Raw genomic sequence first — 56,271 nt, 5'->3', positions numbered from 1 at the left:
TTGCGGCTATTCACAACACATCCCCCATTATCCTTATATTTCTAATTAAATTGTATCAATGACAATTTCAAAAAGCTAGCCATGTTCATGTATAAATTCCTTAAAGATATTTATATTAAAAAGAGAGAACTGTGCTGAAAGGAGTTCCAACTTATGAAACGGATACTACTCGTTTTCGTTTCTTCTTTTCTACTTATTGCACTTGTAGCATGTGCACAAGGAAAAGAAACGAAATCCGAATTAGATTACGATCAAACAAAGAAAATGATTGTTGATATTTTAAAAACTGATCAAGGTAAGAAGGCCATTCAAGATGTATTAACTGATGAAAAAATGAAACAAGCACTCATACTAGATGAAACAGTAGTAAAGAAAACGATTGAAGATGCAATGGTATCCGACAAAGGGCAGCAATTCTGGGAAAAGCTCTTTAAAGACCCTGAGTTCTCATCGAAATTCGCTAAGAGTATGGGGAAAGAACAAACAAACTTAATGAAAACCTTACTAAAAGACCCTGAATACCAAGCAGGCGTTATAGAGATCATGAAAAACCCTGAAGTAGAAAAAATGATGTTGCAAACAATGAAGAGTAAAGAATACCGTCAATATTTACAACAAGTACTAACAGAAACTACTGAAAGCCCACTCTTCCAAGCTAAGATGATTGATATTATTAGTAAAGGTGTGCAAAAGGCTGAAAAAGGTGGCTCTGATAAAAAAGATGCAGGTGGCGAAGGTGGCTCCCAAAGCGGGAGTAAGGAACAACAGTAAAAAATAATAACTATAATAATGAGTGGACAATATATATCGTCCACTCATTATTATTTTATTTTTGCGCGACAGCTGTTTTATCAATTACTGTTTCAGCTATCGTGCGATAAATAATCCCCGTTGTATGCGTATCTTCATATACTGAAGGAGCGAAGTCTTCTTTATTCCAATCAGGTTGTTGAAGTGGAATGCGGCCTATTACATCTGTTTGTAATTCGGCAGCTAATTTATCTCCTCCACCTCTTCCAAATACATACTCCTTCTCACCAGTTACTTTACTTTCAAAATACGCCATATTTTCAACGACACCAAGAATACTGTGTTCAGTGCGCAAAGCCATCGCTCCAGCACGCGCTGCTACAAATGCCGCTGTTGGATGAGGCGTCGTTACTATAATCTCTTTACAAGCCGGCAACATGGAATGCAAGTCTAGCGCAACATCACCTGTACCTGGCGGTAAATCTAATACTAAGTAATCTAAATCACCCCATTCTACTTCTGTGAAGAAATGATTTAACATTTTCCCAAGCATAGGTCCTCTCCAAATAACCGGTGCATTATCTTCCACAAAGAATCCCATTGAGATTACTTTTACACCTAGACGCTCCACTGGGATTATTTTATCTCCTCTTACAATAGGACGTTTTTCTATCCCCATCATATCAGGTACACTAAAACCGTAAATATCCGCATCAATGATACCAACTTTTTTCCCTAGACGAGCTAAAGCAATGGCAAGGTTAACGGAGACTGTTGATTTTCCCACTCCACCTTTTCCACTCGCAACTGCTAAAAATGTCGTTTTTGAATTCGGTGACAATAAAGATTCAATTTGCTCTTCTTCTTGCGGTGGTACAAACTGAGCTAATTCCTCTTCTGTAAATTCTGCAAAACGAAGTCCAACTGTTGCTGCCCCAAGTTCCTTCACTAACTTTACGATGCCCGACTGCAACTGCATTTGTTCCGCAGTACCTGTTTTTACAATTGCAATTTTAACACTCACATGTTCCTTCTCCGGCTTGACTGTTACCTCTTTAATTGCATTTGTTTCTTTTAACGTTTTATGTAAAAACGGATCTACAATCCCTTCTAACGCTTCCACTACTTGCTCTTTCGTTACCATAATTAGCCCAGCCTCCTGTATGAAAAATAACGTAATGTTAATTGAATTTATCTCTCTTTATCCTTGAAATAAATGCGTTTACATTTTCAGTATAACATATTTTCCGAAAACTTCGTTAACGAGAGAAACTCAAAAAATCCCCCTTATTCTGGAGGATTTCCTTTTTCCGTGAAATAACGCAATATACCTCGATATACGGCAGCCGCTACCTTTTGCTGATATTTTTCCGAATTTAACATATACCTTTCGTTCACATTCGATAAAAATCCAGCTTCAATTAAAGCGCCTGGTGTTTTCGCATACTTTAATAAATACACATGAGAAATCGTTTTAGCAGAACGGTTCGTATTTTCTAAACTCGTTCTCAATTCAGCTTGTATAAACTTCGCAGCACGTTCATTTTCAGTTAAAGAACGATAGTAGAACGTTTGTGCTCCTTTAGAACCACTACTAGTTAATGCATTTAAATGAATACTTGCAAAGAAATCGACATCTGGCTTATTAATAATCTCCACACGTCTTCTTAAATCCTCTGCTTTACGTCTACTGTACGACTTTGTATCTTTGTTAGCTAAATCATAATCTCCTTCACGTGTCAAAATAACTAATGCACCTTGCTCTTGCAAATAATCTTGCACTTTTTTTGTAATTTCAAGAGTTATGTCTTTTTCTATAATATCCTTTCCACCAACAGCTCCTCCGTCTGGTCCACCATGCCCTGCGTCTAATACAATTACTTTCCCTGATAAGGGTAAATTCCACGCTCGCCACGATTTTGTAATTTGAAATTCTTGTTTGACTAAAAAAAACAAAACAACCGCAGCGAGCGCAAAAGAGATAATTCGAATTCTCTTCATACCTTTCCTCCTCCAGCTAGTCCCTCTAATTACTTATATGGGACAAGAGGAAAGTTTATGCTTGTCTTAATGTAGCTTTAAACGATATCTTCTTTCACCTTTTTCATATCCTTCCTGCCACCACAATCCGATAAACTGCTGACAAGATTCAAAAAGTAATTCCTCATCTTTTAACTTAATTTCTCGTATAGTCATACTCGTTAAAAATTGAAATAGTGTTTCCGTTAATTGTTGCTCTTCTTCTAAAGCCCTATATTTCACATCAAAGAACGATTCGCCATAATAACCAAACTTACTGTATCTCGCTCCTAATAAATAAGATTCTATTCCTAGTTCAATACAGTAATCTTCATACTGACGATGAAGCTCTTGCATGTGAAAGGCATCACGAATATTTGAACGCAACGTTTTTAATGATAATTCTCGTAGCATCTTCCGCTCGTATTTTAATTGCTTTTCTTTTTGTTTTTCTTTTAAGCTGACAATGACATTCATAGTACTTATAAAACCTCCCTAATACGTATTAGTCTAAACTTCTAAAGAAGAAGCATACGCGGGACGGTAGCACTAAAATATTCCAAACTTCAAAAATAAATAAGAGGAATTAAACATAAAAAAACCCCAACCAAAATGGTTGAGGTTTGTAGTTCGCAAAAATTAACGTTTTGAGAACTGAGGTGCACGACGTGCGCCTTTAAGACCGTATTTTTTACGCTCTTTCATACGTGCGTCACGAGTTAATAGACCTGCACGTTTTAGTGTTAGACGGTATTCTGGATCAGCTTTTAATAAAGCGCGAGAAATACCGTGACGAATAGCACCAGCTTGACCAGTGTATCCACCACCATTTACGTTTACAAGTACATCGTAGTTACCTAAAGTTTCTGTTGCAACTAGAGGTTGTTTAACTACTTCACGTAATGCAGCAAATGGGATATAGTTTTCAAAATCACGACCGTTAATGATAACGCGTCCTTCGCCTGGAACTAGGCGTACGCGCGCTACTGAACTCTTACGACGTCCAGTGCCATAGTATTGAACCTGTGCCAAAGTAAGCCCTCCTTTAATTAATTATCCGCGAAGTTCGTAAACTTCTGGTTTTTGTGCTTGGTGTGGATGCTCTGCTCCAGCATACACGTTTAATTTCTTAGATACTTGACGTCCTAAACGTCCTTTTGGAAGCATCCCTTTAATTGCAAGCTCTAACATTTGTACAGGGTAGTTTGTACGCATTTCTAGAGCTGTTCTTTGCTTAAGTCCACCTGGGTGGTTAGTGTGACGGTAGTAAATTTTATCGTTTAATTTATTACCTGTTAAATGAATTTTCTCAGCGTTAATAATAATTACATGATCACCCGTGTCAACGTGTGGTGTAAATGTAGGTTTGTTTTTACCACGTAAAATGGATGCTACTTCAGTAGATAGGCGACCTAAAGTTTGACCTTCAGCATCAACCACATACCATTTACGCTCAACTTCGTTAGCTTTTGCCATAAAAGTCGTACGCATGTGTTTCCCTCCTCGTTATCTTTTCCATAGAAAAAATCTATTGTTTATCTTAAACACGATTTCCTTCCGGGGCTAATCGTGGTTTTAGAAACAATACCATATGTTATGATATACTTTTGAGTTTCTAATGTCAAGCAAATGTTACACCAGGATTAGTTGTTATAGTTTACTTGCCATAAGTAAAGTCCATGACCTGGAGCCATCTTTCCAGCAAACTGGCGATTTTGTTTTGCTAAAATCTCTGGAATGCTATCAGGATCAAGCTTTCCTTGCCCTACGTTAAGTAACGTACCAACAATAATTCTGACCATATTATATAAAAATCCATTACCTACAAAACGAAAAATTAATTCATCATCTTGCTCAATTAACTCGATTTCAAAAATTGTTCGCACTTTATCTTTTTTGTCAGTTTTTGCCGAACAAAAAGAAGTGAAATCATGCGTTCCAATAAAATAAGGAATCGCTTTTCTTATAGAGTTTATTTCAAGCGGATATGGATATTGATATACGTAATTTCTACGGAATACATCCGCAGTCTTTGATAATAATACACGATAACGATATTCTTTTCTCTCAACACCGTAACGTGCATGAAATTCTTCTGTTTTCTTCTCTACTTGCCTGATAACAATATCATCTGGCAACATTGTGTTTAAAGCATTACTCCATTGCCACTCTTCAAGAGACAAAGGTGTATCAAAGTGTATGACTTGTCCTTTCGCATGAACGGTAGAATCCGTTCTGCCTGATGCCTGAACACGAACAAGTTCACCCTTATGCAATTTCTGTAATGCCTTCTCTATTTCTTGTTGAACAGTACGATGCTGTGGTTGAATTTGGTAACCACAAAAATGCATGCCATCATATGCAACTGTACATTTTATTCTTTCCATCTTTCCGTTCTCCATTACAATCGCAACCATACTAAAATACAAGCTAGACAAAGTAAACTTATAATTGTTACTGTATCGCTCATTTTCCAGCGTAGTTGCCTAAATTTAGTTCGTCCTTCACCATTTCGATATCCACGTGCTTCCATCGCAATTGCTAAATCCTCAGCACGCTTAAAAGCACTAATAAAAAGTGGAACGAGTAGTGAAATAATTGCCTTCATCCTATCTTTTATCGGACCTCCAGCAAAATCAATACCACGTGACGCTTGTGCTTTCATAATTTTACTCGTTTCATCCATTAATGTCGGAATAAAACGAAGAGAAATAGACATCATTAATGCGATTTCATGAACAGGAACCTTTATACGCTTCAACGGCTTTAATAACGTCTCCAAACCATCTGTAATCTCAATAGGTGTCGTTGTTAACGTTAATAATGTCGTCATTAAAATAATAACAAAGAATCGTATAGAAATGTATATCCCTTGCTCTAATCCCTTTTCATGTATTGAAAACCAACCAAGCTGGAATAGTACATCCCCTTCTTTAGTTGTGAAGATATGCAGGAAAAATGTAAAAAGAAAAATCCATAAAATTGGTTTTAAGCCCGAAAGTACATAACGAATCGGCACTTTTGCAAAAAATAAAGCAATGAGTGCATATAAAAATAAAAATCCATATGAAATCGCATTATTTGCTAAGAAAACAACAAATACATATAAAAAGACAATCAACAGCTTCGTACGAGGATCAAGTTGATGAATGAGTGACTTACCTGGAATGTATCTCCCAATAATCAACTGCTGCATGATTCATGACCACCTTTTCGTAACACCTGTACAACTTCATGAGTAAGATCCTCTAAAGATAAGGTAGCCTTTGGAATTGAAATACCAAACTTCTCTTCAATTGCACGTTTATACTTTAAAGACATCGGAAGGTCCACACCAATTTGTTCTAGTTCATCAGCATGTGAAAATACTTCCTCTGCACTTCCTTGCAAAAAGACCGTTCCTTTATGCATGACCACAATTTGATCTGCATACTTAGCGGCATCCTCCATATTATGGGTAACAAGAATGACTGTAAGCCCCTGCTCCTTATGCAAACTATAAAACATCTCCATAAGCTCGTGCTGTCCTTTCGGATCAAGCCCCGCTGTAGGTTCATCTAATACAAGTACTTCGGGTTCCATCGCAAGTACGCCCGCTATTGCAACACGCCTCATTTGCCCACCGCTTAATTCAAACGGAGAACGTGCTAATAACTCTATATCCAATCCAACAAGCTGAATGGCATCTTTTGCCTTTTGCTTTGCCACTTCTTCAGATAAACCGAAATTAGTAGGCCCAAAACAAATATCTTTCTCCACTGTCTCTTCAAATAACTGATGTTCTGGGAACTGAAAGACAACCCCTACTTTTTTTCGTAGTGGCTTAAGCTTCTTCTCTTTCTTCCCTGCTGAAATTAAATGTTCACCAATTTGAACCGTACCATTTGTCGGCTGCAATAAACCATTTAAATGTTGAATCATCGTCGACTTACCTGAACCAGTATGACCGATAATGGCATAATAGCCTCCACTTGGAAACGACACGTCTACATCATAAAGCGCGCGTCTTTCAAATGGAGTTTTATATTGATAACGATGTTCTACTTTTTGGAATGTAATCTCCAAAGTTCGTTCACCAAACTTTCCATTGTAAGATGCGTATTTTGCAAAAGAATTTCACTTCTTTTTAATAATTCTGCTATTTTTACTGAAAAAGGTACATCTAACCCAATTTCTTGGAGCATATGAGAGGACTTGAAAATTTGCTTTGGGGTCCCTTCCTCTAATATTTCTCCCTTGTTTAAAATAATGACACGGTCTGACTGTGCCGCTTCTTCTAAATCGTGCGTAATTGATAATACGGTAATACCTTTTTGATTAACAAGCTGTCTAACCGTTTCTACTACTTCACGTCTCCCTTGAGGGTCTAACATTGACGTTGCTTCATCTAGTATTAAAATAGATGGCTGAAGTGCTAAAACACCTGCTATTGCAACTCGCTGCTTTTGCCCACCAGATAACGAATGGGGCTCATCATTAAGAAAATCTTCCATACGGACAAGTCGCAGGGCTTGTTCTAATCTTTCTACCATCTGTTCCCTTGGCATTCCGATATTTTCTAAGCCAAATACAACGTCATCTTGTACTGTCGTTCCAACAAATTGATTATCTGGATTTTGAAATACCATTCCAATTTGTTTTCGAACATCCCATACCGTTTCTTCTGATAAAACCATTGTATCATTTACAGTAATTGTCCCTGATTCCGGCAAAAACAAACCATTCAATAATTTTGCAAGTGTAGATTTACCTGAACCATTTTGTCCGATAACAGATACCCATTCTCCTTCATATAAGGAAAACGAAACATCTTTTAATGCATACGAGGCTGCCCCAGGATATTGAAATGATACATTTTCTGTCCGAAGTTTCTCTTTTTTCAATACAAGGCACCCTTTCCTTCGCCAAGTTAGCCTTTTTTATATTTAAAAAAAAAGGGCCATGACCAGTTACTTGAAAAGAACTGTCCTGCCCTTTTAATTATCATTATACTAACTCGATAATTACCATTGGTGCTGCGTCTCCGCGACGTGGACCAATTTTTGCAATACGAGTGTATCCGCCTTGGCGCTCAGCATAGCGTGGAGCTACATCAGCGAATAATTTTTGAAGTGCATCTTGACCAGTCTCAGCGTTAGCAACTTCATTGCGAATGAAAGCTGCTGCTTGACGACGAGCGTGAAGATCTCCGCGTTTACCTAAAGTGATCATTTTTTCCACTACAGAACGAAGTTCTTTTGCACGAGTTTCTGTCGTTTGGATGCGCTCGTTGATAATTAAATCAGTAGCTAAATCACGTAACATAGCTTTACGTTGCGCACTTGTACGGCCTAATTTTCTGTATGCCATTCGTAGTTCCCTCCTTTGTTGATGGGTTTAAATCCTCAGTCGTCTTTACGTAAACCTAAACCTAATTCCTCAAGTTTATGTTTAACTTCTTCTAAGGATTTACGTCCTAAGTTACGAACTTTCATCATATCTTCTTCTGTTTTGTTCGCAAGCTCTTGTACAGTATTAATTCCTGCACGTTTTAGGCAATTATAAGAACGAACAGAAAGATCTAGTTCTTCGATAGTCATCTCAAGAACTTTCTCTTTTTGATCTTCTTCCTTCTCGACCATAATCTCAGCATTTTGTGCTTCATCAGTTAAACCAACAAAGATATTTAAATGCTCAGTTAAGATTTTGGCCCCTAAAGAGATAGCTTCTTTTGGCCCGATGCTTCCATCCGTCCATACATCAAGCGTAAGCTTATCATAATTAGCCACTTGTCCGACACGTGTCTTTTCCACTTGGTAAGTTACACGTGATACTGGAGTATAAATAGAATCAATAGGAATTACTCCTATTGGTTGATCTTCGCTTTTATTTGCATCAGCTGGCGTATACCCACGGCCACGCTTTGCAGTTAAACGCACGCGGAAATGCGCATCCTTTGCTAACGTTGCAATGTGTAAATCTGGATTTAAGATTTCTACATCACTATCGTGAGTAATATCAGCAGCTGTGACAATACCTTCGCCCTGCACATCAATTTCCAACGTCTTCTCTTCTTCAGAGTAGATTTTAAGAGCTAACTTTTTCAAGTTTAAGATGATCGTCGTAACGTCTTCTACTACGCCCTCAACTGTTGAAAATTCATGTAATACGCCATCGATTTGGATAGCAGTAACAGCGGCACCAGGGAGTGAGGATAAAAGAATACGACGTAAGGAGTTACCCAAAGTAGTACCATATCCACGCTCAAGCGGTTCAATTACGAATTTACCATATTTAGCATCTTCGTTAAGTTCAACCGTTTCGATTTTCGGCTTTTCGATTTCAATCATTAACTAAACCCTCCTTCAAAACGTCGAAACCCCGGTTAAACAAAGGTATACCCCTTTGATTAACCGAAAGTCCCCCTTAGGCAGTTCCCGATTGTGCACAACAAGCGATGTTTCTGTACGAAATTTCTCGATAATGCATCATATCCATTATAGACAAAAGGGAAAATTCTATACAGAAAAATTACACACGACGACGTTTTGGTGGACGACATCCATTATGAGGAACTGGAGTAACATCTCTAATTGCTGTTACTTCTAGACCTGCAGCTTGAAGAGCACGAATTGCAGCTTCACGACCAGCACCAGGACCTTTAACAGTAACCTCTAAAGTTTTTAAACCGTGCTCCATTGCAACTTTAGCAGCAGCTTCAGCAGCCATTTGCGCAGCGAATGGAGTAGACTTACGAGATCCACGGAAACCAAGTGCACCAGCACTAGACCAAGAAAGTGCGTTACCATGAGTATCTGTAAGTGTTACGATTGTGTTGTTGAAAGTAGAACGAATATGAGCTATACCAGCTTCAATATTCTTTTTCACACGTTTTTTACGAGTGTTTGTTTTACGTGCCATTGTTAGTTCAACCTCCTTTACTTATTATTTCTTTTTATTTGCTACTGTACGACGTGGACCTTTACGTGTACGAGCATTGTTTTTAGAGTTTTGACCACGAACTGGTAAACCACGACGGTGACGAAGACCACGGTAAGAACCGATCTCCATTAGACGTTTAATGTTAAGAGATACTTCACGACGAAGGTCTCCCTCAACTTTAATGCTATCGATAACATCACGGATACGTCCTAGTTCGTCTTCCGTTAAATCACGAACTCGTGTTTCTGAAGAAATACCAGCTTCAGTAAGAATTTTTTCAGCAGTTGTGCGACCAATGCCGAATACGTAAGTTAAAGAAATAACAACGCGTTTGTCTCGAGGAATATCTACACCTGCGATACGTGCCATTCTGAATGCACCTCCTTCTGATTAACCTTGTTTTTGTTTATGTTTAGGGTTTTCACAAATAACCATTACTTTTCCACGTCTACGAATAACTTTACATTTTTCGCAGATTGGTTTAACTGACGGTCTTACTTTCATGTCTCGAACCTCCTTAAAGATTACGGAGTGCTATATTATTTAAAACGGTACGTAATACGACCACGATTTAAATCGTACGGAGATAATTCTACCGTAACTTTGTCTCCTGGTAAAATACGAATGAAGTTCATACGGATTTTACCAGAAACGTGAGCCAATACGACATGCCCATTCTCTAATTCTACTTTGAACATAGCATTTGGCAACGTTTCAAGAACGGTACCTTCGACTTCAATTACATCATCTTTAGCCATTCAATAGTTCTCCCTTCTTCAAATCAGTAACATTTTACACTGCTCTGAAATTCCGGAGAGCCAGCTACTTATAAAGTGGTAAGGATTTCGTATCCTGCTTCTGTAAGAGCAATCGTGTGCTCAAAATGGGCACACCATTTACCATCTACCGTTACCACTGTCCAGTCATCAGATAGTGTTTTTACATATCGTCTTCCTTGATTCACCATCGGCTCAACACAGATGACCATTCCCGGCTTTAATCTAGGGCCTCTATTTGGAGGACCATAGTGCGGGATTTGAGGGTCCTCATGTAAGTCTTGCCCGATTCCGTGACCAACATACTCCCTAACGATCGAGAATCCGTTCTCTTCAGCATGGGTTTGAACCGCATGTGAGATATTTGATAATCTTTCGCCTGGTTTTACTTGTTCTAAACCAAGATACAACGATTTTTCTGTGACATCAAGTAGCTTTTGAACAGATTCAGAAATGTTTCCAACTGGATACGTCCATGCAGAATCTCCATGGTACCCATTGTATTTCGCACCAATATCGATACTGATGATATCGCCCTCTTCGAGCTTTCGCTTCCCTGGAATTCCGTGTACAAGCTCTTCATTTACAGAAGCACATATGCTCCCCGGAAATCCGTTGTATCCTTTAAAAGATGGCGTAGCACCATATTTTTGAATCGTCTTTTCCGCTATTTGATCGAGCTCTTTCGTTGTAATTCCTGGAGTAATATGCTGTTTCAACTCTTGATGAGTTAAAGCAACGATCCTGCCAGCTTCTCGCATGATTTCTATCTCGCGAGGAGTTTTGCAGATGATCATTACGCTAAGCCTCCGATGAGAACATCGATATCAGCAAATACTTTATTGATGTCTTGCTCACCATTAATGCTTTGCAAGTAACCAAGCTCCTCATAGAAATCAAGCAAAGGTTTTGTTTGCTTAATATTTACATCTAAACGATTTGCTACAGTTTCTTCATTGTCATCAGAGCGTTGATATAAATCGCCACCACATTTATCGCACACATCAGCGTTTGCTGGTGGATTGAATTCTAAGTGGTAAGTCGCACCGCACTCTTTACAAATGCGACGGCCTGTAAGGCGTTTTAATAACAACCCTGAATCCACATTAATGTTTAAAACATAGTCGATTTTTTTGCCAAGATCTTTCATAATCTCTTCAAGAGCTGATGCTTGTGCAACAGTTCGTGGGAAACCATCTAATAAGAATCCTTTTACACAGTCTTCTTGACTTAAACGTTCACGAACGATTCCGATTGTAACTTCATCTGGAACAAGAGCACCTTTATCAATAAAAGATTTTGCTTGTAAACCCATTTCAGTTTCAGCCTTCATAGCTGCACGGAACATATCTCCTGTTGAGATGTGAGGGATGTTATACTTGGCAACAATCTGTTCGGCTTGTGTACCTTTACCAGCACCAGGAAGCCCCATTAAAATTAAGTTCATCCTTGTTCCCCCTCAGTACATGAGCATGTAGGGAAGACAAGCCTTCCCACTTACTCATTGCTTGATAAACCCTTTGTAATGGCGTTTTACCAGTTGGCTTTCTAGCTGCTTCATTGTTTCTAAAGCAACGCCGACAACGATTAACATACTCGTTCCACCGATCTGTGCAGATGGAGGAAGATTTCCCAATTTCGTAAAGATAACTGGTAAGATTGCAATCGCTGCTAGGAAAATTGATCCTACAAAGGTCAAACGATACAAGATTTTTGTTAAATATTGTTCCGTATTCTTACCCGGACGAATACCTGGAACATATCCACCTTGCTTATTTAGATTCTCTGACATTTGCTCTGGATTAACCTGAACAAATGCATAGAAATATGTGAAGGCTACAATGAGCGCAACATATATGATCATTCCCACTGGGTGAGAATAGTTAAAGTTTGCAATAATCCACTGCGATACATCATGTTTCGGGAAGAACTGTGCAATAGTTGGAGGTGTAATTAAGAATGAAACAGCAAAAATGACTGGAATAACACCCGCACTATTTACCTTAAGTGGTAAATGAGTGTTTTGTGCTCCAGCATGATTCCCATTCGCTCCTGTTACACGCTTCGCATATTGAATTGGGATCTTTCTAACAGCCTGTTGAATGAAAATAACACCAACAATAACCGCTAGCACAGCTAGTAAGATCAATACAACTTTAACGATACTCATGAACAATTGATCTCCGATATTTTGAAACTGTTGTTGATACACTTGAGATATAACACTTGGGATCGCTGCGGCAATACCACCAAAGATAAGAATGGAAATACCATTACCTACACCTTTAGCTGTAATCTGTTCACCTAACCACATTAAAAATGCAGTACCAGCAGTCAGTACCGTAGCAATGTATAAATAAGTGCTCCAACCAGGATTCAAAATTAATTGCCCACCTACCATACCGTTAAAACCGATTGACATACCAAACCCCTGAATAAACGCAAGAACAATTGTAAAGTAACGCGTGAATTGCGTTAGTTTACGACGGCCCATTTCACCTTGCTTCGACCATTCCGAAAATTTAGGAACAACATCCATCTGCAATAATTGCACGATGATGGATGCTGTAATATACGGCATGATTCCCATCGCGAAGATGGAGAAGTTTTTCAAGGCGCCACCGCCAAATGTATTTAGGATACCTAAGGCATTTAATTGATCTTGTGCTTTCAGTACGTCTCCATTTGTAAATGGCACTGGGATAAACGTGCCAATCCTGAATACGATTAACATCGCTAAAGTGAATAATATTTTACGTCTTATCTCAGCAACGCGCATAAAGTTGGAGATTGTACGAAACATTAGATCACCTCAACTGATCCGCCAGCTGCTTCAATTGCTTCTTTAGCACTTGAAGAGAACTTGTGCGCTTTAACAGTTAATTTTTTCTCTACTGCTCCGCTTGCAAGAATTTTAACACCGTCGTTTAACTTGCTGATAACGCCAGTTTCCAGCAATAATTCAGGTGTTACTTCTGTACCATCTTCAAAACGATTTAACGTTGATAAGTTTACAATAGTAAACTCTTTACGGTTAATGTTTGTGAAGCCGCGTTTTGGTAAACGACGGAATAATGGAGTTTGACCACCTTCGAAGCCAAGACGAACACCGCCACCAGAACGTGCGTTTTGTCCTTTATGACCTTTACCAGCAGTTTTACCGTTACCAGAACCGATACCACGACCGACACGGTTACGTACTTTACGAGAACCTTCTGCAGGTTTTAATTCATGAAGTTTCATTCCCAGGCACCTCCTTATATTAATGAGTTATCCTTAAGCTTCTTTTACAGTTATAAGGTGAGAAACTTTGTTGATCATACCAAGAATAGCAGGAGTTTCTTCCTTAACTACAGTTGAATTCAACTTTTTAAGACCTAAAGCTTCTACCGTCGCACGTTGATCTTGTGGACGACCAATTACACTACGAGTGAGGGTAATTTCTAACTTTTTCGCCATTTGTTTTCCCTCCTTAACCTAGTAGCTCTTCTACAGATTTACCGCGTAATTTTGCAACATCTTCAGCGCGCTTAAGTTCGCTTAATCCGTTCACAGTAGCGCGAATCATGTTGATTGGTGTGTTAGAACCAAGAGATTTCGAAAGAATATCTTGTACACCAGCTAATTCAAGTACCGCACGAACAGGTCCACCAGCAATAACACCAGTACCTTCAGCAGCAGGTTTTAAGAATACTTCACCAGCTCCAAAATGACCGTTGATTGTGTGTGGAATTGTTGTACCAACTAATGGTACAGCGATTAAGTTTTTCTTAGCGTCTTCGATAGCTTTGCGAATTGCGTCTGGTACCTCTTGTGCTTTACCAGTACCGAATCCAACATGACCGTTTTTATCGCCAACTACAACTAGTGCAGCAAAGCGGAAACGACGACCACCCTTAACAACTTTCGCGACACGATTTATCGTAACTACACGTTCTTCAAGTTCTAATTTACTTGGGTCAATGCGATGCATCAATTTTCCCTCCTTTGACCATTAAAATTGTAATCCAGCCTCACGAGCAGCTTCAGCTAGAGCTTTAACACGGCCATGGTATAAGTAACCACCGCGATCGAATACTACTTCTTTAACGCCTTTCTCTACAGCACGCTTAGCAACTGATTCTCCAACTTTCGTAGCAGCTTCAGTATTGCTAGTACCGTTAAGAGCAAGGTCTTTATCAAGAGTAGATGCACTTACTAACGTTACACCATTCACATCATCAATAACTTGAGCGTAAATATGTTGGTTAGAACGGAACACGTTTAAACGTGGACGTTCTGCAGTACCAGTAAGTTTAGCACGTACACGTGCATGTCTTTTCTTACGAGTCGCATTTTTATCAGCTTTAGTGATCATTCTTGTCACTCCTTTCTCTCACCTAACGGGTTTACTTAGCAGTTTTACCTTCTTTACGACGAACAACTTCGCCTTCGTAACGAATACCTTTACCTTTATATGGCTCAGGAGCACGTACAGCACGGATGTTAGCAGCAAATTCGCCAACACGTTGCTTGTCGATACCTTTAATTACGATTTTAGTTGGTGCAGGTACTTCAACTTCGATACCTGCTTCCGGAGTCATTTCTACTGGATGAGAATAACCTACGCTTAATACAAGTTTATCTCCTTGTTTTTGAGCACGGTAACCAACACCGACTAATTCAAGTCCGCGTGCGAAACCTGTAGTTACACCTTCAACCATGTTTCCGATTAAAGCACGAGTTGTACCGTGTAATGCACGGTGTTCCTTCTGTTCAGATGGACGCTCAACTGTTAGTGTATTTTCTTCAATTTTGATAGACATATCAGCATTGAATTTACGAGTTAATTCACCTTTAGGGCCTTTTACTGTTACAGTATTGTCTTCTGCAATTGTAATAGTAACACCTGCAGGGATTTCAAGAATCTTTTTACCAATACGAGACATGTGGTCACACCTCCGTTCGTTTTAAATATATATTACCAAACGTATGCTACTACTTCTCCACCAGTTTGTAATTGACGAGCATCTTTGTCTGTCATTACTCCCTTAGATGTAGAAACAAGAGCGATACCTAATCCGTTAAGTACACGTGGTACTTCATCAGCTTTAGCGTAAACGCGTAAGCCAGGTTTACTGATACGTTTTAATCCAGTGATTACACGTTCATTGTTTGCACCATATTTCAGGAAAATACGAAGGATACCTTGTTTGTTATCCTCGATGTATTCTACATCACGAATGAAACCTTCACGTTTTAAAAGTTCAGCGATCTCTTTTTTGATTTTAGAAGCAGGAACCTCTAATTTCTCATGACGTACCATGTTCGCATTACGGATGCGAGTAAGCATGTCTGCAATTGGATCTGTCATCACCATGTGTTTTACCTCCTTCCCATTTGTGGGTTTTACCAACTAGCTTTTTTAACACCAGGAATTTGACCTTTATATGCAAGTTCACGGAAACAAATACGGCAAAGTTTAAATTTGCGGTATACAGAATGCGGACGACCGCAGCGTTCGCAACGTGTATACTCTTGTACTTTAAACTTAGGAGTACGCTTTTGTTTCGCTATCATAGATTTTTTAGCCACGTTTTCGCCTCCTCTACTTAGCGTTGGCTTCCATTATTTTTGGAATGGCATACCGAATTGTGTTAAAAGTTCACGAGCTTCTTCATCAGTTTTCGCTGTAGTAACGATTACGATGTCCATACCGCGGACTTTGCTTACTTTATCATAATCGATCTCAGGGAAGATAAGTTGCTCTTTAACACCTAATGTGTAGTTCCCACGACCATCGAATGATTTCTTAGAAACACCACGGAAATCACGTACACGTGGTAAAGAAACTGACACTAATTTGTCGAAGAACTCATACATTTGCTCGCCGCGTAAAGTTACTTTCGCACCGATTGGCATACCTTCACGAAGACGGAAACCAGCGATTGATTTTTTAGCACGAGTTACAACAGGTTTTTGACCTGCGATTTGTGTTAATTCTTCTACTGCATTGTCTAAAGCTTTTGAGTTAGATACCGCGTCACCAACACCAGTGTTGATTACGATCTTTTCGATTTTCGGTACTTCCATCACAGATTTATAGTTAAACTTGCTCACTAGAGCAGGAGTAATTTCCTTTTGGAACTTCTCTTTAAGGCGATTCAATGAAGTGACCTCCTTTCTTAAGAAAATTATTTATCTAATAATTCACCAGATTTTTTTGCAATACGAACTTTTTTACCATCTTCTACTTTGAAGCCTACACGAGTAGGTTCACCTGTTTTCGGATCTAAAATCATAACGTTAGAAACGTGAATAGGTGCTTCTTTAGTAATAATTCCACCTTGTGGATTTAATTGAGATGGCTTAGAGTGCTTCTTAACGATATTGACACCCTCAACGATAACACGGTTTTGCTTTGGGAAAGCCACAAGGATAACGCCTTGTTTTCCTTTGTCTTTACCAGTGATTACCTGTACTTTATCACCTTTTTTTACATGCATCTTAATTCTGCACCTCCTTAGCAAGGCAATACCTTAAATTATAGAACTTCTGGAGCTAAAGAAACGATCTTCATGAAGTTGCTATCACGTAATTCACGAGCTACTGGTCCGAAGATACGAGTACCACGTGGGCTCTTATCGTCTTTAATGATAACCGCTGCGTTTTCATCAAATTTGATGTAAGAACCGTCCGGACGACGAGCTCCGCTCTTCGTACGTACTACTACTGCTTTAACAACGTCACCTTTTTTAACAACGCCACCTGGTGTTGCTTGTTTTACCGTAGCAACGATAATATCACCAATGTTAGCATATTTACGACCAGAGCCGCCTAATACTTTAATTGTTAAAAGTTCACGTGCACCAGAGTTGTCAGCAACTTTCAAACGAGATTCTTGTTGGATCATGTTATGAAACCTCCCTTCGGACTAAAAATTCCGATTCGTCTATTTAGATAATAACCGCTTCTTCAACGATTTCAACTAAACGGAAACGCTTAGTAGCAGAAAGCGGGCGAGTTTCCATGATTTTAACGATATCGCCAAGTTTCGCTTGGTTTTGCTCATCATGGGCTTTGTACTTCTTAGAATACTTAACACGTTTTCCGTACAAGGAATGAGTTTTGTAAGTTTCAACTAAAACTGTAATCGTTTTGTCCATTTTGTCAGACACTACACGACCAGTATAAACTTTGCGTTGGTTACGTTCGCTCACTATGCAAACCTCCCCTCAATTTATCGATTAATTCCGATCTCTCTTTCACGAACTACAGTTTTCATACGAGCAATTGCTTTACGCACTTCACGAATGCGAGTTGGATTCTCTAATTGTCCTGTAGCAAGTTGGAAGCGAAGATTAAACAACTCTTCCTTTAAAGCTTTAACTTTTGTTTCGATTTCGGCAGTGGTTAATTCACGAATATCATTAGTTTTCATTAGATTCACCACCATTTTCTTCACGTTTTACGAATTTACATTTCACAGGTAACTTGTGAGCTGCAAGACGTAATGCTTCGCGTGCTACCTCTTCAGATACACCCGCGATTTCGAACATAATTTTCCCAGGTTTTACTACTGCTACCCAGCCTTCTGGTGCCCCTTTACCGGAACCCATACGTACTTCTAGAGGTTTTGCAGTGTAAGGCTTAGAAGGGAAAATTTTAATCCATACTTTACCGCCACGTTTCATGTAACGAGTCATTGCACGACGAGCAGCTTCGATTTGACGGTTTGTAATCCATGAAGCAGCTTGTGCTTGTAAACCGAATTCACCGAAAGCAATTTCAGTTCCACCTTTTGCACGACCACGCATTTTACCACGATGCTCTCTACGATATTTTACGCGTTTTGGCATTAACATATTATTTTCCTCCTTCCTCAGAAGCTTTCTTTTTTGTAGGAAGGACTTCTCCACGGTAGATCCATACTTTTACGCCTAATTTACCGTATGTTGTATCAGCTTCAACTGCTGCATAGTCAATATCAGCGCGAAGTGTATGAAGTGGAACAGTTCCTTCACTGTAAGATTCTGCACGAGCGATATCAGCTCCGCCAAGACGACCAGAAACCTGTGTTTTAATACCTTTAGCACCTGCACGCATAGCACGTTGAATAACTTGCTTTTGTGCACGACGGAATGATACACGGTTTTCTAATTGACGAGCGATGTTTTCGCCTACTAATTTAGCGTTAAGATCAGCTCTCTTAACTTCTAAAATGTTGATGTGTACACGCTTGCCTGTTAATTGGTTAAGAGCTTTGCGAAGTGCTTCAACTTCAGTACCACCTTTACCAATTACCATACCAGGTTTTGCAGTGTGAATTGTAACATTTACACGATTTGCTGCACGTTCGATTTCTACTTTAGCAACAGCAGAATCTTTTAAGCGTACAGTAATGTACTCACGGATTTTGATGTCTTCATGTAATAATGTAGCGTAATCTTTCTCAGCGAACCAACGAGATTCCCAGTCACGGATAACACCGACACGAAGACCAATTGGATTAACCTTTTGACCCATCGATTATCCCTCCTTCTTTTCTGATACCACAACTGTGATGTGGCTTGTGCGTTTGTTAATTTGGCTTGCACGACCCATTGCACGTGGACGGAAACGTTTCAACGTTGGACCTTCGTCAACGAAAACTTTTTCAACAACTAGGTTGTTAATATCCATCTCATAATTGTGCTCTGCATTTGCGATTGCAGATTTTAAAACTTTTTCTACAACTGGAGAAGCAGTTTTTGGTGTGTGGTTAAGGATAGCAATCGCTTCACCCACTTGCTTACCTCGGATTAAGTCTACTACTAAACGAACTTTACGAGGAGCAATACGAACTGTTCTCGCTACTGCTTTAGCTTGCATTGAAGTGCCTCCTCTCATTATCTTCTAGTTTTCTTATCGTCAGCAAGGTGACCTTTATACGTACGAGTTGGTGCGAATTCACCTAACTTATGGCCAACCATATCCTCAGTGATGTACACAGGTACGTGTTTACGACCATCATATACAGCGATTGTGTGTCCGATGAACTGAGGGAAGATTGTTGAACGGCGAGACCAAGTTTTAACAACTTGTTTTTGCTCAGATGCAACTAATTTTTCCATTTTGCTCATTAAGTGATCATCGACAAATGGTCCTTTTTTTAAGCTACGAGCCATTTTGGTGCCTCCCTTCGTGATTGGCGTACGGTTCTAGAAATGAACCGTACTACAATCCCATTATTTTTTACGACGACGAACGATAAATTTATCAGACGCTTTATTTTTCTTACGAGTCTTGAATCCAAGAGTTGGTTTACCCCATGGAGACATTGGAGACTTACGTCCGATTGGAGAACGTCCTTCACCACCACCGTGTGGGTGATCAACCGGGTTCATTACAGAACCACGAACTGTTGGGCGTTTACCTAACCAGCGAGAGCGACCTGCTTTACCGATTTTGATAAGTTCGTGTTGTTCGTTACCAACTTGACCGATTGAAGCGCGACAAGCAGATAATACAAGACGTACTTCACCAGAAGTTAAACGTACAAGTACGTATTTACCTTCTTTACCAAGTACTTGAGCAGATGTACCAGCAGAACGAACTAATTGTCCGCCACGACCAGGCTTAAGCTCGATGTTATGAACAACAGTACCTACTGGAATGTTGATTAATGGTAATGCGTTACCGATTTTAATGTCAGCTTCTGGGCCAGACATAACTTCCATACCTACTTCTAAAGATTTAGGAGCAAGAATGTAACGTTTTTCACCGTCAACGTAGTTAATTAATGCGATATTCGCAGAGCGGTTTGGATCGTATTCGATCGTAGCAACGCGTCCTGGAATTCCATCTTTGTTACGCTTAAAGTCGATGATACGGTATTGACGCTTATGTCCGCCACCTTGATGACGTACAGTAATTTTACCTTGGTTATTACGACCCGCCTTCTTGCTTAAAGGAGCAAGTAATGACTTTTCGGGTCTGTCAGTCGTGATTTCAGCGAAATCATTCGTAGTCATATTACGACGACCGTTAGTAGTTGGATTATACTTTTTAATTCCCATCTCAATTTCCCTCCTTCTTTAGTAAGAATTAAACGCCTTGGAAGATTTCGATTTCTTTGCTGTCAGCAGTTAGCTTAACGATTGCTTTACGACGACGGCTAGTAAAACCAGCGTGACGACCAACGCGTTTTGCTTTCGGCTTGTAGTTCATGATGTTCACTTTTTCTACTTTAACACCAAAGATCGCTTCAAGAGCATCTTTAACTTCTGTTTTATTAGATTTAACGTCCACATCGAACGTGTATTTTTTTTCAGCCATCATTTCCATAGAACGTTCAGTGATAACTGGGCGCTTAATGATATCACGAGGATCTCTCATTATGCAAGCACCTCCTCTACTTTTTCCACTGCCGCTTTTGTCATGATTAGCTTATCATGATGAAGCACGTCTAAAACGTTTACGCCATCAGCAGTGATTACTGTTACTCCAGGGATATTGCGAGCAGATAACTCTACAGATTCGTTTGCATCAGCAGTTACGATAAGAGCTTTCTTCTCAACAGTTAATCCTTTAAGTACTGCTAGCATATCTTTTGTTTTTGGTGCATTTAACACTAGGTCTTCAAGAACTACAATGTTGTTCTCAACTACTTTAGTAGCTAATGCAGATTTGATTGCTAAACGACGAACTTTCTTAGGAAGTTTGTACGCATAGCTTCTTGGTGTAGGTCCGAATACCGTACCACCACCACGCCATTGAGGAGAGCGGATAGACCCTTGACGAGCACGTCCAGTTCCTTTTTGACGCCATGGTTTACGACCACCACCGCGAACTTCAGAACGAGTTTTTACTTTGTGTGTACCTTGACGTAAAGATGCACGTTGCATCATTACAGCTTCGAAAAGTACAGCTTCATTTGGTTCGATACCGAAAATAGCTTCAGCTAATTCGATTTCACCAACCTGTGAACCAGTTTGGTTATATACAGTAACTTTTGGCATTGGAATTCCTCCTTCCTATTGTGAATTATTTGCTAACCTTCACAGCGCCTTGAACAACTACAAGAGATTTCTTAGCACCTGGAACGTTACCTTTTACTAGTAATAAGTTGCGCTCAGTGTCAACTTGAACGATTTCTAAGTTTTGGATAGTAACTTGGTCTCCACCCATACGTCCAGCAAGTTTTTTGCCTTTGAATACACGGTTCGGAGCAACTGGGCCCATTGAACCTGGACGACGGTGATAGCGAGAACCATGAGACATAGGTCCGCGAGATTGTCCGTGGCGTTTGATAACACCTTGGAAACCTTTACCTTTAGAAATTCCTGTTACGTCAACGATTTCACCTGCAGCGAAAACTTCAACTTTTACCTCTTGACCAACCTCTAATCCGTCCACGTCTGCATCGCGGATTTCGCGAATGAAGCGCTTAGGAGTTGTAGATGCTTTAGCAGTGTGGCCTTGTTCAGGTTTGTTAGTTAACTTTTCACGTTTATCTTCAAATCCTAACTGGATTGCATTGTAGCCATCAGTTTCAGTTGTTTTCTTTTGAAGAACAACGTTTGGATTAGCAGCGATAACTGTTACTGGGATTAACTCACCGTTCTCAGCAAATACTTGAGTCATACCGATCTTTCTTCCTAAGATTCCTTTGGTCATGAGTTACACCTCCTACATTTTTAAGTTATATAATTTATAGTTTGATTTCGATATCTACACCAGACGGTAAGTCTAAACGCATTAATGAATCTACTGTTTGTGGAGTAGGACTCACGATATCGATTAAACGTTTGTGTGTGCGCATTTCGAATTGCTCACGAGAATCTTTGTACTTATGAACAGCACGAAGAATTGTGTAAATAGTCTTCTCAGTTGGTAATGGGATCGGACCAGAAACTGTTGCCCCAGAACGCTTAGCTGTTTCTACAATTTTCTCAGCTGATTGATCAAGAATACGGTGATCATAAGCTTTTAAACGGATACGAATTTTTTCTTTTGCCATTATTTTCCCTCCTTCGTTCGCCTATTTCTAAAATAGACCTTCTCCATGGAAATTTCCCCACACCATGCCATGGCAAAGCGGCCGGGTGTGTCAGCAACCTTCCACTTCATCGCAGTCAAAGACCAACATTGTCTATTATACAATGTTATTCGTCTAGATGCAAGCATCTTTTTGTTTGCATCTGCTTTTCTCTACTTTTGCTATTATACATGGCACTTTAAAGAATTTCAAGTTTTCATCTAACAGAATTCATTTTACAGTTTCTGGGTTTTGTTTTGTTGGTTTTATATTACTATAGAAGAAACTCGTCAAAACATAAAAATATAATCTTACTCATTATATAAACACAAACAAAAAACCCAAGGGAGAATCCCTTGGGTTTTTATATCAGTTAAGATTACTCAACGATAGTTGCAACTACGCCGTAACCTACTGTACGTCCACCTTCACGAATAGAGAATTTAGTTCCCTCTTCGATAGCGATTGGAGCGATAAGTTCGATAGTCATTTCGATGTTGTCACCAGGCATTACCATTTCAGTACCTTCTGGTAATTGGATGATACCAGTTACGTCAGTTGTACGGAAGTAGAACTGAGGACGGTAGTTAGCGAAGAATGGAGTGTGACGTCCACCTTCTTCTTTAGATAATACGAAAACTTCAGCTTTGAATTTAGCGTGTGCTTTTACAGAGCCAGTTTTAGCAAGAACTTGTCCACGTTGGATGTCTTCACGAGCAACCCCACGAAGAAGAGCACCGATGTTGTCTCCAGCTTGAGCTTGGTCAAGAAGTTTACGGAACATTTCTACACCAGTTACAGTTGTAGAAGCATTCTCTTCAGCAAGACCGATGATTTCTACTACGTCACCAACTTTAACGATTCCGCGCTCTACACGACCAGTTGCAACTGTACCACGACCTGTGATAGAGAATACATCCTCGATAGGCATTAAGAATGGTTTGTCAGTTTCACGTTCTGGAGTTGGGATGTAAGCATCAACTTCAGTCATTAATTCAATGATTTTTGCTTCCCAATCAGCTTCTCCTTGAAGAGCTTTAAGAGCAGAACCTTTGATTACAGGAATGTCGTCGCCTGGGAATCCGTATTCAGATAATAGGTCACGAACTTCCATTTCTACTAATTCTAATAATTCTTCGTCGTCTACCATGTCGCATTTGTTTAAGAATACAACGATGTAAGGTACACCTACTTGACGAGAAAGAAGGATGTGCTCACGTGTTTGAGGCATTGGGCCATCAGCAGCAGATACTACTAAGATACCGCCGTCCATTTGAGCAGCACCAGTGATCATGTTTTTAACATAGTCAGCGTGACCTGGGCAGTCAACGTGTGCATAGTGACGAGTTTCAGTTTCGTACTCAACGTGTGCAGTTGAGATTGTGATTCCGCGCTCTCTTTCTTCTGGAGCAGCGTCGATTTGATCGTATCCGCGTGCTTCAGCACCACCAGCTTTTGCAAGAACTGTAGTGATCGCAGCAGTTAATGTAGTTTTACCATGGTCAACGTGGCCGATTGTACCGATGTTAACATGGGGTTTAGAACGTTCGAATTTAGCTTTAGCCATTCTAAATTCCTCCTTAGTTTATATAGGTTATTTTATATTTAGACTAGAAAGCGAAACCGAAGTCTCACTTTCTAAGCTTACATAAGTAGTTATACTTGAACAATCGATAAAAATCAATTATTCACCTTTATTTTTTTTAATAATTTCTTCTGAAACAGACTTCGGTACTTCTTCATAATGATCAAATGTCATTGAGAATGTTCCGCGTCCTTGAGTGTTTGAACGTAATGCTGTCGCATAACCGAACATTTCAGAAAGTGGAACCATAGCGCGAACAACTTGTGCGTTACCGCGAGCTTCCATACCTTCTACACGTCCACGACGAGATGTTACGTCACCCATGATGTCTCCCATGTATTCTTCAGGAATTACAACTTCAACTTTCATCATTGGCTCAAGAATTACTGGGTTACATTTAGAAACCGCAGCTTTAAGTGCCATAGATGCAGCGATTTTGAACGCCATCTCAGATGAATCGACATCATGGTAAGAACCGTCAACTAATGCTGCTTTAATGTCAACTAGTGGGTAACCAGCTAGTACACCATTTTTAAGTGAGTCTTCAAGACCCGCTCCAACAGCTGGGATGTATTCACGTGGAACTACACCGCCGACGATTTTGTTTTCGAATTCAAATCCTTTACCTTCTTCGTTAGGTGCAAACTCAATCCAAACGTGACCGAATTGTCCACGTCCACCAGATTGACGAGCGAACTTACCTTCAACTTTCGCAGCAGCGCGGAAAGTTTCACGGTATGCTACCTGAGGAGCACCAACGTTTGCTTCAACTTTGAATTCACGGCGCATACGGTCAACGATGATATCAAGGTGAAGTTCACCCATACCAGCGATGATTGTTTGGCCAGTTTCTTGGTCAGTGTGAGCACGGAATGTTGGATCTTCTTCAGAAAGCTTAGATAATGCTGTACCCATTTTATCTTGGTCAGCTTTAGATTTTGGTTCGATAGCTACAGAGATAACTGGCTCTGGGAATTCCATAGACTCAAGGATAACAAGGCTCTTCTCGTCACAAAGAGTATCACCAGTAGTAGTATCTTTTAAACCTACAGCAGCAGCGATGTCACCAGCGTAAACTGTTGAAATCTCTTCACGGCTGTTAGCGTGCATTTGTAGGATACGACCTACACGCTCACGCTTACCTTTAGTTGAGTTTTTCACGTATGATCCAGAGTTTAACACACCAGAGTACACACGGAAGAACGTTAACTTACCAACATAAGGGTCAGTCATGATTTTGAATGCTAAAGCTGCAAATGGTTCTTCATCGCTAGACTTACGTTCTACTTCTTCCTCTGTATCCGGAAGAGTACCTTTAATAGCAGGTACATCTAATGGAGATGGTAGGTAGTCGATAACTGCGTCTAACAGAATTTGAACACCTTTGTTTTTGAATGCAGAACCACAGATTACTGGGAAGAATTCTACAGAAGTTGTAGCCTTACGGATACCAGCTTTAAGCTCTTCTACAGTGATTTCTTCACCTTCTAGGTACTTCATCATCATTTCTTCATCAAGCTCAGCTACCGCTTCAATAAGCTTTCCACGGTATTCTTCAGCTAGTTCTTTGTGCTCTTCAGGAATTTCGACACGCTCGATGTCTGTTCCTAAATCGTTACCGTACATGTAAGCACACTCTTCAACAAGGTCAATGATACCGTTGAACTCATCTTCAGCACCGATTGGTAACTGAATTGGATGTGCGTTTGCTTGTAAACGATCGTGGATTGTTCCTACAGAGTATAAGAAATCTGCACCGATCTTATCCATTTTGTTAACGAATACGATACGAGGTACACCGTAAGTAGTAGCCTGACGCCAAACAGTTTCTGTTTGTGGTTCAACACCAGATTGTGCATCAAGTACTGCTACCGCACCATCAAGTACGCGTAAAGAACGTTCTACTTCTACTGTGAAGTCTACGTGTCCTGGAGTGTCAATGATGTTTACACGGTGACCTTTCCATTGAGCTGTAGTTGCAGCAGAAGTAATTGTGATACCACGCTCTTGCTCTTGCTCCATCCAGTCCATCTGAGATGCACCTTCATGAGTTTCACCGATTTTATGAATACGTCCTGTGTAATACAGAATACGCTCAGTTGCTGTAGTTTTACCAGCATCGATGTGAGCCATGATACCAATATTACGAGTGTTTTCTAAAGAGAACTCTCTTGTCATTTGGTGTCTTGCTCCTTCCATATATGGATTGGATTTTTTTATTTTAAGTAGCAAAAAAGCCACTTTATATTGTTACATATGCCAGTGTCCAGTACCCTCATTATGTAAAACGAGCGCCCAACGAAAGGGAGAGGCATTCTCCCTCTCCACACTTCCATAAGCGACAAATAAAGCGGTTTATGCTTACATTTATTTTACGTTGAATCCTACCAACGGTAATGAGCAAATGCTTTGTTAGCTTCTGCCATTTTATGAGTGTCTTCACGTTTCTTAACAGATGCACCAGCGTTGTTAGCTGCATCTAAGATTTCGTAAGCTAGACGCTCTTCCATAGTTTTTTCACCACGAAGACGAGCATAGTTTACTAACCAGCGAAGACCTAAAGTTGTACGGCGTTCTGGACGAACCTCAACTGGAACTTGGTAGTTAGCACCACCAACACGACGAGCGCGTACTTCAAGAACAGGCATGATGTTCTTAAGAGCTTGCTCGAATACTTCCATTGGTTCTTTATCTGAACGTTCACGAACGATATCGAAAGCGTTATAAAGAATTGTTTGAGATTTACCTTTTTTACCGTCAACCATCATTTTGTTGATTAGGCGTGTTACAAGTTTAGAATTGTACATTGGATCAGGTAACACGTCACGTTTCGCAACAGGTCCTTTACGAGGCATATTGAGTTCCTCCTTTCATTATAAGTTTATTATTTTTTAGCAGGTTTTGGTCGCTTAGTACCATATTTAGAACGTCCTTGCATACGTTTGTCAACACCAGCTGTATCAAGCGCTCCACGAACGATGTGGTAACGTACCCCTGGTAAATCCTTTACTCGACCACCGCGAATTAATACTACGCTATGCTCTTGTAGGTTATGACCGATACCTGGGATGTAAGCTGTAACTTCAATACCGTTTGTTAAACGTACACGAGCGTATTTACGTAGCGCTGAGTTAGGTTTCTTTGGAGTCATTGTACCAACACGAGTACATACACCACGTTTTTGAGGTGCAGAGATATCAGTTGATTTTTTCTTTAAAGAGTTAAAACCTTTGTTTAACGCAGGTGATTTAGATTTCCATACTTTATCAGTACGACCATTTCTCACTAATTGGTTAATAGTAGGCATTTGATTATCCTCCCTTCGCATGTTTGTATGACCACATATCCAGGTGGTTCATTATTAGTTGAAAACAAAGTTTTTGCAAGGAAGAGCAAATGCTCTCTCCTCACAAAAACAGTTTTAACTTATTATTCCTATTGCTGAAGCTCCCACTTGAATCCCCGAAACTTTTCCAAGCTTACGAACTGATTCAACTTTGGTTATGGGTATGTTATGTTGCAAAGCAGTGCGAATGATAATATGGGTTAACCGCACATCAGCATCTTCTGCAATAACAACTTCTTTAACTATACCATTTTTGATTGCTTCCAATGTTCGTTTATGACCAACGACTACATTTTCAGCATTTGATACTTTTTGATAAGACATATAAATATCCTCCAAAGCATCGTTCAGGAGCAACCTTGATTATAGTAACATTTTGACTCATACAATGTCAACTAGGATTAGATGTTTTTATACAAAATTTACGACGGAAAATTTTACTGTTCCACATAAATCTCATCGTTTTCTACATTCATGTCATCTTGTGTTGTTTTTACAAGATCAACTTTGCGATAACGATTCATACCTGTTCCAGCAGGAACAAGTTTACCGATAATAACGTTCTCTTTCAGTCCTAGAAGCTCATCACGTTTACCTTTAATTGCTGCATCAGTTAAGACACGAGTTGTTTCTTGGAATGATGCTGCAGATAAGAATGAATCAGTTTCAAGTGAAGCTTTTGTAATACCAAGTAGAACAGGTCTAGCCGTTGCTGGTTGTTTACCTTGCAGTAACACCTTCGCATTCGCATCAGTAAACTGATGGATATCTAGTAATGTTCCTGGTAATACATCTGTTTCACCTGCATCACTTACACGAACTTTACGTAGCATTTGACGTACCATTACCTCTACGTGTTTGTCACCAATTTCTACCCCTTGCATACGGTATACTTTTTGAACTTCACGTAATAAGTATTCTTGAACTGCCGTAATGTCCGTTACTTTTAGTAATTCTTTCGGATCAATAGAACCTTCTGTTAACTCTTTACCGTGGCTAATTGGCTGTCCTGGCGTTACTTTCAGACGAGCACCGTAAGGAATAGCATACGTACGAGCTTCAACCTCACCCTGTACAACTACTTCTTGGCGATCTTTAACATCGTTGATCGCTGCGATAACACCGTCGATTTCACTGATAACTGCCTGACCTTTCGGATTACGAGCTTCAAAGATCTCTTGGATACGAGGTAAACCTTGTGTGATATCATCACCGGCAACCCCACCTGTATGGAACGTACGCATCGTTAACTGTGTACCTGGCTCACCGATAGATTGAGCCGCGATAATACCTACCGCTTCTCCTACTTCTACGTCTGTACCAGTTGCTAAGTTACGACCGTAACACTTCTTACATACACCATGGCGAGTGTTACACGTAAACGCTGAACGAATGTTTACAGTTTCAACACCCGAATTTTCAACGATATGAGCGATATCTTCAGTAATTAATTGATTTTCAGCAACTAATACTTCACCTGTTTCAGGATGTTTTACAGTTTTTCTTGCAAAACGTCCAACAAGACGATCATATAATGACTCAATTACTTCATTACCCTCTTTAATCGCACCGATTAATAAACCGCGATCTGTTCCACAATCATCTTCACGAACAATTACATCTTGTGCAACGTCTACAAGACGACGTGTTAAGTAACCAGAATCGGCAGTCTTAAGTGCTGTATCGGCAAGACCTTTACGAGCACCATGCGTAGAGATGAAGTACTCAAGTACTGTTAAACCTTCACGGAAACTTGATTTGATCGGAAGTTCAATGATACGACCAGATGGATTGGCCATCAGACCACGCATACCAGCAAGCTGAGTGAAGTTAGATGCGTTACCACGGGCACCGGAATCACTCATCATGAAGATTGGATTGCGTTTATTCAAGGACTTCATCAGTTTTCCTTGGATAACGTCTTTTGCATTACTCCAAATAGAGATAACACGATCGTAACGTTCTTCTTCCGTGATTAAACCGCGACGGAATTGTTTAATTACATTATCTACTTTTGCTTGTGCTTCGTGGAGAATTTCATCTTTTTCACCTAATACAAGAATGTCAGATACCCCAACTGTAATACCAGCTTTTGTAGAGTATTTAAATCCTAAGTTCTTCATACGGTCAAGCATGCGAGACGTCTCTGTAATTTTGAAACGCTTGAATACTTCCGCAATGATGTTACCAAGAATCTTCTTGCTAAATGGTGCCACTTCTTCGCGACTAGCAATAATTTCTTTAATGTTCGCACCTTTTTCAACGAAATATTCCGCTGGTGTTTCTTTTTCAAGGTTTGAGTTTGTTGGTTCGTTAATATAAGGGAACGACTCTGGTAAGATTTCGTTAAATATTAATTTACCAACTGTTGTTAATAGAAGCTTACCTTTTTGCTCTTCAGTAAACGTTACATTATTTACTGAACTTGCAGCAACTGCAACACGCGTGTGCAGATGTACATATCCATTTTGGTATGCAAGTATTGCTTCGTTGGCATCTTTGAAGACCATACCTTCACCGATTGCACCTTCACGCTCAAGTGTTAAGTAGTAGTTACCTAATACCATATCCTGAGATGGAGTAACAACTGGTTTTCCGTCTTTTGGATTCAAGATGTTTTGTGCCGCTAACATAAGAATACGAGCTTCTGCTTGTGCTTCTGATGATAACGGAACGTGAACCGCCATTTGGTCACCGTCAAAGTCCGCGTTGTATGCAGTACATACAAGTGGGTGAAGACGGATTGCACGACCTTCTACTAGTGTAGGTTCAAACGCCTGGATACCAAGACGGTGAAGTGTTGGTGCGCGGTTTAGAAGTACTGGATGTTCTTTAATCACAGATTCTAAAACGTCCCAAACTTCAGGTTGTACACGCTCGATTTTACGTTTAGCACTCTTAATGTTGTGTGCTAAACCTTTTTCAACTAACTCTTTCATAACGAAAGGTTTGAACAGTTCAAGCGCCATTTCTTTCGGTAATCCACATTGGTACATCTTTAAGTTCGGTCCTACAACGATTACTGAACGACCAGAGTAGTCAACACGTTTACCTAATAAGTTTTGACGGAAACGTCCTTGTTTACCTTTAAGCATGTGAGATAGAGATTTTAATGGACGGTTACCTGGTCCAGTAACTGGACGGCCACGGCGACCATTATCGATTAATGCGTCTACAGCTTCTTGTAACATACGTTTTTCGTTTTGAACGATGATGCTTGGTGCACCTAAGTCCAATAGACGTTTTAAACGGTTGTTACGGTTAATTACACGACGGTATAAGTCGTTTAAATCAGAAGTAGCAAAACGTCCACCATCCAACTGTACCATTGGGCGTAGTTCTGGTGGGATAACTGGAAGAACATCTAGGATCATCCAAGATGGGTGATTTCCAGAGTTACGGAATGCTTCTAATACTTCTAGACGTTTAATAGCACGAGTACGGCGTTGTCCTTGTGCTGTTTTTAATTCTTCTTTTAAGAAGTCTACTTCTTTATCTAAATCGATATCTTGTAGTAGCTTTTTAATCGCTTCTGCACCCATAGCAGCTTGGAATGTGCTACCATATCGATCACGATATGCACGGTATTCTTTTTCAGAAAGTAATTGCTTCTTATCAAGTGGTGTATCTCCACTTTCTGTTACAACATAAGAAGCGAAATAAATTACTTCTTCAAGCGCGCGAGGGGACATGTCTAAGACAAGTCCCATGCGGCTCGGGATACCTTTGAAATACCAAATATGAGATACAGGAGCAGCTAATTCGATATGACCCATACGTTCACGACGAACTTTTGCACGCGTTACTTCAACGCCACATCGATCACAAACTACACCTTTATAACGTACACGTTTGTATTTTCCGCAATGACATTCCCAGTCCTTTTGTGGTCCGAAAATACGCTCACAGAACAAGCCATCTTTTTCAGGCTTTAACGTACGATAGTTAATTGTTTCTGGTTTCTTAACTTCACCGTATGACCAAGAACGAATCTTGTCAGGTGAAGCAAGTCCAATCTTCATATATTCAAAGTTATTTACATCTATCAAGGGGCCTACCTCCCTTTTAGTCTACAGGTTATCCCAATTATTCCTTAGTTGTCTCAACTTCGACATTCAATTTATCTGCTGATTGATGATCGTCGTCATCTTCTGTATCACGCATTTCGATTTCTTTATCGTCGCTAGACATCATTTTAACGTCCATACCTAAACTTTGCAGTTCTTTAATCAATACTTTGAATGATTCAGGAACGCCTGGTTCTGGAACATTTTCACCTTTAACAATTGCTTCATACGTCTTAACACGTCCGATAACATCATCAGACTTCACTGTTAAGATTTCTTGAAGAGTATAAGCAGCACCATAAGCTTCAAGTGCCCAAACCTCCATCTCACCGAAACGCTGTCCACCGAACTGAGCTTTACCTCCAAGAGGTTGCTGCGTTACAAGTGAGTATGGTCCAGTAGAACGAGCATGAAGTTTATCGTCAACCATGTGCGCAAGTTTGATCATATACATGACACCAACAGATACGCGGTTATCGAATGGTTCACCAGTACGTCCGTCATACAGGATTGTTTTCGCGTCATTTGCCATACCAGCTTCTTCAATTGTGCCCCATACATCTTCCTCACGAGCACCATCGAATACTGGTGTTGCAATGTGAATGCCAAGGTATCTTGCTGCCATACCAAGATGAAGCTCTAATACCTGACCGATATTCATACGAGATGGTACCCCTAATGGGTTTAACATGATATCGATTGGCGTACCATCTGGTAAGTAAGGCATATCTTCTTCTGGTAAAATACGAGAGATAACACCTTTGTTACCGTGACGTCCTGCCATCTTGTCACCTTCAGAAATTTTACGTTTTTGAACGATATACGCACGTACAAGTTGATTCACGCCCGGTGGCAATTCATCGCCATCTTCACGGTTGAATACTTTTACGTCTAAGATAATACCGCCACCACCATGTGGTACACGTAGTGATGTATCACGTACTTCACGTGCTTTTTCACCGAAGATTGCATGTAATAGACGTTCTTCTGCTGTTAGTTCTGTTACACCTTTAGGTGTTACTTTACCAACAAGTAGATCTCCATCTTTTACTTCAGCACCGACGCGAATAATACCACGCTCATCAAGGTTACGAAGTGCATCTTCTCCGACGTTTGGAATATCACGTGTAATTTCTTCTGGTCCAAGCTTCGTATCACGAGCTTCTGACTCATATTCTTCAATATGAATAGAAGTGTACACATCATCTTTTACAAGGCGCTCACTCATAATGATCGCATCCTCATAGTTATAACCGTCCCATGTCATGAAGCCAACAAGCACGTTACGTCCAAGTGCTAGTTCACCTAATTCCATAGAAGGACCATCCGCAAGGATTTCACCTTTTACAACTTCATTTCCAACACTTACGATTGGACGTTGGTTGTAGCAAGTTCCTTGGTTAGAACGAATGAATTTTTGCATTTTGTAGCGATCTAAGTCGCCTTTTACTGTTTGACCGTCAACTTCTACATAGCGACGTACCCAAACTTCACGTGCTTCTACGCGTTCAACAACACCAGGGTGTTTACAGATTACTGCAGCACCTGAGTCTTTTGCTGATACGTACTCCATACCTGTACCTACAATCGGTGATTCCGGATTCATTAACGGAACCGCCTGACGTTGCATGTTCGCTCCCATAAGTGCGCGGTTAGAGTCATCGTTTTCTAAGAACGGAATACAAGCTGTCGCTGCCGACACTACTTGCTTTGGAGATACATCCATATAGTCGATGCGTTCTTTATTTGTGACAATGTTTTCACCACGGAAACGAGCTACGATATCTTCATCAAGGAATTCTCCTTCTTCAGATAATTTCATATTCGCTTGGGCTACAACATAATTATCTTCTTCATCTGCTGTTAAATAATCAACCTGCCCTGTTACAAGACCAGTTTCTGGGTCAACACGACGGTATGGTGTTTCAATGAAACCAAACTCATTTACTTTCGCGAACGAAGATAATGAGTTAATCAAACCGATGTTTGGTCCCTCTGGTGTTTCAATCGGACACATACGACCGTAGTGAGAGTAGTGAACGTCACGCACTTCAAAGCCTGCGCGCTCACGCGTTAAACCACCGGGTCCTAATGCAGATAGTCTTCGTTTGTGAGTTAACTCTGCTAATGGGTTTGTTTGGTCCATGAACTGAGATAACTGAGAACTTCCGAAGAACTCTTTAATAGATGCAATAACAGGACGGATGTTAATTAACGCCTGTGGTGTAATTGCATTTGTATCTTGAATCGACATTCTCTCACGAACAACACGTTCCATACGAGAAAGACCGATACGGAATTGGTTTTGTAAAAGCTCTCCTACTGAACGTAAACGACGGTTTCCTAAGTGGTCGATATCGTCTGTGTCCCCTACTTTGTATAGTAGGTTGAAGAAGTAGCTGATAGAAGCAAGGATATCACCTGGTGTAATATGTTTTATATCACGAGTAATATTTGCATTACCAATTACGTTAATTACGCGTTCGCCTTCTGACTCAGGAGCATAAATCTTAATAGATTGCAGCTCAACATCGCCTGCTACCACTCCACCCATTGGTTTCGCTGTTTTGAATCCAATGTTTTTCTCTAAGTAAGGTAGAATGCGATCAAGCGTACGACGATCTAAGACTGTTCCTTCTGCCGCTAAAATTTCACCAGTTTCTGGATCCACCAGTGTTTCAGCTAAACGTTGGTTAAACAATCTATTTTTAATGTGTAGCTTTTTGTTGATCTTATAGCGACCTACATTTGCTAAGTCGTAGCGCTTCGGATCAAAGAAACGAGACACAAGTAAGCTCTTTGCATTTTCTACTGTTGGTGGTTCACCAGGGCGTAGACGCTCATAAATTTCAAGCAATGCTTTTTCTGTGCTATCTGTGTTGTCTTTTTCTAATGTGTTGCTTAAGTATTCGTTATCACCTAAAAGCTCGGTGATTTCTTGATCAGAGCCAAACCCTAATGCGCGTAACAAAACAGTTACAGGAAGTTTACGAGTACGGTCAATACGTACATATACAACATCCTTAGCATCTGTCTCATACTCTAACCAAGCCCCGCGGTTTGGAATTACAGTAGCAGTAAAACCACGTTTTCCGTTTTTATCCACTTTGCCACTATAGTATACGCTTGGAGAGCGAACTAACTGGGAAACGATAACACGTTCTGCACCGTTAATTACGAATGTTCCAGTCTCTGTCATGAGTGGGAAATCTCCCATGAACACATCTTGTTCTTTTACTTCACCAGTTTCCTTGTTGATTAGACGCACTTTTACACGAAGTGGTGCTGCATACGTCACATCACGCTCTTTGCATTCTTCTACAGAGTATTTAGGTTCACCTAAGCTGTAGTCGATAAATTCAAGCGATAGATTTCCCGTAAAGTCTTCGATCGGAGAAATGTCTTGGAACATTTCTCGCAAACCCTCATCAAGAAACCACTGATAAGAAGAGGTTTGAATTTCGATAAGATTTGGTAACTCTAATACTTCACTAATACGGGCATAACTTCTTCGTTGGCGGTGGCGTCCGTATTGAACTAGTTGACCTGTCAACTGCTTCACCCCTCAAATCATGAGTATTATAAATGCACAAAAAAATTTGTGCAAAATCACAAATAAATACAACTACTGCTATTAGCGTAGTTTTTTTCTCTTAAAGATAGATACGTTGAGTCTTTCTACCTGCTCAAAAAGAAAAATGGCTTCTTTAAGAAAACCATCATTCTGTTTCATAATCTGCTGATTTTACTATCTTTTCCAAGAGAAACAAAAATATACATCTTTTCTCAACGCAGAAAATCATATATTGGCATTGTATAATGTTAACATAGCCAAAAATAACCGTCAACGCTTTTTTGATTTTATGATATAATATCCTTTTTTCTTTTCTACAACTTCAACTTCAGAAAATACTTCTTCTAGTTTTTTTAGCGCAGATGGTGCACCTTGTTTCTTTTGAATAACAATCCACAATTCTCCACCTGAAACTAAATACTCTACAGCTTTTTCTAAAATCTCATGCACGATATCTTTACCAGCACGAATTGGAGGATTAGATAGAATAACAGCATACTTGCCATCTACATTTTCATAGACACTACTTTGCAAAATACGTACATTTTCAATTTTGTTATTAGCGGCATTTTCTTTTGCAAGCCCCAAGGCCCTTTCATTCACATCCACCATGTGAATTTCACGATCTTGAAACTCTTTCGCTAACGACAAACCGATTGGACCGTACCCACACCCTACGTCTAACACATTACCTTTAACATCTGGCATTTGAAACGCTTCAATTAAAAGACGAGAACCAAAGTCCACTTCGTTTTTCGAGAACACCCCATGGTCAGATAAAAAAGTAAATCGAGATTCACGAAGCGTAAATTCCCATCGTTTACGATCACTCTTACTAGAAGGGTCGTTAGAAAAATAATGGTCTGCCATATGGCCACCTCTTTTCTTTACAGTTAAAAAAAAAGCTCGCATGAGAGCGAGCTTTTTAAAGCATCAAAAGTTAATTACTTAACTTCTACAGCAGCGCCAACTTCTTCAAGTTTAGCTTTCATTTCTTCAGCTTCCTCTTTAGAAACGCCTTCTTTGATTGCTTTTGGAGTGTTGTCAACTAATTCTTTAGCTTCTTTTAAGCCAAGACCAGTGATTTCACGTACAGCTTTGATAACTTTGATTTTTTGAGCGCCAGCACTTGCAAGTACTACGTCAAATTCAGTTTTCTCAGCAGCAGCTTCACCAGCGCCACCAGCTACAGCTACAGGAGCAGCAGCAGTTACGCCGAATTCTTCCTCGATAGCTTTTACTAAGTCGTTAAGTTCTAATACAGTCATAGATTTAACTGCTTCAATGATTTGTTCTTTAGTCATTGTAAATATCCTCCCTTAAATAGGTTTGTATTGTTTTATAGATAACAAGTAATTATCTTTTAAAAAATTAAGCGCCTTGCTCTTCCTTTTGTTCTGCAACTGCTTTAGTAGCAAGTGCAAGGTTACGGATTGGAGCTTGAAGAACGCTAAGAAGCATAGAAAGTAAGCCTTCACGTGATGGAAGAGTAGCGATAGCTTTAACCTCATCAAGTGTTACAAGTTTACCTTCGATTACGCCCGCTTTAATTTCTAAAGCTTCATGTTTTGTAGCGAAGTCGTTTAATACTTTCGCAGGAGCAACTACATCCTCGTTACTGAACGCGATTGCGTTTGGTCCTGTTAAGAATTCGTTTAACTCAGCCATTTCAGCAGACTCTGCAGCACGACGAGTTAAAGAGTTTTTGTAAACTTTGAACTCAACGCCAGCTTCACGTAATTGCTTACGTAATTCTGTTGCTTCAGAAACTGTTAAACCACGGTAGTCAACAACGATTGTAGATTTACTAGCGCGAAGTTTGTCCGCGATTTCAGTTACAACTTGTTGTTTAGTTTCGATTACTTTGCTCATGTTATTACACCTCCTGTAGATTATATAGAAGATGTACCGAAAGTGCACTAAAAACCTCCATGCCCAACTTGTAGACATGGAGGCATATAGTCACAGAAAAAAAATTCCGCTTCGTATATTAACACCTAGGTAGGAAATTAAGTCGAATGACACCTACTGTCTACGGTACACTATTTAAATTCACAACATAAATGATTATATTAAAACTTCTTTATGAAGTCAACTTCCAATTTTTACGCAAGTGTAGAAACGTCTACGCGTACGCCAGGTCCCATTGTAGAAGCAACAGTTGCATTCTTCATGTAAGTACCTTTTGCAGCAGCTGGCTTAGCTTTTTGTAGCGTGTCAGCAATTGTTTTGAAGTTTTCTACTAGTTTAGCATCTTCGAAAGATACTTTACCGATTGGAACGTGGATGTTACCAGCTTTATCAACGCGGTATTCAACTTTACCAGCTTTGATTTCGTTAACAGCTTTAGTTACATCGAAAGTAACTGTTCCAGTTTTAGGGTTTGGCATTAAACCTTTAGGTCCTAATACGCGACCAAGTTTACCAACTTCACCCATCATGTCAGGAGTTGCTACTACTACATCGAAGTCGAACCAACCTTGTTGGATTTTACCGATGTAATCAGCATCGCCTACGAATTCAGCGCCAGCAGCTTCAGCTTCTTTTGCTTTTTCGCCTTTAGCGAATACTAATACACGTTGTACTTTACCAGTACCGTGTGGAAGAACAACTGCGCCACGAATTTGTTGGTCAGCTTTCTTAGGGTCAACACCTAAACGGAATGCAGCTTCTACAGTTGCATCAAATTTAGCTGTGTTTGTTTTCTTTACTAATTCTACTGCTTCTGTTGCAGAGTAAGCAGTTGCACGATCAACAAGCTTCGCAGCTTCTACGTACTTTTTACCTCTTTTAGCCATTTTTATTTCCTCCTCGAATGTGGTTTTAGCGGAATAACCTCCCACGTTTACGCCTTTTTTCCAGGGATAACCTGAGGATGCGCGCCATCCTTTTATTTTAAAAAACGATAATCATTTACGATAATAAAGGTTGCGAATTGGAATTCCAGACCCGCAACCTTTTTTAAAAACAAATCGAATTAGTCTTCGATAACGATGCCCATACTGCGTGCAGTACCTTCAACCATACGCATTGCAGCTTCTACGCTAGCAGCGTTTAGGTCAGGCATTTTAGTTTCAGCGATTTCGCGTACTTTATCACGCTTAACAGTTGCCACTTTATTACGGTTTGGTTCACCAGAACCAGACTCAATACCAGCTACTTTCTTAAGAAGAACAGCAGCAGGAGGAGTTTTAGTAATGAAAGTGAATGAACGGTCCTCAAATACCGTAATTTCAACAGGGATGATAAGACCAGCTTGATCTGCTGTACGAGCGTTAAACTCTTTACAGAAGCCCATGATGTTAACACCTGCTTGTCCTAATGCTGGACCAACTGGTGGAGCTGGGTTAGCTTTACCTGCAGGAATTTGAAGCTTTACCATTTTAATTACCTTTTTAGCCACGAGACACACCTCCTTAAGTCCGTGATGTGGTCAATTGGACAGTGATTTGCCCTCCCACGTCATATTTTATCTGTAACGATAAAATCTTTCAAAAAACGTCTCCGATAACGAAGACGTACTGACTTAAAAGATATTATCACTTTTTACAATTCATTTCAAGTTTCATTTTATAATTTTTCAATTTGATGGAAGTCAAGTTCAACTGGAGTCTCGCGACCAAACATATCTACAAGCACACTCACTTTTTTCTTCTCCACATCAATTTCTTCAATAGCACCTGTATAATCTGCGAATGGTCCCTCATTTACACGTACTGTCTCATGAAGTTCAAAGTCGAAATCAACCACTTCATTGTCCATTCCCATATGCTTCATAATGGTAACAACTTCCTCTTCTAATAGAGGAGATGGTTTAGATCCAGAACCTGAAGAACCAACAAAACCTGTTACACCCGGTGTATTACGAACAACATACCAAGAGTCATCAGTCATGATTAGTTCCACTAACACGTAACCTGGGAACACTTTTCTTTTCATTATTTTTTCTTTACCATTTTTCATTTCTACTTCTACTTCTTCTGGGACAACAACACGGAAAATTTTATCTTGCATACCCATTGATTCTACACGTTTCTCTAGGTTTGCTTTTACTTTATTTTCATATCCAGAATAAGTATGGACAACATACCAACTTTTTTCCATTCATTTAGGACGAGCGTCCTTCCCTCCCTGACGTACATTTTTTTGCGCAAATGAAAAAACCCGTTCACCGGGCTTTTACACAGTTCTTATAAATAACATTATATCATGGATAAGTGCTTCTTATTCAAGAATTAACCAAGAATTAACCGAATTAAAGAAGAAATGCCCATATCAACTACTGCGAAGAAAATCGCAAAGAACACAACTGTAGCGATAACAGTCGCTGTTGAGCGGAGTAATTCATCTTTTTTAGGCCAACTTACTTTTTTCATTTCGCGACCTACATCGCCGAAAAAGTTCGTTAAACGCATCTGCGGGACCTCCAGTGTATTATTTATTTTGTTTCCTTGTGAACTGTATGCTTATTGCATGTTTTACAAAACTTCTTTATCTCAAGTCGCTCTACTGAGCTCGTATCTTTCATCGTAGAGTAGTTTCGATTTTTACACTCTTCACATGAGAGTACAACTTTTTTCCTCATTAGTTACACCAGCCTTGTAACATTATGTCCCTAAAAATGTATCATACAACAAAAGACAATGTCAATGTCATGACTCTCACTCTCGTTACAAAAAGAAAACAGGTGAATTAATTTACACCTGCGTTACTTTCTATGAATTTAAAGTTGTACTCTCTCTCATTTCCATATATCGTTCCAATTTTCTCTTCACCCGCTGTAAAGCGTTATCAATAGATTTCACATGTCTATTTAACTGTTCCGAAATCTCTTGATAAGAGCGACCATCTAAGTATAAAGAAAGTACTTTTCTTTCTAAATCGCTTAATAATTCAGATATTTTAGACTCTATGTCGGTATATTCTTCTTGACTAATGATCATCTCTTCAGGATCAGTCACCTTCGCTTCGGAAATAACATCCAATAACGTTCGATCAGATTCCTCATCGTAAATCGGCTTATCTAAAGACACATACGAATTTAAAGGAATATGTTTTTGTCTTGTTGCTGTTTTAATAGCGGTAATAATTTGTCGAGTAATACACAGTTCAGCAAATGCTTTGAACGAAGACAGCTTGTCCTCTTTATAATCACGAATTGCTTTAAACAATCCAATCATACCTTCTTGAACAATATCTTCTCGATCGGCACCCACCAAGAAATAAGATCTTGATTTCGCGCGAACAAAGTTCTTATATTTATGAATTAAATATTCTAGAGCGTCAGTATTACCTTTTCGAACTAACTCAACGATTGCCTCATCCTCTAAATCACGAAATGTAACGTCGCCTACACTTACGAAGCCTGCTTCCACCTTGATCCCTCCGACCGCTATTTATTTAGCAATATTATACAGTAAAAAGACAAAGAGCGTCAATGCTTCAACGCTCTCCTCTTCTTAATTTTTCTAATTTTTCTGTAATATCCTCACTAAATATCTTTCGCATGGCAGGTTGCTTTTCTTTCGTGTCTTTTGTACGTCTTCTTACTTGTTGTTCCATCGCTTGTACTTCTAACTCTAATTCACGCGCAGATTTCCGAAGGGCACCTTGCGCAAATATAACCCATTGTTCCGTATAATCAGAAGTCGCAACATATATTTGTGTATTTATATTTCTAAGCTCAATCGCAAGTTTCTCTATCTTTTCGTCCGCAGTTTGATTTTTGCGCGTGAATATTACTTCCACCCGCGATTGTTTCATCTTTTTTTCAATACCGTGGACTGTATAGGCATCAAAGACTATCATTACTTTCGTTCCTGTATATCCTTGATAATCCGCCATCTTATCAATAAGCGCGTCTCTTGATGATTGCAAATCTACATCCCGTAGTTTTTTCAAGTCTCCCCAAGCTCCGATAATGTTGTAACCGTCAACGATTAAAATATCGTTCATTTTTTATTTACCAATTTCGTGACGTTTACGATATACCTCATACATTAACAAACTTGCGGCTACTGAAGCATTTAAGGATGTAACTTTACCAACCATCGGTAAAGTAATTAAGAAATCACACTTTTCACCAATAATACGACTCATACCTTTTCCTTCACTACCAATTACTAATCCAATCGGCATTTTACCATCTAAATTACGGTAATCCGTTTTTCCTTTGGCATCTGTACCAGCAATCCAAAGTCCGCGTTCCTTCAATTCATCAATTGTGCGAGATAAGTTTGTTACGCGCGCAACTGGAATATATTCAATTGCTCCTGTTGATGCTTTCGCAACTGATGCTGTAAGTCCTACAGCCCTTCTTTTCGGAATAATAACCCCATGAGCTCCTGTGGCATCAGCAGTACGCATAATAGAACCTAGGTTATGCGGATCTTCAATTTCATCTAAGATTAAGAAGAATGGATCTTCATTACGTTTTTCTGCTACTTTGAATAAATCTTCTAATTCAGCATACTGGTATGCAGCTACTTGAGCAATTACACCTTGATGATTACCCTCAACTAATTGATCTAACTTCTTCTTTGGTGCATGTTGTAAAATAATCTTATTTTCTTTCGCTAATGCTAGTACAATCTGCACTTGCCCTTTGGCAGCACCTTCTGCGATCCAAATTTTATTAATATCTCTCCCTGATCGTAACGCTTCAATTACAGGGTTACGTCCGATAATATATTCACTACTCATGATGATGTGCCCCCTTCCTTTTCTTCTAAAACTGCAATTGCCTTATATACAATTTCGTCTAATCTTTCACGATTATTTAATAAGTGATGATAACCAATTAGCGCTTCAAAGGCTGTACTATGTCGATATGTTTGTACATCCGTATTTTTCGGAACGGTACCTGAATTTGCATTACGCCCTCTTCTTAATACCGCCTCTTCTTCCTCTGTCAAAAATGACGTCTCTAATAAATGATAAACAACTTTCGCCTGTGCTTTTGCCGAAACAAAGCTCGTCCCTAAGCGATGTAATTGATTAGGACGAACTTTTCCTTTTTGAAGGAGGTGATAGCGGATATATTGTTCATATACCGCATCACCCATATATGCTAACGCTAAGCTGTTTAATTGCTTTGCATCAATCATTCTTATCCTCTTTTCCATCTTGTACCTTGTGCGGTATCTTCTAAAATAATATTCCGTTCTTTTAAATCATCGCGAATTTGATCAGATAATGCGAAATCACGATTTTTACGAGCTTCAATACGCTTTTGGATAAGTGCCTCAATTTCCTCATCAAGCAATTCTTCTTTTGCTAATTCTAATCCTAAAATATCGAATAATGTTTCAAGTTGTTTCACGTATGCTTCAATTACAACTTTAGAAGTATGTTCTTCTAATAAATATTGATTTGCGTGATTTGCTACATTATATAATTCAGTAATCGCATTAGCAGTATTGAAGTCATCATCCATTGCTTCTTCAAATGCAGCCTGGAATTTTTCCATCTCAGCTAACCATTTCTCATTATGATCTGTTAAATTCGCGCTACTTTCCATACGATGCTTTAAGTTACCGTAAGCTGTTTTAATTCTTTCTAGCCCGTTATTCGTACTTTGTAATAACTCTTCACTAAAGTTAATTGGATGACGGTAATGTACTGATAGCATAAAGAATCTAATTAACTGTGGATCATATTGCTTAATGATATCGTGAACTAAAATGAAGTTTCCAAGTGACTTAGACATTTTCTCATTATCAATATTAATATATCCATTATGCATCCAGTAACGTGCAAATGTTTTTCCAGTCAACGCCTCGGACTGCGCAATTTCATTTTCATGATGAGGAAATGCTAAGTCTTGACCACCAGCATGAATGTCAATTGTATCCCCTAAGTACTTACGTGCCATCGCTGAGCATTCAATATGCCACCCTGGACGTCCTTTCCCCCAAGGGCTTTCCCAGAAGATTTCTCCCTCTTTTGCAGCTTTCCATAAAGCAAAGTCAAGAGGGTCTTGTTTCTTTTCTCCTACTTCAATACGTGCACCATGACGTAAATCAGCGATTGGCTGATGCGATAATTTACCGTAACCTTCGAATTCTTTCGTTCTAAAGTACACATCACCTTCTGATTCATATGCATACCCTTTATTCACAAGTTCTTGAATAAATTCAATAATAATATCCATATTTTCTGTTACACGCGGATGAACTGTTGCATGTTTGCAACCTAGTGCGGTTACATCTTCAAAATATGCTTCAACGAAACGGTCAGCAATTGTCGGTACATCTTCACCTAATTCATTTGCCGCTTTAATTAATTTATCATCTACGTCAGTAAAGTTAGATACATACTGCACTTCGTACCCTTTGTATTCTAAATAACGGCGTACTGTATCGAACACCATAGGGGGTCTCGCATTCCCAATATGGATGTAGTTATATACTGTAGGACCGCAAACATACATCTTTACCTTATTTTCTTCTAATGGAATAAACTCTTCCTTTTGACGTGTTAGCGTATTATAAATGTGAATAGTCATTTTTATCCTTCCTTTCTACCTTTACTTCAAGTTGCTTTTTCAATTTATCAAGTTCTGCTTCCATAACCTTTAATTTATCAAAAATCGGATCCGGAAGATCGGAATGATTTAACTCTTGACCAATCTTCACTCCATTTTGAATAACGACTCGGCCAGGTATACCTACAACTGTAGAATGCGCAGGGACTTCTTTTAATACAACGGATCCTGCTCCAATTTTAGAATTCTCTCCAACAGTAATTGAGCCTAGTACTTTAGCACCTGTTGCAATTAATACATTATCCTGAATTGTAGGGTGCCTCTTTCCCTTTTCTTTTCCCGTACCACCTAATGTAACACCTTGATAAATTGTTACATTATCACCAATCTCACACGTTTCTCCAATTACAACCCCCATTCCATGGTCAATGAAAAAATGACGACCAATTGTTGCTCCTGGATGAATCTCAATGCCAGTAAAAAACCGACTAACTTGTGAAATCCAACGTGCAATAAAAAAGAAATTCTTTTTATAAAAAGCATGTGCAATTCGATGGGCCCAAACTGCATGTAATCCAGAGTAAGTCAAAATGACTTCGAAATAACTTCGTGCCGCTGGATCCTGTTCAAAAACGACTTCAATATCTTCCCGAAGCCTCTTAAACATCGATGTCCCCTCCCCTTTATGGGCTGCTTTTTCGAGTGAACTAACTCCCTTAACTCCCCACTTATCCTCTAAATCTTTATACAAGGAGATCAAACCTATACTTATACCGACTTTTACGGTATAAAAAAAGACGCCTCTGTCATATTGACAGAGACGCCTTTTAAGCGCGGTTCCACTCTGTTTAGGCTAATAAAAAAGCCTCAAACTCATCCATGATAACGGTGTACACCGCTTCTGCTTACTTTACGCCCTAAGACATTTCACGAAACAATTCGTTGTTCAGCAGAAGACTCGAAGGGGCATTTCAAAAATCCGCTTATAAACCACTTCCAGCCTAAAGGTGGTTCTCTCTGTAAAAAGCCTGATTTTCTACTTCTCCTTCTCGTCGCTTTTCCTTATTAGATTTTAAGTATACTTATTATATTTCTAAACCTAGAAAATGTTAACCAATTACTTTTTGAAGACGATTTAAAACTTTTTCTTTCCCAAGAAGTGCAATCGCATTAGGAAGCTCTGGACCATGTGTTTGACCAGTAGTAGCAACACGGATTGGCATAAATAAGTTTTTACCTTTATGCCCTGTTTCCTTTTGAACTGCTTTAATAGCTGCCTTAATCGCTGCAGGCTCCATCGCTTCTAGAGCTTCTATTTGACCAGCAAATGCACGAAGTACTTCAGGTACCTGTTCACCATTTAACACTTCTTGTCCTTCTTCTTCATAATCAACATGATCTTTAAAGAACATTTCAGAAAGCTCTACGATTTCAGCTCCGAAACTCATTTGGTCATGATATAAAGCAATTACATCACGAATCCAAGCTTGTTCTTGTTCACTTAAAGTTTCGCCTACACGTCCAGCTTTCACTAAATGCGGTAAACTTAACTCTACAACCGTATCTAAATCTTGCTTTTTCATATACTGGTTGTTCATCCATTTTAATTTTTGAGAATCAAATAATGCAGGTGATTTTGATAAACGAGCTGCATCGAACATTTTGATGAACTCATCTTTAGAGAAAATCTCTTCTTCTCCTACCGGCGACCAACCTAGTAGTGCAATAAAGTTAAAGATTGCTTCTGGAAGATATCCTAGCTCTTTATATTGCTCAATAAATTGAATAATAGATTCATCACGTTTACTTAACTTTTTACGGCTTTCGTTAACAATTAGGGTCATATGACCGAATTGTGGGATGTCCCAACCGAAAGCTTCATAAATCATCATTTGTTTTGGCGTATTTGAAATATGATCATCGCCACGAAGCACATGTGTAATCTCCATTAAGTGATCATCTACTGCTACCGCAAAGTTATAAGTTGGAATTCCATCTTTTTTCACGATAACAAAATCACCGAAATCATTTGAATGGAATGCAACTTCATCTTTTACGATGTCTTTGAATGTGTAATCACGATCAGCTGGTACACGGAAACGAATACTTGGAATACGTCCCTCAGCTTCAAATTCTTTCATTTGTTCTTCAGTTAAATCACGATGGTTACCTGCATAACGAGGTGTTTCACCACGAGAAATTTGTCCTTCACGCTCTGCTTCCAGCTCTTCTTCTGTCATATAACATTTGTAAGCTAAACCACGCTCTAATAAATCTAGATATAATTTTTTATAAATATCTAAACGCTCTGTTTGACGATATGGTCCGAATTCACCACCAACATCAACACCTTCATCCCAGTCCATACCGAGCCATTTCAAGTATTTTAATTGGCTTTCTTCTCCACCTGCAACATTACGTTTTACATCAGTATCTTCAATACGAATAATAAACTTACCATCTTGATGACGAGCAAATAAATAATTAAATAATGCCGTACGCGCATTTCCGATATGTAAGTGTCCTGTTGGACTTGGCGCATAGCGCACTCTCACTTGCTTTTCCATAATTGGTACACCTTCCATTCTTAATGTCAACACATTCTATAATTGTACAACAAAAAAATGTGATTATCCATCTTACGAATTAAAAACCATTATTTTTTCTGTAATAATACCACTGCTTGAGAAGCAATTCCTTCTTCTCTACCTGTAAATCCTAATTTTTCTGTTGTTGTTGCCTTTACATTAATGTTATCTATAGACGTTTCTAACAGTTCACTAATACGTTTACGCATACTTTCAATATGCGGTGCCATTTTTGGCTTTTGAGCAATAATTGTACAATCTAGGTTTCCTAGCTCGTAACCTTGTTCGCGTACAAATTCCCAAACCTTTTGTAGTAATATAGCTGAATCTGCATCTTTAAAGGCAGGATCAGTATCAGGAAAATGCTTTCCAATATCTCCTGCTGCAATTGCTCCTAGACATGCGTCAGCAATCGTATGTAACAATACATCCGCATCTGAGTGACCGATTAATCCCTTCTCATGGGGAATTGTAATTCCGCCGATAATTAACGGTCTACCTTCTGCAAATTCATGTACATCAAAACCTTGTCCAATTCGAAACATTCTTTACATCCTCCTTGAGCTAAACCACTGAGCTTTATGACTCTATATTATATCGATATCCTTACAAAGAAAAGCCCGGCTATTGCCGAACTTTCCTTTGTTATACACCATCACGGCTATTTTTTCTGAACATGAAGGAAACTTTCAGCAATTAGTAAATCCTCTGGAGTCGTCACTTTAATATTATAGTAACTCCCCTCTACTACACCTACTTGCTTACCAATGCGTTCTACGAGACTTGCATCATCTGTACCAAGAAAACAGCTCTGTTTTGCACTTCTATGAGCTTCTAACAAAAGCGAAACAGAGAACCCTTGCGGTGTTTGTACAGCCTTAAGCTGAGATCGTTCTACCGTTTCGACAACAACACCTTGTTCTACTTTCTTCACTGTATCCTTTACTGGCACTGCACAAATGGAAGCCCCATATTTTTCTGCTGCTGTTAATACATCTTGAATCACTTTATTCGTTACGAATGGGCGCGCTCCGTCATGCACAAGAACGTATTCCACATCACTTGCATGCTGAATCGCGTTATATACACTATCTTGTCTTTCAGCCCCACCTTGAATAAATTGCACCTGTTTTTCAATCGGATACTTCTGCATTAATTCTTCAAAATACGGGCGTTCCTCTTCGTTAATTGCCATAACAATACTTTTGCACGCCTTATCTCTTTCAAAAGCACGTAATGTATGCACGATAATCGGTACTTCATTTATAAGTAAGAACAACTTATTTTTGCCAGCACCCATCCGCTTTCCTTGACCGGCTGCCGGAATAATTAATGTATACATATTAATAATCCTCTACCTATAATGCTTTTTCTAATAATTTACGTTTTGCGAAAATCATACGACCAGCCGATGTTTGTAATACGCTAGTAACTAGTACATTAAGTTGCGAACCTACATACTCTCTACCATCTTCTACTACAATCATCGTACCATCATCTAAGTACGCAACACCTTGGTTTTGCTCTTTACCATCTTTCACAACATAAACACTTAATTCTTCGCCAGGGAGTACAACTGGTTTAATTGCATTAGCTAAATCATTAATGTTTAACACCGTTACTCCTTGTAATTCAGAAACTTTATTTAAGTTAAAATCATTTGTTACTACAGTTCCACCGGTGATTTTAGCTAACTTTACAAGTTTGCTATCCACCTCTTGGATATCCTCGAAATCGCCTTCATAAATTTCTACCGGAATCGGCATCTCTTTTTGAATACGATTTAAAATGTCTAGTCCTCTGCGACCACGATTACGCTTTAAAGCATCGGAGGAGTCGGCAATATGCTGAAGCTCTTCTAATACGAATTGTGGAATTACAATTGTTCCTTCTAAAAACTTCGTTTGGCAAATATCAGCAATACGTCCATCAATAATTACACTCGTATCGAGAATTTTCCAATGAGCCGTAGATTTTTCTACCTCTATCTCTTCGTTCTCACTATTGTTTTTCTTCTTACCTCCGCGTTGGGGTAATGTAAATAATCCTAGCAATTCATTCCTCTTTTTAAATCCTACTTGGAATCCTAAATATCCAAGTAAAAGAGTAAAGAACACTTGCAATACTGTGCTAATAACCGGAATTGTAAATTCACGAATTGGTATTAAAATTAAATATGCAACAATGAGACCAGAGATTAACCCTAATGTACCAAATAAAACATCTGCTACAGGCGCCTTTACAAGAGCCTCTTCAATATGCTTAATAAGTTGAACAATATAATCTACAAGCCAAAATGTTGTTAAAAATAAAATAATTGCACCAATAATTGCACGAACATACGATCCTTCCAATAAAGGAACAGCACCGATGTCTAATACATTAATAACTTTTGGGATTAAGTAAATCCCTAACGCTCCCCCAATTACTAGAAAGAAGAGCTGTACGATCCGTTTTAACATCCAACCACCTCCTACTCATTATTAACCATTGTTTCGCTAATCAAAACGCCGAATGCAAAAGCGGACGTGTTTTTTTATAAATAGTTTTATTTACCAATATATCATATCATATACCAAAAATGTTCTAGTGTCGTTATATTATGGAATCAATGTAATATTCTTAATTGTGTCTACTCATATAGAGATGCTCTTGAATTCTTTTTAAGCCTTCTCGTATTTTCTTCGCCCTTACTTCTCCAATTCCTTCCACATCATCCAATTCATGAATAGTCGCGCGACAAACACCTTGCAACGTTTTGAATCGATTAATTAAATTTTCAATGATAAGTGGCGGAACACGAGAGATTTTGCTTGTGATTCGATATCCCCTTGGCGTCACACTTTCTTCTAAACTCGTTTGCCCTGGGTAGCCAAGTAATTTAACTAAATCACTATCCTCTAAAAGTTGTGTATTTGCAAGGTCCTGCAACTTTTTCAAAATTTGATGATGGTCTTGTGTTTTTTCTTGGTGATAATCTTTGATTAATAATGCTGCCTCTGCCTCTAAATCAGCTAGTAGTTCTGTAAGTTGTAAACGGATTAACCTACCTTCTGTTCCTAGCTCATGAATATAGCTCAATATTTCATTTTTAATACGCAGTACCATTTCAACACTATGTAAAACGTGAACGACCTCGGACATTGTAACGACCTCTTCAAATTCTAGAATGCCCAAATTCGTAATACCATCATTCCATACAGCCTTATATTTTTCTAACGTTTGAATAGCTTGATTTGCCTTTGTTAAAATAACCCCTATATCTTTTAGTGTATAACGTAAGTTCCCTTGATATAGCGTAATTACGTTACGTCTTTGTGAAATAGCTACAACAAGGCTACCAGTCTGCTTCGCTACACGTTCTGCTGTTCGGTGACGCATGCCTGTTTCAATAGAATCAATAGATGCCTCTGGAACTAACTGTGCATTTGCTATTAAAATTTTACTTCCCGTTTCATTTAAAATAAGTGCCCCGTCCATTTTTGCTAATTCATATAAACTAGCAGGAGAGAATGCACAATTAATGTGAAAACCGCCATCAACAATACTTTTAATCTGCTCATTATATCCAAGAACAATTAGTCCCCCTGTTTGTGCGCGAAGTACATTATCTATCCCTTCGCGCAGTGGTGTCCCTGGGGCCACGAGCTGTAAAATATTAATCATACTTTTGACACGTTGCTTATTTTCTTCCATAGCCTAGCCTCCTAATGTCAAACGAAGCGCTTCTCCTAAATTAGAAACACCTACAACCTCAATCCCATCTGGAATTGTCCATCCTCCTAAGTTTTTTCTAGGAATAATAACACGTTGAAATCCTAATTTAGCCGCTTCTTGTACACGTTGTTCGATTCTTGATACTCTTCTTATTTCTCCAGTTAATCCTACTTCTCCTATTACTGCATCGGTTGGTGCCGTAGATTTATCCCTAAAACTTGAGGCTATACTTAAAGCCACTGCTAAATCAATTGCCGGTTCATCTAATTTCAAACCACCAGCTACTTTTAAATATGCATCTTGATTTTGCAATAGTAAGCCTGTTCTTTTTTCTAATACTGCCATAATAAGCGAAACACGGTTATGATCAATTCCCGTCGCCATTCTTCGAGGATTTCCAAAACTAGTAGGGGAGATTAAAGCTTGTATTTCTACTAAAACCGGTCTTGTTCCTTCCATTGAAGCAACTACTGTTGACCCTGCAACACCAACCGGCCTTTCCTCAAGGAAGATTTCAGAAGGATTTAAAACTTCCGCAAGACCAAGCTCTTTCATTTCAAAGATACCCATTTCATTCGTGGAACCAAAACGGTTCTTCACAGCTCGTAAAATACGATACGTATGGTGTCGATCTCCCTCAAAGTAGAGAACTGCATCGACCATATGTTCTAACATACGAGGTCCTGCAATTGCTCCTTCTTTTGTCACATGCCCGACGATGAAAATAGGGATTCCTTTTGTTTTTGCAAGTTTCATTAATTCCGCTGTACATTCACGTACTTGTGCCACACTTCCTGGTGCTGACGTCACTTCAGGTAAATGTATCGTTTGAATAGAATCAATAACAACAAAAGCTGGATTCATTTCTTCAATATGTGCTGCAATACGCTGCAGGTCTGTCTCTGCTACAACAAATAGATTGCTACCCTTTACATGCAAACGATCTGCACGAAGTTTAATCTGCTTTGCCGACTCCTCACCCGATATGTATAATACATCATATGAAGAATCTGCTAATTGCGATGAAATCTGTAATAGTAATGTTGATTTTCCAATCCCAGGGTCTCCACCAATAAGTACTAAGGACCCATCTACAATTCCGCCACCAAGCACACGGTTAAACTCTTGAAATTCCGTTTCAATACGTGCCTCAGACTTTGTTTCTACTTCAGTAAGACGTCTTGGTTTTGTTACTTCCGTTTGAATTGCATTCGCGTAATTAAGGCGCCTTGATGATACAACTGGTTCCATCTCTTCAACAAGTGTATTCCATTGACCACATCCGGGACATTTACCCATATATTTCGGTGACTGATAACCACATTCTTGACATATAAATTTCGTTTTCTTTTTAGCCATACCTTTTTATAGTTCACTTCACTTTCGTCTATAAACGTTTATCCTTCTCGTACAAGAAAGAGGGCTATCGCGTAGCCCTCTTTGTTTGTCTATACTTATTTTACCTTTTCCGCACTATGAATGACAAATGATTCTCCTTCTACATCAAAGATAACTTTTTGTCCTTTCTCAATAGCACCTTTTAAAAGTTCTTCAGATAGTCTATCTTCTACATGCTTCTGAATTGCCCTACGAAGCGGACGAGCACCGTACTCACGATCAAATCCTTTATCAGCAATAGCAGAAATTGCCCCTTCTGTTAATTGCAATTCGATTTCTTGTTCTTTTAAGCGATTCACTAACTGATTTACCATAAGAGTTACTATTTCTTGAATATGTTTTTTCTCAAGCATATGGAATACGATAATTTCATCAATACGGTTTAAGAATTCTGGACGAAATGCTTTTTTCAGTTCATCCATTACTTTGCCTTTCATATCCGAATAATCGCGGCTCTCATCTTGTACGTTAAATCCAAGATACTTATTACGTTTTAATGCATCTGCCCCAACGTTAGATGTCATAATAACAATTGTATTACGGAAATCTACTGTACGTCCTTTAGAATCGGTTAAACGACCATCTTCTAATACTTGTAGTAAAATATTAAACACATCCGGATGAGCTTTCTCTACCTCATCTAATAAGACAACTGAATATGGCTTGCGACGAACTTTCTCTGTTAATTGTCCACCTTCTTCATATCCAACATATCCTGGAGGAGAACCAACTAAACGGGAAGTAGAATGCTTCTCCATGTACTCTGACATATCGATGCGAATCATTGCATCTTCATCACCGAACATAGATTCTGCTAGTGCTCTTGCAAGTTCTGTTTTACCTACACCTGTTGGCCCTAAGAAAATAAATGAACCAATTGGGCGCTTCGGATCTTTTAATCCTGCTCTGGCACGACGAACAGCTTTTGCTACAGCTACTACCGCTTCATCTTGACCAATTAAACGATCATGAAGAATGGATTCTAAGTTTAATAATTTATCAGTCTCTGTTTGTGCAAGTTTAGAAACTGGGATACGCGTCCATGTAGAAACGACATTTGCAATATCTTCTACCGTAACCTCTGAATTTTCTTTTCCTTGTTGCTCTTTCCATTGACGTTTTGTATCTTCTAACTTCTCTCGTAAGCGTTGTTCCATATCACGTAAAGATGCAGCCTTTTCAAATTCTTGACTTTGTACAGCCGCATCTTTTTCTTTTCGAATCTCCTCAAGCTTCACTTCAAGCTCTTTTAAGTTTGGTGGTGTTGTATAAGAACGTAAGCGAACTTTTGAAGCAGCTTCATCAATTAAATCAATTGCTTTATCCGGTAAAAAGCGATCTGTAATATAACGATCTGAAAGTTTTACAGCTGCATCAATAGCGTCATCTGTAATAGATACACGGTGATGCGCCTCATAACGGTCACGTAAACCTTTCAAGATTTGAATCGATTCTTCTAAACTTGGCTCATCAACATGAATTGGTTGAAAACGTCTTTCTAAAGCCGCGTCTTTTTCAATATATTTGCGATACTCATCTAAAGTTGTCGCCCCAATACATTGTAACTCTCCTCGTGCTAAAGATGGTTTTAAAATATTCGATGCATCGATTGCACCTTCTGCTCCACCGGCACCAATTAATGTATGAAGCTCATCAATAAATAGAATAATATTGCCTGCTTGGCGAATTTCATCCATCACTTTCTTTAAACGGTCTTCAAATTCACCGCGATATTTCGTTCCAGCTACTACTGTACCCATGTCTAGTGTCATAACACGCTTATCTCTTAAAGTTTCAGGAACTTCATTATTTACAATTTGCTGTGCTAATCCTTCTGCAATTGCCGTTTTACCTACACCAGGCTCACCGATTAATACTGGGTTGTTTTTCGTTCTACGGCTTAACACCTCAATTACACGTTGAATTTCTTTACCACGTCCAATAACAGGGTCTAAGCGATTTTCACGTGCAACAACTGTTAAGTCCCTTGCTAAACTGTCAAGTGTCGGTGTATTTGCATTTGTTGCTGAACCACCTTGATGACCTGAACTAGCTTCATTACTTCCAAGAAGTTGTAACACTTGTTGTCTCGCTTTATTTAAACTTACACCTAAATTATTTAAAACACGTGCCGCTACACCTTCACCTTCACGGATTAAACCGAGTAAAATGTGTTCTGTTCCAACGTAAGAATGGCCTAGCTTACGCGCTTCATCCATAGATAATTCAATAACCTTTTTAGCACGAGGTGTATAATGTACAGTTTGAGAAGCTTCTGTTCCACGCCCAATTAACGCTTCTACTTCTTTTTGAACTTTCTCTGGACTTAATCCAAGAGCAATTAACGCTTTTGCTGCAATTCCTTCACCTTCGCGTACAAGCCCAAGTAAAATATGTTCTGTTCCAATATTATTATGCCCAATACGAATTGCTTCCTCTTGAGATAAAGCTAATACTTTCTGTGCTCTTTCTGTAAATCTTCCAAACATCATAGAAATCGCCTCCTACTTGCGCTTAGTTTTTTTCAATACGTAATCGCTCACGGATTAAGGTTGATCTTCGATAATCTCTTTCTTCTGGCCCTAAAGGTCCTCCCGCGTATTGTTGTAAAATGCCCGGTTGAGTAAGAACCATTAACTCCGTCAAAATATTTCTCGATATACCTTTTATATATCCTAGATCAATACCAAGTCGTACATCTGATAAGCAATTAGCAGCTTCTGCAGATTGAATTAAACGACTGTTTGCTAGTATGCCGTAAGAACGATAAACCTTATCTTCAAGTTCAATACTTGAATTTTGTACAATTAATTCTCTAGCCATTTTTTCTTGCTGTATAATTTGTTGAATGACACCTTTTAAATCTGCAATAATATCTTCTTCAGACTTTCCTAGCGTCATTTGATTTGACACTTGAAATATATTACCTAACGCTTCGCTACCTTCACCGTATATTCCTCTTACTACTAACCCTAATTTTTGAATTACTTGTATAATACGGCTAATTCTTTTTGTTAAAACCAGTCCCGGTAAATGAATCATCACAGAAGCTCTTAACCCTGTGCCAACATTAGTAGGACAGCTTGTAATATATCCAAGTGATTCATCAAAAGCGTATTCAACTTCTTTCTCAATCCAATTATCTATTTGATTGGCGCTTTGAAGCGCCTCTGATAACTGTAATCCTGAAAATAGGCACTGAATCCGAATATGGTCTTCTTCATTAAGCATAACACTAATATGTTCACTTTCTGATAGTAGACATGCTCCATATTCTGTCCCTGCAAGATTTGGACTAATTAAATGCTTTTCGACTAAAACTCTCCTTTGAAGAGGGGTTAATTCATTCATCTTTAATAGTCCAAACTCCCCAAAGGACCCTACTGCTTTATTTATAAATTTCTTTTTAAATAATTCATGAATCTGTTTAGCTTCTTCTTCGTTTTGCATAGTAGAAAATTGATATTGTTTAAAATTACGAGCCAAACGAATTCGACTACTTAAAACAATATCAGAATCAGGGCCATCCCCCTTCATCCATGGACTAATCGCTTCATTCATAATTTTGTCCAGTGACATAGAACTATTCCCCCTCTCTATGCTCACTAAGATGTATTTCAAGACCTCGAATCTTATCTCTTACCTCTGCAGCTTTCTCAAATTCCTCTTTCTGTACGCATTGTTTCAGAATGAGTTTTAGTTCATCTAATTCTTTCTTTAAGTGGATATTTCCTTCTATACGTTCCGGAATTTTTCCACAATGATCTGTATGCCCACCATGAAGACGTTTTAATAGTGGCTTTAAATGCTCCTTAAATGTATCGTAGCAAGAAGAACAGCCAAAACGTCCCACTTTTGTAAATTGTTCATATGTCATCTTACAATCTGGGCATCTTACTATATTTGCATTTGAAAATCCATTTTTTCCTTCTTCAAACATTGTTGATTCACCGTGTAATAAACCAGCGAATAAATCATGAAATGAAAAGTTAGACTGCGATGATTGAAAGAAAGACGTATAGCCACTTTGCTCTGCACATTGCTCACAAAGATGAACTTCCGCCTTCTTCTCGTTAATTACTTTTGTATAATGTAAAGTCGCTGGTCTTATATTACAGTTTTGACAAGTCATCACTATCCCCACCTTTACAACAGGAACGCTCTATCTCATGATACTTTTCATACATTACTAGATTGTTCGCTTTCCTGAATCCGTTTAAATAAAAGTGCATGTTCTTTTTCAAAACTTCTACAACATTTAACTGCTTTATCTTAGTCATCATTCTTTTACAAAAGCTATATTTATTTATATTTCAGTGTTCTTAACATTGCGCATAATATTCGAGCCCTAAGTTCATCTCGAGAAGGAACATCCATTGATAATACAGAACGATCTATTACGCTTAACATCAGTTTCGCTTCACGATTTGTTATGATTCCCTCTTCTATTAAACGTATAATCATGCTTTCTGCATTCCCTTGCGCAACACTATGATCAATCATATGAAGCATTTGATCAATAATGTCTATATCGTCATGCAGTTTGACTTTTATAATGCGAATGTAACCTCCTCCACCACGTTTACTTTCTACTACAAATCCTCTTTCTAACGTAAAACGGGTATTGATTACATAATTGATTTGAGATGGTACGCACTCGAACCGATCCGCAATCTCATTTCTCTTAATTTCAATCGCATTATTATTGCTTAAGTCAATAACTTGCTTTAGATATTGCTCAATGATATCAGATATATTTCTCATTTATCCGCCACCTTTATTGACTTTGACTATCTTTGACTTTAATTATATACGTATTAATAAAATTTGCAACTCTTTTGCTTATTCACTATCCTAGCCACATTCTCCTGTATTTAATCAAAATATTAATACTTTAAACACATTTTTTTATTACTATGGATTATAAAATAAAACACGAAAAAACACGAGTCATTTGACTCGTGTTTTAGTTGCTTGGCGACGTCCTACTCTCACAGGGACAAGGTCCCAACTACCATCGGCGCTAGAGAGCTTAACTTCCGTGTTC

Annotated in this window: 72 protein-coding genes and 2 other annotated features (1 of these 74 only partly in view); of the genes, 1 reads left to right on the top strand and 71 read right to left on the bottom strand. The window is 39.0% G+C overall.

Annotated elements, in window-relative coordinates:
• Window positions 1–14 carry the 5' end (the start) of a KinB signaling pathway activation protein KbaA gene (kbaA, locus tag JDS92_RS14735; protein ID WP_001088537.1) on the bottom strand. It extends 598 nt beyond the left edge of the window, so 14 of the gene's 612 nt are visible here — the first part of the coding sequence; it begins with the start codon at window positions 12–14; its stop codon lies beyond the left edge, outside the window.
• A 139-nt stretch (window positions 15–153) separates the two neighbouring features.
• On the opposite strand from kbaA, the gene gerD reads away from it, so the two are divergent.
• Complete coding sequence (gene gerD / locus JDS92_RS14730; RefSeq protein WP_000821768.1) at window positions 154–771, top strand: spore germination lipoprotein GerD; 618 nt, start codon at window positions 154–156, stop codon at window positions 769–771.
• Between the two features lie 55 nt (window positions 772–826).
• Here gerD and JDS92_RS14725 read toward each other — a convergent pair whose 3' ends face one another.
• The 70 genes from JDS92_RS14725 to ctsR form a co-directional block, all read right to left on the bottom strand.
• Window positions 827–1,894, bottom strand: a complete 1,068-nt coding sequence (locus JDS92_RS14725) for an Mrp/NBP35 family ATP-binding protein (protein ID WP_000256618.1) — start codon at window positions 1,892–1,894, stop codon at window positions 827–829.
• 143 nt (window positions 1,895–2,037) lie between these two features.
• Entirely contained in the window at window positions 2,038–2,751 is a 714-nt protein-coding gene (gene cwlD, locus JDS92_RS14720; protein ID WP_000822443.1) for an N-acetylmuramoyl-L-alanine amidase CwlD, read from the bottom strand.
• A gap of 66 nt (window positions 2,752–2,817) precedes the next feature.
• Window positions 2,818–3,246, bottom strand: a complete 429-nt coding sequence (locus JDS92_RS14715; RefSeq protein ID WP_001101000.1) for a DUF2521 family protein — start codon at window positions 3,244–3,246, stop codon at window positions 2,818–2,820.
• A 162-nt stretch (window positions 3,247–3,408) separates the two neighbouring features.
• Window positions 3,409–3,801, bottom strand: coding sequence for a 30S ribosomal protein S9 (rpsI, locus tag JDS92_RS14710; protein ID WP_000079986.1), 393 nt, complete (start codon window positions 3,799–3,801; stop codon window positions 3,409–3,411).
• Between the two features lie 21 nt (window positions 3,802–3,822).
• Entirely contained in the window at window positions 3,823–4,260 is a 438-nt protein-coding gene (gene rplM / locus JDS92_RS14705; protein ID WP_001260795.1) for a 50S ribosomal protein L13, read from the bottom strand.
• Between the two features lie 152 nt (window positions 4,261–4,412).
• On the bottom strand, window positions 4,413–5,156 hold the full coding sequence (gene truA, locus JDS92_RS14700; RefSeq protein WP_000439681.1) for a tRNA pseudouridine(38-40) synthase TruA: 744 nt from the start codon (window positions 5,154–5,156) through the stop codon (window positions 4,413–4,415).
• A gap of 14 nt (window positions 5,157–5,170) precedes the next feature.
• Complete coding sequence (locus tag JDS92_RS14695; protein ID WP_001186520.1) at window positions 5,171–5,965, bottom strand: energy-coupling factor transporter transmembrane component T family protein; 795 nt, start codon at window positions 5,963–5,965, stop codon at window positions 5,171–5,173.
• On the bottom strand, window positions 5,953–6,834 hold the full coding sequence (locus JDS92_RS14690) for an energy-coupling factor ABC transporter ATP-binding protein (RefSeq protein WP_000406524.1): 882 nt from the start codon (window positions 6,832–6,834) through the stop codon (window positions 5,953–5,955). The genes JDS92_RS14695 and JDS92_RS14690 overlap by 13 nt, the downstream gene beginning before the upstream one ends.
• Window positions 6,810–7,652 carry an energy-coupling factor ABC transporter ATP-binding protein gene (locus tag JDS92_RS14685; RefSeq protein WP_000711788.1) on the bottom strand — a complete coding sequence of 281 codons (843 nt, stop codon included), beginning with the start codon at window positions 7,650–7,652 and terminating at the stop codon, window positions 6,810–6,812. The genes JDS92_RS14690 and JDS92_RS14685 overlap by 25 nt, the downstream gene beginning before the upstream one ends.
• 103 nt (window positions 7,653–7,755) lie before the next feature.
• Window positions 7,756–8,118 (bottom strand): 50S ribosomal protein L17, encoded by a 363-nt coding sequence (gene rplQ, locus JDS92_RS14680; RefSeq protein ID WP_000331490.1) that lies wholly within the window; start codon window positions 8,116–8,118, stop codon window positions 7,756–7,758.
• A gap of 35 nt (window positions 8,119–8,153) precedes the next feature.
• A complete protein-coding gene (locus tag JDS92_RS14675; protein WP_000569643.1) occupies window positions 8,154–9,098 on the bottom strand; it encodes a DNA-directed RNA polymerase subunit alpha in 945 nt (314 codons plus the stop codon).
• A 181-nt stretch (window positions 9,099–9,279) separates the two neighbouring features.
• Window positions 9,280–9,669 (bottom strand): 30S ribosomal protein S11, encoded by a 390-nt coding sequence (gene rpsK / locus JDS92_RS14670; protein ID WP_000101797.1) that lies wholly within the window; start codon window positions 9,667–9,669, stop codon window positions 9,280–9,282.
• A 24-nt stretch (window positions 9,670–9,693) separates the two neighbouring features.
• Window positions 9,694–10,059 carry a 30S ribosomal protein S13 gene (rpsM, locus tag JDS92_RS14665; RefSeq protein ID WP_000090793.1) on the bottom strand — a complete coding sequence of 122 codons (366 nt, stop codon included), beginning with the start codon at window positions 10,057–10,059 and terminating at the stop codon, window positions 9,694–9,696.
• Between the two features lie 21 nt (window positions 10,060–10,080).
• The gene (gene rpmJ / locus JDS92_RS14660; RefSeq protein ID WP_000868344.1) at window positions 10,081–10,194 is read right to left on the bottom strand and encodes a 50S ribosomal protein L36; all 114 of its coding nucleotides are present in this window, start codon (window positions 10,192–10,194) and stop codon (window positions 10,081–10,083) included.
• A gap of 35 nt (window positions 10,195–10,229) precedes the next feature.
• Entirely contained in the window at window positions 10,230–10,448 is a 219-nt protein-coding gene (infA, locus tag JDS92_RS14655) for a translation initiation factor IF-1 (RefSeq protein ID WP_001029884.1), read from the bottom strand.
• A 68-nt stretch (window positions 10,449–10,516) separates the two neighbouring features.
• On the bottom strand, window positions 10,517–11,263 hold the full coding sequence (map, locus tag JDS92_RS14650; protein ID WP_000582534.1) for a type I methionyl aminopeptidase: 747 nt from the start codon (window positions 11,261–11,263) through the stop codon (window positions 10,517–10,519).
• Window positions 11,263–11,913, bottom strand: coding sequence for an adenylate kinase (locus JDS92_RS14645; protein ID WP_001048990.1), 651 nt, complete (start codon window positions 11,911–11,913; stop codon window positions 11,263–11,265). Before JDS92_RS14645 ends, map begins: the two co-directional genes overlap by 1 nt.
• A 54-nt stretch (window positions 11,914–11,967) precedes the next feature.
• A complete protein-coding gene (gene secY / locus JDS92_RS14640; RefSeq protein WP_000490120.1) occupies window positions 11,968–13,269 on the bottom strand; it encodes a preprotein translocase subunit SecY in 1,302 nt (433 codons plus the stop codon).
• Entirely contained in the window at window positions 13,269–13,709 is a 441-nt protein-coding gene (gene rplO, locus JDS92_RS14635) for a 50S ribosomal protein L15 (protein WP_000766083.1), read from the bottom strand. Before rplO ends, secY begins: the two co-directional genes overlap by 1 nt.
• A gap of 33 nt (window positions 13,710–13,742) precedes the next feature.
• A complete protein-coding gene (gene rpmD / locus JDS92_RS14630) occupies window positions 13,743–13,925 on the bottom strand; it encodes a 50S ribosomal protein L30 (RefSeq protein ID WP_001085231.1) in 183 nt (60 codons plus the stop codon).
• Between the two features lie 13 nt (window positions 13,926–13,938).
• Window positions 13,939–14,439: a 30S ribosomal protein S5 gene (rpsE, locus tag JDS92_RS14625; RefSeq protein WP_000554646.1), complete on the bottom strand. Its 501-nt coding sequence runs from the start codon at window positions 14,437–14,439 to the stop codon at window positions 13,939–13,941.
• Between the two features lie 21 nt (window positions 14,440–14,460).
• Window positions 14,461–14,823 (bottom strand): 50S ribosomal protein L18, encoded by a 363-nt coding sequence (gene rplR / locus JDS92_RS14620; protein ID WP_000628818.1) that lies wholly within the window; start codon window positions 14,821–14,823, stop codon window positions 14,461–14,463.
• Window positions 14,824–14,854: 31 nt separating this feature from the next.
• Window positions 14,855–15,394, bottom strand: coding sequence for a 50S ribosomal protein L6 (gene rplF / locus JDS92_RS14615; RefSeq protein WP_000086552.1), 540 nt, complete (start codon window positions 15,392–15,394; stop codon window positions 14,855–14,857).
• A 32-nt stretch (window positions 15,395–15,426) separates the two neighbouring features.
• Complete coding sequence (rpsH, locus tag JDS92_RS14610; protein ID WP_000245511.1) at window positions 15,427–15,825, bottom strand: 30S ribosomal protein S8; 399 nt, start codon at window positions 15,823–15,825, stop codon at window positions 15,427–15,429.
• A 29-nt stretch (window positions 15,826–15,854) separates the two neighbouring features.
• Window positions 15,855–16,040, bottom strand: a complete 186-nt coding sequence (rpsN, locus tag JDS92_RS14605) for a 30S ribosomal protein S14 (RefSeq protein ID WP_001085700.1) — start codon at window positions 16,038–16,040, stop codon at window positions 15,855–15,857.
• 33 nt (window positions 16,041–16,073) lie between these two features.
• A complete protein-coding gene (gene rplE, locus JDS92_RS14600) occupies window positions 16,074–16,613 on the bottom strand; it encodes a 50S ribosomal protein L5 (RefSeq protein WP_001080829.1) in 540 nt (179 codons plus the stop codon).
• A 26-nt stretch (window positions 16,614–16,639) separates the two neighbouring features.
• Entirely contained in the window at window positions 16,640–16,951 is a 312-nt protein-coding gene (gene rplX, locus JDS92_RS14595) for a 50S ribosomal protein L24 (protein ID WP_000558200.1), read from the bottom strand.
• A gap of 38 nt (window positions 16,952–16,989) precedes the next feature.
• Window positions 16,990–17,358: a 50S ribosomal protein L14 gene (gene rplN / locus JDS92_RS14590; RefSeq protein ID WP_000615912.1), complete on the bottom strand. Its 369-nt coding sequence runs from the start codon at window positions 17,356–17,358 to the stop codon at window positions 16,990–16,992.
• Between the two features lie 43 nt (window positions 17,359–17,401).
• Window positions 17,402–17,665: a 30S ribosomal protein S17 gene (rpsQ, locus tag JDS92_RS14585; RefSeq protein WP_000004106.1), complete on the bottom strand. Its 264-nt coding sequence runs from the start codon at window positions 17,663–17,665 to the stop codon at window positions 17,402–17,404.
• Between the two features lie 20 nt (window positions 17,666–17,685).
• Window positions 17,686–17,886: a 50S ribosomal protein L29 gene (rpmC, locus tag JDS92_RS14580; protein WP_000855718.1), complete on the bottom strand. Its 201-nt coding sequence runs from the start codon at window positions 17,884–17,886 to the stop codon at window positions 17,686–17,688.
• Complete coding sequence (gene rplP / locus JDS92_RS14575; RefSeq protein ID WP_000928969.1) at window positions 17,876–18,310, bottom strand: 50S ribosomal protein L16; 435 nt, start codon at window positions 18,308–18,310, stop codon at window positions 17,876–17,878. Before rplP ends, rpmC begins: the two co-directional genes overlap by 11 nt.
• Before the next feature lies 1 nt (window position 18,311).
• The gene (gene rpsC, locus JDS92_RS14570; protein ID WP_000529958.1) at window positions 18,312–18,971 is read right to left on the bottom strand and encodes a 30S ribosomal protein S3; all 660 of its coding nucleotides are present in this window, start codon (window positions 18,969–18,971) and stop codon (window positions 18,312–18,314) included.
• Between the two features lie 3 nt (window positions 18,972–18,974).
• Entirely contained in the window at window positions 18,975–19,316 is a 342-nt protein-coding gene (gene rplV, locus JDS92_RS14565; RefSeq protein WP_001148024.1) for a 50S ribosomal protein L22, read from the bottom strand.
• 17 nt (window positions 19,317–19,333) lie between these two features.
• A complete protein-coding gene (gene rpsS / locus JDS92_RS14560; RefSeq protein ID WP_000124454.1) occupies window positions 19,334–19,612 on the bottom strand; it encodes a 30S ribosomal protein S19 in 279 nt (92 codons plus the stop codon).
• Window positions 19,613–19,672: 60 nt separating this feature from the next.
• Window positions 19,673–20,503: a 50S ribosomal protein L2 gene (rplB, locus tag JDS92_RS14555; RefSeq protein WP_000511583.1), complete on the bottom strand. Its 831-nt coding sequence runs from the start codon at window positions 20,501–20,503 to the stop codon at window positions 19,673–19,675.
• A 28-nt stretch (window positions 20,504–20,531) separates the two neighbouring features.
• Window positions 20,532–20,822, bottom strand: coding sequence for a 50S ribosomal protein L23 (gene rplW, locus JDS92_RS14550; RefSeq protein ID WP_001205558.1), 291 nt, complete (start codon window positions 20,820–20,822; stop codon window positions 20,532–20,534).
• Window positions 20,822–21,445: a 50S ribosomal protein L4 gene (gene rplD / locus JDS92_RS14545; RefSeq protein ID WP_001127258.1), complete on the bottom strand. Its 624-nt coding sequence runs from the start codon at window positions 21,443–21,445 to the stop codon at window positions 20,822–20,824. Before rplD ends, rplW begins: the two co-directional genes overlap by 1 nt.
• A 25-nt stretch (window positions 21,446–21,470) precedes the next feature.
• On the bottom strand, window positions 21,471–22,103 hold the full coding sequence (gene rplC / locus JDS92_RS14540) for a 50S ribosomal protein L3 (RefSeq protein ID WP_000160209.1): 633 nt from the start codon (window positions 22,101–22,103) through the stop codon (window positions 21,471–21,473).
• A 34-nt stretch (window positions 22,104–22,137) separates the two neighbouring features.
• A complete protein-coding gene (gene rpsJ / locus JDS92_RS14535; RefSeq protein ID WP_001040595.1) occupies window positions 22,138–22,446 on the bottom strand; it encodes a 30S ribosomal protein S10 in 309 nt (102 codons plus the stop codon).
• A gap of 397 nt (window positions 22,447–22,843) precedes the next feature.
• The gene (tuf, locus tag JDS92_RS14530; protein ID WP_001029617.1) at window positions 22,844–24,031 is read right to left on the bottom strand and encodes an elongation factor Tu; all 1,188 of its coding nucleotides are present in this window, start codon (window positions 24,029–24,031) and stop codon (window positions 22,844–22,846) included.
• 117 nt (window positions 24,032–24,148) lie between these two features.
• Complete coding sequence (fusA, locus tag JDS92_RS14525; protein ID WP_000196385.1) at window positions 24,149–26,227, bottom strand: elongation factor G; 2,079 nt, start codon at window positions 26,225–26,227, stop codon at window positions 24,149–24,151.
• 206 nt (window positions 26,228–26,433) lie between these two features.
• Window positions 26,434–26,904, bottom strand: coding sequence for a 30S ribosomal protein S7 (gene rpsG, locus JDS92_RS14520; RefSeq protein WP_001137492.1), 471 nt, complete (start codon window positions 26,902–26,904; stop codon window positions 26,434–26,436).
• 29 nt (window positions 26,905–26,933) lie between these two features.
• Window positions 26,934–27,356: a 30S ribosomal protein S12 gene (gene rpsL, locus JDS92_RS14515; protein WP_001142341.1), complete on the bottom strand. Its 423-nt coding sequence runs from the start codon at window positions 27,354–27,356 to the stop codon at window positions 26,934–26,936.
• 114 nt (window positions 27,357–27,470) lie between these two features.
• Complete coding sequence (locus tag JDS92_RS14510) at window positions 27,471–27,719, bottom strand: 50S ribosomal protein L7ae-like protein (RefSeq protein WP_000121831.1); 249 nt, start codon at window positions 27,717–27,719, stop codon at window positions 27,471–27,473.
• A gap of 113 nt (window positions 27,720–27,832) precedes the next feature.
• Window positions 27,833–31,444, bottom strand: coding sequence for a DNA-directed RNA polymerase subunit beta' (gene rpoC, locus JDS92_RS14505; RefSeq protein ID WP_000567945.1), 3,612 nt, complete (start codon window positions 31,442–31,444; stop codon window positions 27,833–27,835).
• 37 nt (window positions 31,445–31,481) lie between these two features.
• On the bottom strand, window positions 31,482–35,015 hold the full coding sequence (gene rpoB / locus JDS92_RS14500) for a DNA-directed RNA polymerase subunit beta (protein ID WP_000147560.1): 3,534 nt from the start codon (window positions 35,013–35,015) through the stop codon (window positions 31,482–31,484).
• A gap of 291 nt (window positions 35,016–35,306) precedes the next feature.
• Window positions 35,307–35,906 (bottom strand): class I SAM-dependent methyltransferase, encoded by a 600-nt coding sequence (locus tag JDS92_RS14495; RefSeq protein ID WP_000763276.1) that lies wholly within the window; start codon window positions 35,904–35,906, stop codon window positions 35,307–35,309.
• Window positions 35,907–35,980: 74 nt separating this feature from the next.
• A complete protein-coding gene (rplL, locus tag JDS92_RS14490; protein ID WP_000159737.1) occupies window positions 35,981–36,340 on the bottom strand; it encodes a 50S ribosomal protein L7/L12 in 360 nt (119 codons plus the stop codon).
• Between the two features lie 67 nt (window positions 36,341–36,407).
• A complete protein-coding gene (rplJ, locus tag JDS92_RS14485; protein ID WP_000048718.1) occupies window positions 36,408–36,908 on the bottom strand; it encodes a 50S ribosomal protein L10 in 501 nt (166 codons plus the stop codon).
• 39 nt (window positions 36,909–36,947) lie between these two features.
• Window positions 36,948–37,092 (bottom strand) — a sequence feature (ribosomal protein L10 leader region).
• Between the two features lie 49 nt (window positions 37,093–37,141).
• Complete coding sequence (gene rplA / locus JDS92_RS14480) at window positions 37,142–37,834, bottom strand: 50S ribosomal protein L1 (protein WP_002093855.1); 693 nt, start codon at window positions 37,832–37,834, stop codon at window positions 37,142–37,144.
• 179 nt (window positions 37,835–38,013) lie between these two features.
• Window positions 38,014–38,439: a 50S ribosomal protein L11 gene (gene rplK, locus JDS92_RS14475; protein ID WP_001085872.1), complete on the bottom strand. Its 426-nt coding sequence runs from the start codon at window positions 38,437–38,439 to the stop codon at window positions 38,014–38,016.
• Window positions 38,440–38,606: 167 nt separating this feature from the next.
• On the bottom strand, window positions 38,607–39,140 hold the full coding sequence (gene nusG, locus JDS92_RS14470) for a transcription termination/antitermination protein NusG (protein WP_000415793.1): 534 nt from the start codon (window positions 39,138–39,140) through the stop codon (window positions 38,607–38,609).
• Window positions 39,141–39,271: 131 nt separating this feature from the next.
• Entirely contained in the window at window positions 39,272–39,451 is a 180-nt protein-coding gene (gene secE, locus JDS92_RS14465; RefSeq protein WP_001241321.1) for a preprotein translocase subunit SecE, read from the bottom strand.
• A gap of 23 nt (window positions 39,452–39,474) precedes the next feature.
• Window positions 39,475–39,621, bottom strand: coding sequence for a 50S ribosomal protein L33 (gene rpmG / locus JDS92_RS14460; RefSeq protein WP_012260172.1), 147 nt, complete (start codon window positions 39,619–39,621; stop codon window positions 39,475–39,477).
• Window positions 39,622–39,751: 130 nt separating this feature from the next.
• Window positions 39,752–40,411 carry an RNA polymerase factor sigma-70 gene (locus tag JDS92_RS14455; protein WP_000387198.1) on the bottom strand — a complete coding sequence of 220 codons (660 nt, stop codon included), beginning with the start codon at window positions 40,409–40,411 and terminating at the stop codon, window positions 39,752–39,754.
• Window positions 40,412–40,478: 67 nt separating this feature from the next.
• Entirely contained in the window at window positions 40,479–40,991 is a 513-nt protein-coding gene (locus JDS92_RS14450) for an NYN domain-containing protein (RefSeq protein ID WP_000997879.1), read from the bottom strand.
• 3 nt (window positions 40,992–40,994) lie between these two features.
• A complete protein-coding gene (gene rlmB, locus JDS92_RS14445) occupies window positions 40,995–41,738 on the bottom strand; it encodes a 23S rRNA (guanosine(2251)-2'-O)-methyltransferase RlmB (protein ID WP_000093761.1) in 744 nt (247 codons plus the stop codon).
• Window positions 41,735–42,142, bottom strand: coding sequence for a Mini-ribonuclease 3 (locus JDS92_RS14440; RefSeq protein ID WP_000564265.1), 408 nt, complete (start codon window positions 42,140–42,142; stop codon window positions 41,735–41,737). The genes rlmB and JDS92_RS14440 overlap by 4 nt, the downstream gene beginning before the upstream one ends.
• A gap of 2 nt (window positions 42,143–42,144) precedes the next feature.
• Window positions 42,145–43,542 (bottom strand): cysteine--tRNA ligase, encoded by a 1,398-nt coding sequence (gene cysS, locus JDS92_RS14435; protein ID WP_000152262.1) that lies wholly within the window; start codon window positions 43,540–43,542, stop codon window positions 42,145–42,147.
• Window positions 43,523–44,188, bottom strand: a complete 666-nt coding sequence (gene cysE / locus JDS92_RS14430) for a serine O-acetyltransferase (RefSeq protein WP_000476498.1) — start codon at window positions 44,186–44,188, stop codon at window positions 43,523–43,525. Before cysE ends, cysS begins: the two co-directional genes overlap by 20 nt.
• Before the next feature lie 146 nt (window positions 44,189–44,334).
• Window positions 44,335–44,583, bottom strand: a binding site (T-box leader).
• Window positions 44,584–44,630: 47 nt separating this feature from the next.
• Window positions 44,631–46,088 (bottom strand): glutamate--tRNA ligase, encoded by a 1,458-nt coding sequence (gene gltX / locus JDS92_RS14425; RefSeq protein WP_000415160.1) that lies wholly within the window; start codon window positions 46,086–46,088, stop codon window positions 44,631–44,633.
• Window positions 46,089–46,177: 89 nt separating this feature from the next.
• On the bottom strand, window positions 46,178–46,654 hold the full coding sequence (gene ispF, locus JDS92_RS14420) for a 2-C-methyl-D-erythritol 2,4-cyclodiphosphate synthase (protein ID WP_000488380.1): 477 nt from the start codon (window positions 46,652–46,654) through the stop codon (window positions 46,178–46,180).
• A gap of 116 nt (window positions 46,655–46,770) precedes the next feature.
• Entirely contained in the window at window positions 46,771–47,451 is a 681-nt protein-coding gene (gene ispD / locus JDS92_RS14415) for a 2-C-methyl-D-erythritol 4-phosphate cytidylyltransferase (RefSeq protein ID WP_000288308.1), read from the bottom strand.
• Window positions 47,452–47,467: 16 nt separating this feature from the next.
• On the bottom strand, window positions 47,468–48,571 hold the full coding sequence (locus JDS92_RS14410; protein ID WP_000919680.1) for a PIN/TRAM domain-containing protein: 1,104 nt from the start codon (window positions 48,569–48,571) through the stop codon (window positions 47,468–47,470).
• Between the two features lie 160 nt (window positions 48,572–48,731).
• Window positions 48,732–49,805, bottom strand: coding sequence for a DNA integrity scanning diadenylate cyclase DisA (gene disA, locus JDS92_RS14405; protein WP_000392164.1), 1,074 nt, complete (start codon window positions 49,803–49,805; stop codon window positions 48,732–48,734).
• Between the two features lie 3 nt (window positions 49,806–49,808).
• Entirely contained in the window at window positions 49,809–51,185 is a 1,377-nt protein-coding gene (radA, locus tag JDS92_RS14400; protein ID WP_001085199.1) for a DNA repair protein RadA, read from the bottom strand.
• A 95-nt stretch (window positions 51,186–51,280) separates the two neighbouring features.
• Window positions 51,281–53,716: an ATP-dependent protease ATP-binding subunit ClpC gene (gene clpC, locus JDS92_RS14395; RefSeq protein WP_000971171.1), complete on the bottom strand. Its 2,436-nt coding sequence runs from the start codon at window positions 53,714–53,716 to the stop codon at window positions 51,281–51,283.
• A gap of 22 nt (window positions 53,717–53,738) precedes the next feature.
• Window positions 53,739–54,803, bottom strand: a complete 1,065-nt coding sequence (locus tag JDS92_RS14390) for a protein-arginine kinase McsB (RefSeq protein ID WP_000050835.1) — start codon at window positions 54,801–54,803, stop codon at window positions 53,739–53,741.
• A 4-nt stretch (window positions 54,804–54,807) separates the two neighbouring features.
• Window positions 54,808–55,356 carry a protein-arginine kinase activator protein McsA gene (locus JDS92_RS14385; RefSeq protein WP_000128388.1) on the bottom strand — a complete coding sequence of 183 codons (549 nt, stop codon included), beginning with the start codon at window positions 55,354–55,356 and terminating at the stop codon, window positions 54,808–54,810.
• 170 nt (window positions 55,357–55,526) lie between these two features.
• Window positions 55,527–55,988: a transcriptional regulator CtsR gene (ctsR, locus tag JDS92_RS14380; RefSeq protein ID WP_199632084.1), complete on the bottom strand. Its 462-nt coding sequence runs from the start codon at window positions 55,986–55,988 to the stop codon at window positions 55,527–55,529.
• Between the last annotated feature and the right edge of the window lie 283 nt (window positions 55,989–56,271).

The sequence above is a fragment of the Bacillus cereus group sp. N12 genome, from assembly GCF_016483575.1.
Classification (GTDB): domain Bacteria; phylum Bacillota; class Bacilli; order Bacillales; family Bacillaceae_G; genus Bacillus_A; species Bacillus_A toyonensis.
This window is presented reverse-complemented; position numbering and strand designations above follow the sequence as displayed.

Excerpts from the sequence above, each read along its gene's own strand:
- gerD (WP_000821768.1), top strand. The coding sequence starts at position 154 with ATGAAACGGATACTACTCGTTTTCGTTTCTTCTTTTCTACTTATTGCA.
- ctsR (WP_199632084.1), bottom strand. The coding sequence starts at position 55,988 with ATGAGAAATATATCTGATATCATTGAGCAATATCTAAAGCAAGTTATT.
- rpsC (WP_000529958.1), bottom strand. The coding sequence starts at position 18,971 with ATGGGTCAAAAGGTTAATCCAATTGGTCTTCGTGTCGGTGTTATCCGT.
- rplP (WP_000928969.1), bottom strand. The coding sequence starts at position 18,310 with ATGTTAATGCCAAAACGCGTAAAATATCGTAGAGAGCATCGTGGTAAA.
- JDS92_RS14715 (WP_001101000.1), bottom strand. The coding sequence starts at position 3,246 with ATGAATGTCATTGTCAGCTTAAAAGAAAAACAAAAAGAAAAGCAATTA.
- map (WP_000582534.1), bottom strand. The coding sequence starts at position 11,263 with ATGATCATCTGCAAAACTCCTCGCGAGATAGAAATCATGCGAGAAGCT.
- rplV (WP_001148024.1), bottom strand. The coding sequence starts at position 19,316 with ATGCAAGCTAAAGCAGTAGCGAGAACAGTTCGTATTGCTCCTCGTAAA.
- cysE (WP_000476498.1), bottom strand. The coding sequence starts at position 44,188 with ATGTTTAAGAGGCTTCGGGAAGATATTGAAGTCGTTTTTGAACAGGAT.
- JDS92_RS14440 (WP_000564265.1), bottom strand. The coding sequence starts at position 42,142 with ATGATTGATGCAAAGCAATTAAACAGCTTAGCGTTAGCATATATGGGT.
- rplO (WP_000766083.1), bottom strand. The coding sequence starts at position 13,709 with ATGAAACTTCATGAATTAAAACCTGCAGAAGGTTCTCGTAAAGTACGT.
- JDS92_RS14695 (WP_001186520.1), bottom strand. The coding sequence starts at position 5,965 with ATGCAGCAGTTGATTATTGGGAGATACATTCCAGGTAAGTCACTCATT.
- rpmD (WP_001085231.1), bottom strand. The coding sequence starts at position 13,925 with ATGGCGAAAAAGTTAGAAATTACCCTCACTCGTAGTGTAATTGGTCGT.
- JDS92_RS14410 (WP_000919680.1), bottom strand. The coding sequence starts at position 48,571 with ATGTTAAAACGGATCGTACAGCTCTTCTTTCTAGTAATTGGGGGAGCG.
- rpsG (WP_001137492.1), bottom strand. The coding sequence starts at position 26,904 with ATGCCTCGTAAAGGACCTGTTGCGAAACGTGACGTGTTACCTGATCCA.
- rplW (WP_001205558.1), bottom strand. The coding sequence starts at position 20,822 with ATGAGAGATCCTCGTGATATCATTAAGCGCCCAGTTATCACTGAACGT.
- secE (WP_001241321.1), bottom strand. The coding sequence starts at position 39,451 with ATGCGTTTAACGAACTTTTTCGGCGATGTAGGTCGCGAAATGAAAAAA.
- infA (WP_001029884.1), bottom strand. The coding sequence starts at position 10,448 with ATGGCTAAAGATGATGTAATTGAAGTCGAAGGTACCGTTCTTGAAACG.
- rpsS (WP_000124454.1), bottom strand. The coding sequence starts at position 19,612 with ATGGCTCGTAGCTTAAAAAAAGGACCATTTGTCGATGATCACTTAATG.
- rpmJ (WP_000868344.1), bottom strand. The coding sequence starts at position 10,194 with ATGAAAGTAAGACCGTCAGTTAAACCAATCTGCGAAAAATGTAAAGTT.
- rlmB (WP_000093761.1), bottom strand. The coding sequence starts at position 41,738 with ATGAGTAGTGAATATATTATCGGACGTAACCCTGTAATTGAAGCGTTA.
- secY (WP_000490120.1), bottom strand. The coding sequence starts at position 13,269 with ATGTTTCGTACAATCTCCAACTTTATGCGCGTTGCTGAGATAAGACGT.
- rplX (WP_000558200.1), bottom strand. The coding sequence starts at position 16,951 with ATGCATGTAAAAAAAGGTGATAAAGTACAGGTAATCACTGGTAAAGAC.
- truA (WP_000439681.1), bottom strand. The coding sequence starts at position 5,156 with ATGGAAAGAATAAAATGTACAGTTGCATATGATGGCATGCATTTTTGT.
- rplL (WP_000159737.1), bottom strand. The coding sequence starts at position 36,340 with ATGACTAAAGAACAAATCATTGAAGCAGTTAAATCTATGACTGTATTA.
- rpmC (WP_000855718.1), bottom strand. The coding sequence starts at position 17,886 with ATGAAAACTAATGATATTCGTGAATTAACCACTGCCGAAATCGAAACA.
- rpsM (WP_000090793.1), bottom strand. The coding sequence starts at position 10,059 with ATGGCACGTATCGCAGGTGTAGATATTCCTCGAGACAAACGCGTTGTT.
- JDS92_RS14510 (WP_000121831.1), bottom strand. The coding sequence starts at position 27,719 with ATGTCTTATCAAAAAGTATCAAATGCTGAAAATGTAGTCGTTGGTCAT.
- JDS92_RS14385 (WP_000128388.1), bottom strand. The coding sequence starts at position 55,356 with ATGACTTGTCAAAACTGTAATATAAGACCAGCGACTTTACATTATACA.
- rpmG (WP_012260172.1), bottom strand. The coding sequence starts at position 39,621 with ATGAGGAAAAAAGTTGTACTCTCATGTGAAGAGTGTAAAAATCGAAAC.
- rplA (WP_002093855.1), bottom strand. The coding sequence starts at position 37,834 with ATGGCTAAAAGAGGTAAAAAGTACGTAGAAGCTGCGAAGCTTGTTGAT.
- rpsE (WP_000554646.1), bottom strand. The coding sequence starts at position 14,439 with ATGCATCGCATTGACCCAAGTAAATTAGAACTTGAAGAACGTGTAGTT.
- JDS92_RS14645 (WP_001048990.1), bottom strand. The coding sequence starts at position 11,913 with ATGAACTTAATTTTAATGGGGCTTCCTGGTGCTGGTAAAGGTACACAA.
- radA (WP_001085199.1), bottom strand. The coding sequence starts at position 51,185 with ATGGCTAAAAAGAAAACGAAATTTATATGTCAAGAATGTGGTTATCAG.
- fusA (WP_000196385.1), bottom strand. The coding sequence starts at position 26,227 with ATGACAAGAGAGTTCTCTTTAGAAAACACTCGTAATATTGGTATCATG.
- rplM (WP_001260795.1), bottom strand. The coding sequence starts at position 4,260 with ATGCGTACGACTTTTATGGCAAAAGCTAACGAAGTTGAGCGTAAATGG.
- cysS (WP_000152262.1), bottom strand. The coding sequence starts at position 43,542 with ATGACTATTCACATTTATAATACGCTAACACGTCAAAAGGAAGAGTTT.
- rpsL (WP_001142341.1), bottom strand. The coding sequence starts at position 27,356 with ATGCCTACTATTAACCAATTAGTGAGAAATGGTCGTACTGATAAAGTA.
- rpsH (WP_000245511.1), bottom strand. The coding sequence starts at position 15,825 with ATGGTGATGACAGATCCAATTGCAGACATGCTTACTCGCATCCGTAAT.
- JDS92_RS14675 (WP_000569643.1), bottom strand. The coding sequence starts at position 9,098 with ATGATTGAAATCGAAAAGCCGAAAATCGAAACGGTTGAACTTAACGAA.
- rplC (WP_000160209.1), bottom strand. The coding sequence starts at position 22,103 with ATGACCAAAGGAATCTTAGGAAGAAAGATCGGTATGACTCAAGTATTT.
- nusG (WP_000415793.1), bottom strand. The coding sequence starts at position 39,140 with ATGGAAAAAAGTTGGTATGTTGTCCATACTTATTCTGGATATGAAAAT.
- ispF (WP_000488380.1), bottom strand. The coding sequence starts at position 46,654 with ATGTTTCGAATTGGACAAGGTTTTGATGTACATGAATTTGCAGAAGGT.
- JDS92_RS14495 (WP_000763276.1), bottom strand. The coding sequence starts at position 35,906 with ATGGCAGACCATTATTTTTCTAACGACCCTTCTAGTAAGAGTGATCGT.
- rpsK (WP_000101797.1), bottom strand. The coding sequence starts at position 9,669 with ATGGCACGTAAAACAAACACTCGTAAAAAACGTGTGAAAAAGAATATT.
- rplQ (WP_000331490.1), bottom strand. The coding sequence starts at position 8,118 with ATGGCATACAGAAAATTAGGCCGTACAAGTGCGCAACGTAAAGCTATG.
- rplD (WP_001127258.1), bottom strand. The coding sequence starts at position 21,445 with ATGCCAAAAGTTACTGTATATAACCAAACTGGTTCACAGGTTGGTGAA.
- tuf (WP_001029617.1), bottom strand. The coding sequence starts at position 24,031 with ATGGCTAAAGCTAAATTCGAACGTTCTAAACCCCATGTTAACATCGGT.
- rpsJ (WP_001040595.1), bottom strand. The coding sequence starts at position 22,446 with ATGGCAAAAGAAAAAATTCGTATCCGTTTAAAAGCTTATGATCACCGT.
- rplB (WP_000511583.1), bottom strand. The coding sequence starts at position 20,503 with ATGGGAATTAAAAAGTATAATCCAACTACTAACGGTCGTCGTAATATG.
- cwlD (WP_000822443.1), bottom strand. The coding sequence starts at position 2,751 with ATGAAGAGAATTCGAATTATCTCTTTTGCGCTCGCTGCGGTTGTTTTG.
- JDS92_RS14450 (WP_000997879.1), bottom strand. The coding sequence starts at position 40,991 with ATGAACGATATTTTAATCGTTGACGGTTACAACATTATCGGAGCTTGG.
- rplR (WP_000628818.1), bottom strand. The coding sequence starts at position 14,823 with ATGATCACTAAAGCTGATAAAAATGCGACTCGTAAGAAAAGACATGCA.
- JDS92_RS14390 (WP_000050835.1), bottom strand. The coding sequence starts at position 54,803 with ATGTCACTGGACAAAATTATGAATGAAGCGATTAGTCCATGGATGAAG.
- gltX (WP_000415160.1), bottom strand. The coding sequence starts at position 46,088 with ATGGAAAAGCAAGTGAGAGTGCGCTATGCGCCAAGTCCAACAGGACAC.
- ispD (WP_000288308.1), bottom strand. The coding sequence starts at position 47,451 with ATGTATACATTAATTATTCCGGCAGCCGGTCAAGGAAAGCGGATGGGT.
- clpC (WP_000971171.1), bottom strand. The coding sequence starts at position 53,716 with ATGATGTTTGGAAGATTTACAGAAAGAGCACAGAAAGTATTAGCTTTA.
- rplF (WP_000086552.1), bottom strand. The coding sequence starts at position 15,394 with ATGTCTCGTATTGGTAAAAAGATTCTTGAAATCCCTGCAGGTGTTACT.
- JDS92_RS14725 (WP_000256618.1), bottom strand. The coding sequence starts at position 1,894 with ATGGTAACGAAAGAGCAAGTAGTGGAAGCGTTAGAAGGGATTGTAGAT.
- rplJ (WP_000048718.1), bottom strand. The coding sequence starts at position 36,908 with ATGAGCAAAGTAATCGAAACTAAACAACAAGTTGTAACTGAAATCGCG.
- rplN (WP_000615912.1), bottom strand. The coding sequence starts at position 17,358 with ATGATCCAACAAGAATCTCGTTTGAAAGTTGCTGACAACTCTGGTGCA.
- disA (WP_000392164.1), bottom strand. The coding sequence starts at position 49,805 with ATGGAAGAAAATAAGCAACGTGTCAAAAGTATGATTAATATTTTACAG.